The sequence below is a fragment of the Adhaeribacter swui genome, assembly GCF_014217805.1.
In the GTDB taxonomy this organism is placed as follows: Bacteria; Bacteroidota; Bacteroidia; order Cytophagales; family Hymenobacteraceae; genus Adhaeribacter; species Adhaeribacter swui.
Genome location: NZ_CP055156.1, coordinates 1,268,773 through 1,326,443, shown reverse-complemented (window position 1 = coordinate 1,326,443; position 57,671 = coordinate 1,268,773). Strand labels below are relative to the sequence as shown.

The 57,671-nt window shown below is 41.4% G+C and carries 39 protein-coding genes (1 of these 39 running past the window's edge); 19 read left to right on the top strand and 20 right to left on the bottom strand.

Going from position 1 to position 57,671, the window contains the following annotated elements:
- From tilS to HUW51_RS06350, 8 genes are all read left to right on the top strand, one after another.
- Window positions 1-232, top strand: the 3' portion of a protein-coding gene (tilS, locus tag HUW51_RS06385; protein ID WP_185273155.1) for a tRNA lysidine(34) synthetase TilS. Its footprint begins 1,091 nt before the window's first position; only the last 232 of its 1,323 coding nucleotides appear in the window; the start codon falls outside the window, past its left edge; the stop codon is at window positions 230-232.
- A 245-nt stretch (window positions 233-477) separates the two neighbouring features.
- Window positions 478-1,422 (top strand): malate dehydrogenase, encoded by a 945-nt coding sequence (gene mdh / locus HUW51_RS06380; protein WP_185273154.1) that lies wholly within the window; start codon window positions 478-480, stop codon window positions 1,420-1,422.
- 460 nt (window positions 1,423-1,882) lie between these two features.
- Window positions 1,883-2,296 carry a response regulator gene (locus HUW51_RS06375; protein WP_185273153.1) on the top strand — a complete coding sequence of 138 codons (414 nt, stop codon included), beginning with the start codon at window positions 1,883-1,885 and terminating at the stop codon, window positions 2,294-2,296.
- 122 nt (window positions 2,297-2,418) lie between these two features.
- Window positions 2,419-3,639, top strand: coding sequence for an exonuclease SbcCD subunit D C-terminal domain-containing protein (locus HUW51_RS06370; RefSeq protein ID WP_185273152.1), 1,221 nt, complete (start codon window positions 2,419-2,421; stop codon window positions 3,637-3,639).
- 294 nt (window positions 3,640-3,933) lie between these two features.
- The gene (locus tag HUW51_RS06365) at window positions 3,934-7,602 is read left to right on the top strand and encodes an AAA family ATPase (RefSeq protein ID WP_185273151.1); all 3,669 of its coding nucleotides are present in this window, start codon (window positions 3,934-3,936) and stop codon (window positions 7,600-7,602) included.
- A 34-nt stretch (window positions 7,603-7,636) separates the two neighbouring features.
- Window positions 7,637-8,386 (top strand): thermonuclease family protein, encoded by a 750-nt coding sequence (locus tag HUW51_RS06360; RefSeq protein ID WP_185273150.1) that lies wholly within the window; start codon window positions 7,637-7,639, stop codon window positions 8,384-8,386.
- Window positions 8,387-8,870: 484 nt separating this feature from the next.
- Complete coding sequence (locus HUW51_RS06355) at window positions 8,871-11,924, top strand: T9SS type A sorting domain-containing protein (RefSeq protein ID WP_185273149.1); 3,054 nt, start codon at window positions 8,871-8,873, stop codon at window positions 11,922-11,924.
- A gap of 172 nt (window positions 11,925-12,096) precedes the next feature.
- Window positions 12,097-12,375 carry a DUF427 domain-containing protein gene (locus tag HUW51_RS06350; protein ID WP_185273148.1) on the top strand — a complete coding sequence of 93 codons (279 nt, stop codon included), beginning with the start codon at window positions 12,097-12,099 and terminating at the stop codon, window positions 12,373-12,375.
- Between the two features lie 563 nt (window positions 12,376-12,938).
- Here HUW51_RS06350 and HUW51_RS24840 read toward each other — a convergent pair.
- Complete coding sequence (locus HUW51_RS24840) at window positions 12,939-14,531, bottom strand: OmpA family protein (protein ID WP_185273147.1); 1,593 nt, start codon at window positions 14,529-14,531, stop codon at window positions 12,939-12,941.
- Window positions 14,532-15,232: 701 nt separating this feature from the next.
- The gene (locus HUW51_RS06340; protein ID WP_185273146.1) at window positions 15,233-16,525 is read right to left on the bottom strand and encodes an aminopeptidase P N-terminal domain-containing protein; all 1,293 of its coding nucleotides are present in this window, start codon (window positions 16,523-16,525) and stop codon (window positions 15,233-15,235) included.
- Between the two features lie 178 nt (window positions 16,526-16,703).
- On the opposite strand from HUW51_RS06340, the gene HUW51_RS06335 reads away from it, so the two are divergent.
- From HUW51_RS06335 to HUW51_RS06325, 3 genes are all read left to right on the top strand, one after another.
- A complete protein-coding gene (locus HUW51_RS06335) occupies window positions 16,704-17,837 on the top strand; it encodes a glycosyltransferase family 4 protein (protein ID WP_185273145.1) in 1,134 nt (377 codons plus the stop codon).
- A gap of 57 nt (window positions 17,838-17,894) precedes the next feature.
- A complete protein-coding gene (locus HUW51_RS06330; protein WP_185273144.1) occupies window positions 17,895-19,130 on the top strand; it encodes a M16 family metallopeptidase in 1,236 nt (411 codons plus the stop codon).
- Between the two features lie 205 nt (window positions 19,131-19,335).
- The gene (locus tag HUW51_RS06325) at window positions 19,336-19,980 is read left to right on the top strand and encodes an O-methyltransferase (protein WP_185273143.1); all 645 of its coding nucleotides are present in this window, start codon (window positions 19,336-19,338) and stop codon (window positions 19,978-19,980) included.
- 40 nt (window positions 19,981-20,020) lie between these two features.
- Here HUW51_RS06325 and HUW51_RS06320 read toward each other — a convergent pair whose 3' ends face one another.
- Window positions 20,021-20,698, bottom strand: coding sequence for a hypothetical protein (locus HUW51_RS06320; RefSeq protein WP_185273142.1), 678 nt, complete (start codon window positions 20,696-20,698; stop codon window positions 20,021-20,023).
- 302 nt (window positions 20,699-21,000) lie between these two features.
- A complete protein-coding gene (locus HUW51_RS06315; RefSeq protein ID WP_228466942.1) occupies window positions 21,001-21,612 on the bottom strand; it encodes a c-type cytochrome in 612 nt (203 codons plus the stop codon).
- A 378-nt stretch (window positions 21,613-21,990) separates the two neighbouring features.
- On the opposite strand from HUW51_RS06315, the gene HUW51_RS06310 reads away from it, so the two are divergent.
- From HUW51_RS06310 to ppnP, 4 genes are all read left to right on the top strand, one after another.
- Window positions 21,991-23,355: an MBL fold metallo-hydrolase RNA specificity domain-containing protein gene (locus HUW51_RS06310; protein ID WP_185273141.1), complete on the top strand. Its 1,365-nt coding sequence runs from the start codon at window positions 21,991-21,993 to the stop codon at window positions 23,353-23,355.
- 151 nt (window positions 23,356-23,506) lie between these two features.
- Window positions 23,507-24,340, top strand: coding sequence for a DUF481 domain-containing protein (locus HUW51_RS06305; protein WP_185273140.1), 834 nt, complete (start codon window positions 23,507-23,509; stop codon window positions 24,338-24,340).
- 208 nt (window positions 24,341-24,548) lie between these two features.
- Entirely contained in the window at window positions 24,549-26,213 is a 1,665-nt protein-coding gene (locus HUW51_RS06300; RefSeq protein WP_185273139.1) for a M1 family metallopeptidase, read from the top strand.
- Window positions 26,214-26,246: 33 nt separating this feature from the next.
- Window positions 26,247-26,528 carry a pyrimidine/purine nucleoside phosphorylase gene (gene ppnP, locus HUW51_RS06295; protein WP_185273138.1) on the top strand — a complete coding sequence of 94 codons (282 nt, stop codon included), beginning with the start codon at window positions 26,247-26,249 and terminating at the stop codon, window positions 26,526-26,528.
- A 354-nt stretch (window positions 26,529-26,882) separates the two neighbouring features.
- On the opposite strand, the gene HUW51_RS06290 is transcribed toward ppnP, so the two are convergent.
- Window positions 26,883-28,067, bottom strand: coding sequence for a glycosyltransferase family 2 protein (locus HUW51_RS06290; protein WP_185273137.1), 1,185 nt, complete (start codon window positions 28,065-28,067; stop codon window positions 26,883-26,885).
- A 488-nt stretch (window positions 28,068-28,555) separates the two neighbouring features.
- Here HUW51_RS06290 and HUW51_RS06285 point away from each other — a divergent pair, with 488 nt between their 5' ends.
- Window positions 28,556-32,059: a PA14 domain-containing protein gene (locus tag HUW51_RS06285; protein WP_185273136.1), complete on the top strand. Its 3,504-nt coding sequence runs from the start codon at window positions 28,556-28,558 to the stop codon at window positions 32,057-32,059.
- Window positions 32,060-32,375: 316 nt separating this feature from the next.
- Here the strand turns inward: HUW51_RS06285 and HUW51_RS06280 are convergent, their stop codons facing one another.
- The 15 genes from HUW51_RS06280 to HUW51_RS06210 all read right to left on the bottom strand — a co-directional run bounded on the left by HUW51_RS06280 (window position 32,376) and on the right by HUW51_RS06210 (window position 50,429).
- Entirely contained in the window at window positions 32,376-33,728 is a 1,353-nt protein-coding gene (locus HUW51_RS06280; RefSeq protein WP_185273135.1) for a lipopolysaccharide biosynthesis protein, read from the bottom strand.
- 140 nt (window positions 33,729-33,868) lie between these two features.
- Window positions 33,869-34,657 (bottom strand): glycosyltransferase family 2 protein, encoded by a 789-nt coding sequence (locus tag HUW51_RS06275; RefSeq protein ID WP_185273134.1) that lies wholly within the window; start codon window positions 34,655-34,657, stop codon window positions 33,869-33,871.
- 43 nt (window positions 34,658-34,700) lie between these two features.
- On the bottom strand, window positions 34,701-35,504 hold the full coding sequence (locus HUW51_RS06270; RefSeq protein ID WP_185273133.1) for a glycosyltransferase: 804 nt from the start codon (window positions 35,502-35,504) through the stop codon (window positions 34,701-34,703).
- An 11-nt stretch (window positions 35,505-35,515) separates the two neighbouring features.
- The gene (locus HUW51_RS06265; protein WP_185273132.1) at window positions 35,516-36,376 is read right to left on the bottom strand and encodes a glycosyltransferase family 2 protein; all 861 of its coding nucleotides are present in this window, start codon (window positions 36,374-36,376) and stop codon (window positions 35,516-35,518) included.
- Between the two features lie 24 nt (window positions 36,377-36,400).
- The gene (locus HUW51_RS24835) at window positions 36,401-37,033 is read right to left on the bottom strand and encodes an acyltransferase (protein WP_185273131.1); all 633 of its coding nucleotides are present in this window, start codon (window positions 37,031-37,033) and stop codon (window positions 36,401-36,403) included.
- A 78-nt stretch (window positions 37,034-37,111) separates the two neighbouring features.
- Window positions 37,112-38,353: a glycosyltransferase gene (locus HUW51_RS06255; protein ID WP_228466941.1), complete on the bottom strand. Its 1,242-nt coding sequence runs from the start codon at window positions 38,351-38,353 to the stop codon at window positions 37,112-37,114.
- A 229-nt stretch (window positions 38,354-38,582) separates the two neighbouring features.
- Window positions 38,583-39,791: an acyltransferase family protein gene (locus tag HUW51_RS06250; protein ID WP_185273130.1), complete on the bottom strand. Its 1,209-nt coding sequence runs from the start codon at window positions 39,789-39,791 to the stop codon at window positions 38,583-38,585.
- A 59-nt stretch (window positions 39,792-39,850) separates the two neighbouring features.
- Window positions 39,851-41,053, bottom strand: coding sequence for a glycosyltransferase family 2 protein (locus HUW51_RS06245; protein ID WP_185273129.1), 1,203 nt, complete (start codon window positions 41,051-41,053; stop codon window positions 39,851-39,853).
- Between the two features lie 67 nt (window positions 41,054-41,120).
- Window positions 41,121-42,044, bottom strand: coding sequence for a glycosyltransferase family 2 protein (locus HUW51_RS06240; RefSeq protein WP_185273128.1), 924 nt, complete (start codon window positions 42,042-42,044; stop codon window positions 41,121-41,123).
- An 18-nt stretch (window positions 42,045-42,062) separates the two neighbouring features.
- Complete coding sequence (locus HUW51_RS06235) at window positions 42,063-43,487, bottom strand: O-antigen ligase family protein (protein WP_185273127.1); 1,425 nt, start codon at window positions 43,485-43,487, stop codon at window positions 42,063-42,065.
- A 48-nt stretch (window positions 43,488-43,535) separates the two neighbouring features.
- The gene (locus HUW51_RS06230; protein ID WP_185273126.1) at window positions 43,536-45,728 is read right to left on the bottom strand and encodes a GumC family protein; all 2,193 of its coding nucleotides are present in this window, start codon (window positions 45,726-45,728) and stop codon (window positions 43,536-43,538) included.
- Window positions 45,725-46,471 carry a TolC family protein gene (locus HUW51_RS06225; RefSeq protein WP_185273125.1) on the bottom strand — a complete coding sequence of 249 codons (747 nt, stop codon included), beginning with the start codon at window positions 46,469-46,471 and terminating at the stop codon, window positions 45,725-45,727. Before HUW51_RS06225 ends, HUW51_RS06230 begins: the two co-directional genes overlap by 4 nt.
- Window positions 46,471-47,643, bottom strand: coding sequence for a sugar transferase (locus tag HUW51_RS06220; RefSeq protein ID WP_185273124.1), 1,173 nt, complete (start codon window positions 47,641-47,643; stop codon window positions 46,471-46,473). Before HUW51_RS06220 ends, HUW51_RS06225 begins: the two co-directional genes overlap by 1 nt.
- A 12-nt stretch (window positions 47,644-47,655) precedes the next feature.
- Window positions 47,656-48,033, bottom strand: a complete 378-nt coding sequence (locus tag HUW51_RS06215) for a response regulator transcription factor (RefSeq protein ID WP_185273123.1) — start codon at window positions 48,031-48,033, stop codon at window positions 47,656-47,658.
- A gap of 431 nt (window positions 48,034-48,464) precedes the next feature.
- Window positions 48,465-50,429 carry a response regulator gene (locus tag HUW51_RS06210; RefSeq protein WP_185273122.1) on the bottom strand — a complete coding sequence of 655 codons (1,965 nt, stop codon included), beginning with the start codon at window positions 50,427-50,429 and terminating at the stop codon, window positions 48,465-48,467.
- Window positions 50,430-51,316: 887 nt separating this feature from the next.
- Here HUW51_RS06210 and HUW51_RS06205 point away from each other — a divergent pair.
- The 3 genes from HUW51_RS06205 to HUW51_RS06195 all read left to right on the top strand — a co-directional run bounded on the left by HUW51_RS06205 (window position 51,317) and on the right by HUW51_RS06195 (window position 57,537).
- On the top strand, window positions 51,317-55,288 hold the full coding sequence (locus HUW51_RS06205; RefSeq protein ID WP_185273121.1) for a glycosyltransferase: 3,972 nt from the start codon (window positions 51,317-51,319) through the stop codon (window positions 55,286-55,288).
- Window positions 55,289-55,430: 142 nt separating this feature from the next.
- Window positions 55,431-56,693, top strand: coding sequence for a glycoside hydrolase family 2 TIM barrel-domain containing protein (locus HUW51_RS06200; protein WP_185273120.1), 1,263 nt, complete (start codon window positions 55,431-55,433; stop codon window positions 56,691-56,693).
- Between the two features lie 109 nt (window positions 56,694-56,802).
- Complete coding sequence (locus HUW51_RS06195) at window positions 56,803-57,537, top strand: SDR family oxidoreductase (protein ID WP_185273119.1); 735 nt, start codon at window positions 56,803-56,805, stop codon at window positions 57,535-57,537.
- Window positions 57,538-57,671: the final 134 nt, after the last annotated feature.

Sequence of the window (57,671 nt, the reverse complement as noted above, 5' to 3'; positions counted from 1 at the left end):
GCTGAAGATACGCACTTGGAAAGAAGGCGATTGGTTTGTGCCTTTGGGCATGAACGGCAAAAAGAAGATCAGCGATTTTTTAATTGACGAAAAAGTACCGGTAAATTTAAAAGACCGGGTAAAAGTGCTCACTTCGGGTAACTCTATTGTGTGGGTGATGGGCTACCGCCTGGACACCCGGTTTAAAATAACCGATAAAACCGAGCAAGTGCTGGAAATGAAAATGCAGTAGTGATTGAAAATTTAGTTAGCCGCCAAGTTTAATCTATAATAGCTTAAGCCAATAGTGCGGTTTCCTTTTCTTTGGCTATATATCTGGTGTAACTCACTTTTAACCGAAAAATTTAAAATTTTTAAAAAATTTCCTTTTCTAAACTTTAACAGGAAATAAATAGAACAAAACATTTTCCGTTCGGCTTTTTTTATAATTTTACGACCTTGAAAATCTAAACCGTTCCATCTTAATCTGTTTATACCATGAAAGTAACTGTTGTAGGAGCTGGAAACGTAGGTGCTACCTGTGCCGATGTGCTGGCTTACCGCGAAATTGCCAATGAAGTAGTACTAGTAGATATTAAAGAAGGTTTTGCCGAAGGCAAAGCGCTGGATATCTGGCAGAAATCACCGATTAACCTGTACGATACCCGCACCGTGGGCGTTACCAACGATTACTCCCGGACAGCAGATTCAGATATTGTTGTGATTACTTCCGGTTTGCCCCGCAAACCCGGCATGACCCGCGATGACTTAATTTCGACCAACGCTGGTATTGTGCAATCTGTTACCGAAAACGTGATTAAGTATTCGCCGAACGCCATTATTATTGTGGTATCTAACCCATTAGATGTAATGACTTACGCGGCCCATTTAACAGCTAAACTGCCCCGCACCAAAGTAATGGGTATGGCGGGTATTTTGGATACGGCTCGTTATCGCGCTTTCCTGGCCGAAGCTTTAGATGTTTCCCCGAAAGATATTCAGGCCGTATTATTGGGTGGCCACGGCGATACTATGGTGCCCCTGCCGCGTTATACTACGGTAGGCGGTATTCCGGTAACCGAGTTAATCGACGAAGAAACGTTAAACGCTATTATTGAACGCACTAAAAACGGTGGTGGCGAATTAGTAAAATTAATGGGTACTTCGGCCTGGTACGCTCCGGGTTCGGCGGCGGCTCAAATGGTAGAAGCCATTGCCCGCGATCAGAAACGCGTTTTCCCGGTATGTATTAAGCTGGAAGGCGAGTACGGCATTACCGGAACTTACCTGGGTGTGCCCGTAGTATTAGGCAAAAACGGCGTAGAAAAAGTTATCGAACTGCAACTGAACGACGAGGAAATGGAGCTTTTACGTAACTCCGAAAAACACGTGCGCGAAGTAATGGAAGTTCTGGATAGCATGACCGCTTCTAAATCGAACTAATATTTTTTTAAATAAAAACAAAAAGCACAGCTTCGGTTGTGCTTTTTGTTTTAGCAGTACTATTTCCTGCACCTTTAGAGTAGTAGCAATAAGCAGAATAAACCAGAATAAAACAGTAGGCCCTTTTATTTACCGGCTTTTTTTAAAATTTTTCGCTTGAGACTCACGTGCTCCCGTATTTTGTTGCCGATACTATGTAGCTTTTCTGGCGCAAACACGTAAAGCCGAAGGTTATTGCACCAGACATTGCAAAATTGCTCTAAACTAAAACCACCAACCAAGTTATCCATTAGTAATTGTGCTTACATTTGCGCAAATTACTTTGGGAAGTAGTCTATTCACAAATTTTAAGTTTTTTGAGGTTATTCTTATTAAATAATCGCCTAAAGGCTTTTAATAAGTGTTATTACTACGTTAATTAACGAAAACGATTCCGCCAGATTTTATTTAAATCCACGTAATGACCCGAACAGTAATTAATTCTGTTTTGCTGATTGATGACGATGCAATTAGTAATTTCTTAAATACCCGGCTATTAAAAGAAATGCAAGTTGCCCAAGAAATAAAGGTTACTTTAAACGGGGAAGAAGCGTTGCGATACCTCCAACAGCAAAAAGCGGCCAATAAACCTTTCCCGGAATTAATCTTATTAGATATTAATATGCCGGTAATGAACGGTTTCGAATTTTTGGAGGCCTTCCGGGACGTTGCCGACGAAAACAACCAATCGGTAATTATTATCTTAACTACGTCTACCAACGCCCGCGATTTTGACCAACTAAAGAATTACGAAGAAGTAGAAGTTTATCTAAGCAAACCGCTCACCGACGAGAACCTGCTGTACATCCTGGATAAACATTTTCCATCGGAGTAAATACACGTGTTTATATGATACAGGTGCTTTTAACCACCCAACGATATATCCGGTAGGCAAGCTATCTTTTTTCAAACTTTAGCGATATCTTCACTTTTTTAATTAGAAGATCAAGGGGACGGATGAGAATATTGCATACTTCGGATTGGCATTTAGGAAAGCGTTTAGAGCAATGCGAGCGCACCGACGAACACCAGCATTTTCTGGACTGGCTGATTAAAACAATCCGGGAGCAGGAAATTGATGTGTTACTAATTGCCGGCGATGTTTTTGACATTGGTTCTCCCTCTAATGCCGCTTTAAAGCAATATTACGATTTTTTGTGGGCCTTACGGGCCACTAACTGCCGCGAAGTAATTATAACCGGCGGCAACCACGATTCAGTTTCTACCTTAAACGCGCCGCAAGCTTTACTCAAATATTTTCGGGTACATGTTATTGGCGGAGTGCCCCACGAATTTGCTGATCAGATTATTCCCATAAAAGATAATACCGGTCAAGTTGAATTGGTAGTTTGTGCCGTACCTTTTCTGCGCGATAAAGACGTGCGCCTATCCATTCCGGGCGAAACTCACGCCGAGCGCGAAGCCCGTTTAAAAGAAGGAATTAGCGCGCATTACCGGCAAATGGCCGAAGAGGTAGCTCCGTATAAAGTTCAACAAATCCCGGTAATTGCCATGGGGCATTTATTTGCTGCCGGTGGTAGCGCTTCGGATAGCGAAAAAGAAATTCATGTGGGTAACTTAGGCCAGATTGGCGCCGACCAGTTTCCGAAAGAGTTTGATTATATTGCCCTGGGCCATTTGCATCGGCCACAAATCGTTAACAATACACCACATATCCGGTATTCCGGGTCGCCTATTCCGCTTTCTTTCAGCGAGGTAGAAGATAATAAACTAGTACTGATTTTAAATTTTGTTCAAAATCAACTAGTATCGATAGAAGAAGTGCCGGTACCTTGCTGCCGGAAACTCGTGCGATTTAAAGGCAGTCTGGATGAAGTAAAAAGCCGCATGCAGGCTTTTGAACCCCACAATTTTATTTACCCGGCCTGGGCCGAAATACAAGTAGAAACCGAAAATTATATTCCGGATTTAGATGGCCAACTAGCCCAAGTTACCCAAACCATGCCGCACCTGGAGCGCGTTTTTACCCGGCAAATTAAATTAAAACCTACGGTAACACTTCATGCGCAGTCATTCGATCAGCTCACGAATTTGCAGGAACTGGATCCAAAAGAAGTTTTCCGGAAAAAGTGTGATGCCGTTTACGGCGACGGAGAATACACCGATTTACTTACTACCTTTGATGAACTGCTGGAAAAAATGACCCAGATAGAATAATTTACCGACATCTCTAAATTCTAAAATTTTTAAATTTTTTAAATTTTGCCGGAATGCAGTTCCGGTTAATTTATTGGCGGTAATATAACCTGCTGCTGTGTTCTTGAAACCGGAGCCTGGGTATTTAAAAATAGAAAAATTTAAAAATTTAGGTTGGGTAAATTTAATCTCGCTATTCATAAAGGGTTAAGTAAAGCAGAGCCTATTCGCCTCTTTAAATTTTTTTAATCTGTTTTTTCGTCTTTATCTTTAAGAAAACAGAACAGCCGTTGAGCCGGCTTGGTACGCATATTTATGAAGATACTGGGTGTCCGATTTCTGAACCTGAACTCGCTGAAAGGATTACACGAAATTCGTTTTGATCAAAGCCCTTTAGTGGATGCCGGTTTATTTGCTATTACCGGACCCACCGGGGCCGGAAAAACTACTTTACTCGATGCTATTACTGTGGGGCTTTTTGGCCGGGTACATCGCCACGACCGCGATGCCTACGAAATTATGACCCGCCACACCGGCGAATCTTTCTCGGAAGTAGATTTTGAAGTAAAAGGCAAACAATACCGCGCCAAATGGTCGTTGTACCGGAGCCGTAAAAAGCCGGATGGTAAAATACAACCTACCCACATGGAGCTGCTGGAGTTACCGGATCAAAACCCTCTGGATTTAAAACCCAGCGAAGTTCCCGCTAAAGTTACCGAAATTAGTGGTTTAGACTATAGCCAGTTTTTACGTTCTGTAATCCTGTCGCAAGGCGATTTTACCCGGTTTTTAAAAGCCAGCGAAAGCGAGCGCAGCGAGTTGCTCGAAAAAATTACCGACACCGGCATTTACTCCCGCATTTCGGTAAGTGCTTACCGCCAGGCCGATAAAGAGAAAAAAGCCCTGGAACTTTTACGTGCCAAGCTCAATCATTCTGATTTATTAACCGATGACCAAGTTGCTGATTTTCAAAAACAAGTAAGCCAATTACAGCACCAGATTCAGGCGCAGCACCAGGCAAAACAAACCCACGAGCAGCAACTTAACTGGTTAATCCGGCTGGAGCAACTGCAACAAAAGAAAACCGGTTTAGCTGCCGAGTTGCAGGTTTTAGAAGCCAGCTTTGAAGCACAACAAATAGAATTTAAAAAATTACAACAACACCAACGCGCCTTACAGTTTAAACCAGCCTTAATCGAAATAAAAACGTCGCAAAACCAGGCCAAACAATTAGGGCAAGATTTAACGGATATAAATTTGTTGTTGCCCAATTACCAGCAACAAACCCAAGATGCCGAGCAAAATTTAATTCTGGCTCAGCAACAGGTAAAAAACGCGCAGCAGGAACTGGATAAAGCTGAACCTGTATTTCACGCGGTTACCCGCCAAGATTCGGTAATTGCCAGCAGCCAGGAGTATTTCCGGAGCAGCCAGGAAAGCTGCCAGCGGGCCGAAGAAGAATTAAAAAATTTAAAAAAAATACGCGAAAACAAGCAACAAGCGCTTCAGCAAATAGAGCTAAATCTTAGCCAGGCGCAAAACTGGTTAAAACAAAATCAAACGGCGCAGCACCTGGACCGCGAAATTATCATCTACCAACAAGGCGTTAAAGATTTACAGGAGATTAGCCGTAAACTGCATGAAGTACAACGGGAACAAGCCCAGCAGAGTACCGCACAAATAGCTGCTACGCAATTTATTCAGGAGCAAACCCGACAAATAGAACAAGACCGGCAACTGCAGGCGGCTACGCTGCAGCAAATTCTAGCGTATCAGCAAAATTTAAAAAAATTATTAAACGGGCAGTCGGTTACGGAGTTGGAAAACACCTGCAATGCTTTACCGGCGCAGATTAATTTACTCGAACAACAATACTTGCGGGCCGATCAGTTTGGGCAATTAAAAGAAAAGGCCAATCTGCTGCGCGAAAGTTTAAGTAAAACTCAAGCCGCGCTCGACCAAACCAATGTACTCGTAAATGAGTCCGGCACCAAATTGCAGCAAGCCAACGAAACCTTAAAGCATTTACAACAAATTGTAGATTTGCAGCGCCAGATTCAGAAATACGAAGCCGACCGGGATTTATTACAGCCCAACCAACCGTGCCCGCTGTGTGGTTCCGAGCTTCATCCGTTTGTAGTAAATGAGTACCATAGCAACGTAACCGAAGCCGAACAAAACCGGGAGCAGCAACAGCAATTAGTGGCTAAATTAACTACCGAACAAACCACTTTAATTACCCGCCTGAGCTCGCTGCAAACTTTACAGGCCAACGAGCAAAAACAATTAATGCAGCTACGCACCGAAGGCGGACAGCTAAAAAATCAGTTTGATGTGGTGCAACAAAATGTAACTGAAGCATGCACCATAGAAGATAAATCCAACATTCAGGAACTGCTTTTTTCGTACCAAAACCGGTACCAACAGCTACGACAACTTTTAACCAACATCCGGCGCAACGAAGAAGAAAGTCGGGCTTTAGACAAAAAATTACAAGAGCAAAAAGAGCTTATTTTTAAAAAAGAACACGAGATTAACCGGGCGCAGGAAAAAGTAGAACTAGCTACCCAACACGTACAACGCCTGCTGGCCGATCTTGCCGATTTACAGGAGCAACAAACTGTAGTAACCGGGCAGGTGCAATCGTTTTTACAGCGTTTTAAAATTTTATTTCACCTGGATAAAAGCAAAGAAATTGAATTAGAGTTGCAACAGCGGGCCGATGCCTTTACCGCTCAAACTAATCAGGTACAGGAAGCCAACTTAACTTTAAAGCAAGTAGAAACCGAGCTGCATAGCCTCCAAGATAATATCAGGCAAAAAGAACAGCTTTTTCAGCAACAGCAAGCGCAGTTACAGCAAGAAGAAGCTAATTTAAAGCAATTAATAGCCGACCGGCAGCAGTTATTTGGTACAAAAAATCCGCAGGAAGAGCGCGAGCGTTTAAAATTTAATTTAACCCGGCATCAGCAGTTACTGGAAAACAGCCGCAACGTTTTCCTGGAAAAACAAGAGCAAATGCGCTTAGCCCAAAGCCGGCAACAACAATGGCAAACAGAATTAAACCGGGTGCAGGCGCAGGTTACCAATCTTACTACGCAATTAGCGCATTCGGTGCGCGCCCAGAACATAGATTCGGTAGATACTTTGGTTCAATTATTTTTAAACGACGACGAAGCGCACTGGATTGAATTATTACAAAAACAGGCCGAACGGGCGCTTACCGAAACCCGCAAGCTGTACTCCGAAACCGAATCTGAATTACTGCGGGAGCAAGAACGGCAGTTAACCGGTAGTTCTTACGCTGCCTTACAAGCCGAGATAGAACGTTTGGGAGCAAGTATAGCGTTATTGCACCAGCAAATTGGTTCGTTGCAATTACAGCTAAAGCAAGACGCCGACTTAAAAATAAAATACCAGGAAACGGCCGCCCAAGTAGAAATTCAGAAAAAAGAATACGTGCGCTGGGAAAAAATGGCGGCACTCATCGGCTCGGCCGACGGTAAAAAATTCAGTAAGTTTGCCCAGGGGCTTACTTTAACACGATTAACCGAATTAGCAAACCGGCATTTATTAAAATTAAACCCGCGGTACCGCATCTTAAAAAGTGCTACCCAAGACCTGGAGCTACTAATAATGGATACCTACCAGGCTGATGTGGTCCGGTCTATGAACACTCTATCGGGCGGCGAAAGTTTTCTGGTAAGTTTGGCGCTGGCGCTTGGCTTATCAGATCTGGCAGGCCGCAAGGCTCAAATTAATTCTTTATTTATCGACGAAGGCTTTGGTACTTTAGATAACGAAACGCTTGATATAGCTATTAGTGCGCTCGAAAATTTACAATCCGGCGGTAAGCTTATTGGTATTATTTCGCACGTAGAAGCCCTGAAAGAGCGCATCAACACACAAATTCAGGTAAGTAAACAAGTAGGCGGACAAAGTACTTTAAAAATTGTGGGTTACAATCTGGAGGCATTTGCGTAAGCTAAAAATATACTAAATTTTAAAAAATTGCCCCATGAACCTAGTTATGCGCCTGCGTTCGCTTCATCCTACTTATTACTACTTGTTTTTCTGGTTAGTTATTTGGTCGTGCCGGCAAAAACAACCCGAAACCCTCTCGGCAACTAAGGAATCTACCACTATTGGTTACAAAGTTATTTCCATAAAAGACGGCGATACCATTGAACTTTTAAAAGATGGCAAGCCTTTGCGGGTTAGGCTACTCGGGGTAGATGCCCCCGAGAAAAACCAGGATTATGGTACGGTAGCCCGGCAGTTTACTTCGGATTTATGTTTTAATAAAGTAGTGCAATTAATTGTTGATGGCCAGGATCGTTACGGCCGCACGGTTGGTACCATTATTTTACCCGATGGCCGATCTCTGAACCAGGAATTAGTCCGGAATGGCTATGCCTGGCACTACAAAGCGTATTCGCGCGATCAAACGTTAGCGCAGTTAGAGACAGAAGCTCGCCAAAACCGGCGCGGACTCTGGGAAAAGCCCCGGCCGGTTGCCCCCTGGGATTTCCGGAAATCGCGGCGGCAAAACACTAACGCCACCAATACCGCGCAAAACATTCCCCGCCCCTCCGATGCCTCTCGTAAAGTATACATCTGTTCTAGTACCGGAGCTACTACGTATCACCTGCGCAAAACTTGCAGCGTTTTAAAACGCTGTAAAACTAACGTAGAAACCGTTACTCGCGGAACAGCGGTAGTTAACCGGCAACGTACTGCCTGTAAAGTTTGCGCCAAAGCTGCCTGATTTTTTAAATTTTTAAAATTACTTGTTCCTGGTAGTTAATGCGTGGGCGAAGTGCTCTCAAAAACCTTTTGGAGTATAAATTTTTACGTAGTAGCATGCTGGGTAACAGTACTATTAACCTTTTGATATATCCATTCAAAAAATAATTTTTATAAAATGTAAATTAAAGTATATCATAAAATGTTGTGTTGGCTGCTCTCAGCTACTAGGTTTTATGCATCAGGTTGTTGCCTTAATAATTATCCAGTTCATACTACATGGAACAAAACCTTTTTTGTAGATTTATCGCTAAAACAGTACTGATTTCCGCGTAATACTTAATCCTTTGCAAATTAATCTAATCCTAAAGTGCTTCCACTTGCAGGTTCGCGTATAAGCTACCTTAAAATAAGCTTTGCTTTTTAAATCCTGTAATTTTTTGGTTACCGGCTAAGCCTATTGTCTTTATAAATCAAATACGTGCCTTAATTTACATCGTCTGTCTATGAATTTAACTTTTCTACGAATTAAGTATTCATATTTATTGATTGTTTTTGTTGTTTTTTCTGGAACTTGTTTATGCTCCAACGCCTGGGCCCAGTCTAAGCAATGGGATAAAACTTTTGGAGGCTATAAAAATTACTACGAAGATTATTGGGGAACCTCTTCTTTAGAAGCGATGGTTCGCACACCAGATGGCGGTTATTTACTAGCAGGTAATTCCGATTCGGATGTTTTTGAAGATAAAACCGCCGACCGGATAGGCGGTAATGATTTTTGGTTGGTACGGTTAAGCAGCAACGGCACTAAACTCTGGGATAAAGCTATTGGCGGCTATAGTTTTGATGGTTTAGAAACTATTGTGGTTGCGCCGGGTGGCGGCTATTTATTGGGCGGTGTTTCTTACTCCGACATTGGTGCTGATAAAAGCCAGAATAGCAAAGGTGGAGCCGATTATTGGGTCGTAAAAATTGATGAAAATGGCCGTAAACTCTGGGACAAAACCTTTGGCGGAACCGACGAAGATATACTGCAAGCCATTATTCCTACTACAGACGGAGGGTATCTTTTAGGGGGGTATTCCCGGTCAGGAAAAGGAGGCGATAAAAGTGAAGGTAGCCGCGATACTTCTGAAAACTATTTCGAAACTTCGGATTATTGGGTGGTTAAAATAAACGGGAGCGGCAGTAAGCTTTGGGATAAAACCATTGGGGGCAATGGCCGGGATAATCTAAAAGCGCTGGTAGCTACCTCGGATGGTGGTTTTTTAGTAGGTGGCACTTCGGCTTCGGGTAAAAGCGGCGAGAAAAGCGAGGCATCGCGCGGGCTATACCCGAGCGATGATTATTGGGTTGTTAAAATAAATAGTACGGGCACGCGCGTTTGGGATAAAACCGTTGGCGGCTTTGGCACGGATGCGCTGCAGGCTTTGGTAACCACCGCCGATGGTGGTTTTTTTCTGGCCGGAACTTCCGACTCCGATATTACCGCCGATAAAACTGCGGCTAACAAGGGTTTAACCGATTATTGGGTAGTAAAACTAAGTGCCACGGGTACTAAAGCCTGGGATAAAACCTATGGTGGCCGCGAAAGCGATAACTTGGCAACCATGATTGCGGGAGCAAATGGCTCTTATTTAATGGGGGGCTCGTCTACTTCGGGTATTGGCTTAGATAAAACGGAGGCTAATCGCAGCGACGACGATTATTGGCTAGTGAAAATCGATGAAAGTGGCACTAAACTCTGGGATAAAGCCTTTGGCGGTAGTACCGGTGAAGGAGGTGTTTTTGGCACCAATTATGGTGATTTTTTAAGCGCCATAATTACTACTGCCGATGGCGGGTACTTAGTGGGCGGCACTTCCGACTCTAATGCTGGCTCCGATAAAAGCGAAAACAGTAAAGGATTTACTGATTTTTGGGTAATAAAAGTAAAAGAAGAAATTCCGCAAGCTACTTTAAGTTGGTCTTTTACCTACGGAGGTTTAGAAGCAGATAGTTTTTCTGCGGTTGTTAATACTAGCGATGGGGGGTACCTGTTGGGTGGGCATTCGCTCTCGGGGAGTAGTGGCGACAAAACCCAGACTAGCCGGGGTGGGCAGGATTTCTGGATTGTGAAAACCGATGCCAGCGGCCGTAAACTTTGGGATAAACGTTTCGGGGGCTCTAACCACGACTACCTGAATCATATTATTACTACCCAGGACGGCGGTTATTTACTAGCTGGTTCTTCTTTATCTAATACGGGCGGGGACAAAAGCCAAAGTAGCCGGGGTGGGCAGGATTTCTGGATTGTAAAGATTAACAGTGCCGGGCTAAAGCAATGGGACCGCCGTTTTGGCGGTTCAGGTTATGAAGATTTACGCAAAGTAATTCAGTTAACTTCCGGCGAATACGTGCTGGCCGGGTTAAGCGATTCGCCGGCTGGGGGCGATAAAAGCCAGGCAAGCCGGGGAGGGCGCGATTTTTGGGTAGTTAAAGTAAATGCCAGCGGTACTAAACTCTGGGATAAGCGCTTTGGCGGAAGTTTAAACGATAACCTGGAAGATTTTACTTTAACCGCCGATGGGGGCTTTCTTTTGGGTGGCTCGTCACTTTCGGGCCAGAATGGCGATAAAACCCAAGGCAGCCGGGGCAGTTCCGATTACTGGTTCGTGCGCATTGATAGCAAAGGAACAAAATTATGGGATCGCCGTTTTGGCGGCAGTGGTGAAGAGCAGCTTTTTTCATTGGGTCGCACCGCTACCGGCGATTTTTACGTAGCTGGTTTTAGTGCTTCTGGGGTGAGCGGCGATAAAAGTGAAAACAGCCGGGGCGGCAAAGATTACTGGATGCTAAAAATTTCGGGTACCGGGTCTAAGATCTGGGACCGTCGTTTTGGAGGCAGCAGCGACGATGAGCTTCGCTCCATTATACTTACGGCCGATGGTGGCTATTTGCTGGGGGGTAAGTCTGCTTCGGCAAAAAACGGCGATAAAAGCCAGGCAAGCCAGGGCAGCAGTGATTACTGGGTAGTAAAAACGTCGGCCACAGGCGCCAAATTGTGGGATAAGCGGTACGGCGGTAGTGCCGCCGAAGACTTACGGGCCATTGTAACTACCACCGAAGGCGGTTATTTATTAGCAGGTCGTTCTAATTCTGGTATTAGCGGCGACCGCACCCAACCCAGCCAAGGCAGCACCGATTATTGGTTGGTAAATCTGAGCTATATAGGCGAACCCGCCCGCCGACGAACTTTAGAAGCAGAACGTTTGGCTGTAACCCAACCTGTTACTTTAGGCGAAACAGAAACATCTGATCTGCAACTACGCAGTTACCCTAATCCTTTTATGGATAAAATCGTTATCACTTTTGTTTTACCGCAAACGCAGGTAGTAAATTTAAAAATTTACGATAACCAGGGTAAGGCAATAAGTACTTTATATCAAGGCGAAGCAGAAGCCAACAAATTATATGAATTGATCTGGCAACCTAAACCGCAAGTAACAGGTGGTATTTACTTTATCCAATTAAGCGGATCAAACCAAAACAGTTATCAAAAAATTATATTAGTGCGCTGACTTTGCCAGCACCTGAAACTCATGAAAGTATAATTCATTTTATTCTTAATCAAGCGTATAGATCTAAAAACTTTAACAAAGAAAGATTGCTAGCTGATAAAACATAATTAAGCAATAGCTTGTTACAGAGTTAATTAAAGTTACTTAGTACAAAATAAGAGAGAACGTAATTATGAAAGCTATTTGGAATAATGAGGTAATTGCGGAAAGTGATGATACTGTAGTTGTTGAAAATAATTATTACTTTCCGTTAGATGCTATTAATAAACAGTTTTTAATACCTTCTGATACGCATACTACCTGCCCTTGGAAGGGGCAAGCCTCTTATTATACCGTGGAGGTAAATGGCCAGCAAAATAAAGATGCTGCCTGGTATTACGCCGATCCCAAACCAGCAGCCGCTAATATTAAAAACCGGCTAGCTTTTTGGAAAGGAGTACAGGTAGCTTAACTAAAGAAGATTATTTATTCTATTAAAATTAAAGAATCCTGCTATCGGACTATAATAGCAGGGTTCTTTAATTTTAATATCTACTACCCAATCACATAAACTAATTGCCATAACAACTGCGGCTTAAATCCGGTAAGTTTCAAATACCGGGTTTGCTTTCCTTTTAGATTGATGCTTGCAAAAGCAGTGTATACTATTTGGGATAACTCACCTAACTATTAAAAGCTGGACTGGCACTATTTCTTAAGCAGGGTTCAGGTTTTATCAACTGCGGATTAGCATTTCCTTACACGGCTTAATTTTTAAAATTTTTGTTTTTGCCACGATAATGCTGGCGTTTGTATGCGCTAGCGAACTTCTTTATTTTATATAGCATGGCCGCTTGCGTAAGATGCCAGGGAAAGAGATAAGTTTTGTAGATTCTTAGTTAATGGCAGTGCCGTTATTTGTTGAGGTAAAGAGGGCAATATAAGACACAAAAAAAAAGGCTGAACTCTGTTCAGCCTTTTTCAATATAATCTGATCTACAAAATGAAGATCATTATCTAATATAAACTACTTTACTATTGACCATTAGGGGTTGTACCTGGGGTAGTAGTGCCACCTGGAGTAGTTCCAGTTCCGCTTGGAGTAGTAGCAGGGTCGTCGATCATTAAATCATCTGTTACAACTAACTGAATTTCGGCACGACGGTTTTGAGCCATTCCTTCCGGAGTATCGTTCGTAGCCATTGGTCTGGATTCACCTAAAGCTTCGGTAGTTACACGAGCTTTCGCTATCCGGCCTTTCGCAGTTAAGTAACGAGATACGGCATCGGCACGACGTTGAGATAATGCCATGTTGTACTCATCGGTACCGCGGGCATCAGCGTGTCCTTCAATTTTAATAGTGAATTCTGGGTTTATCTTCATGAACCGAACGATATCGTCCAGAGTTTTGAAAGATACGCGTTTCAATACGGCTTTGTTAGTTTCGAAACGGATGTAGGTAGTGTCTTTTACCGAACCTCTGTTTTTACCTCTTGGCAGCACTTTGCGTGGGCAACCGCCGTTTTCTGGAGTACCAGCTACAGTTGGGCATCTGTCATCGGCGTCGTTTACACCATCACCATCTGTATCAAGTGGGCAACCTTTGGCATCAACCTGAGTTCCGGCAGGAGTGTTAGGGCACTGATCCTGGGCATCTGCTACACCATCACCATCTGCATCTGGGCAACCATTCAGGGCTGGAGATCCAGGTTGGTCTGGGCATTGGTCTTGCGCATCTGCAACACCATCATTATCGCGGTCTGGGCAACCATTCAGAGCAGCAACACCGGCTACATCTGGGCAGTTATCCTGGTAATCAGGTACACCGTCTTTATCGGTATCAACAGGGCAACCATTCTCGTCTACTTTTACCCCGGTTGGTGTATCCGGACATTTATCTTTTCTGTCTGGCACACCATCGCCATCAGCATCTTTGGCTTTACCTAAGCTAAAAGTTAAACCGGCGGTGTGTTGTAAAAAGCGGTCGTGTAAATCAGCATTTTGGCCTCTAAAGCCATCTAATTGGTCCGTAAATAAGTATAACTGGCCGGTTTGTAGCGTTAAGGCTACGGTTTCGCTGAAGCGGATATTAAGTCCAACAGCTCCCATAACCAGGTCATTGGCATAAGATCCGTCGTTAATGTAGCTACCAGTGCTGCTTGGCCAGGTACCATAAGCACCACGGCCATTGGTTTTAGCAAAAGCGCCACCGTAACCAGCCATTAAGTAAGGATCAAAGCGAGCGCCTTCTTTAAATAAAGAACCAATTTTTAATTTAAAGGCACCAACTACAGTAGTCATATTACCATCGAAGTAGTAATTTAGTGGGCCACCCGCAACGTAAGGGCCACCGCCTAATACGTTGTTGTTGTAATCAATCCGGGAGCGGTTTGCTTGAACGGAGAAGTCCAGAGCCCGGTTCAGGTAACGCGAAAGGGTTAAACCATAACCTGTTCTTCCTTCTTTCCAATCGTAGAATTCAGAGCCAATATCGCCGCGGTATTGAACCACGTTGGCATGGGCACCGATTGCCCATTTTTTGTCTGCTGTTTGCGCATTAGTAGTAGTAGCTATCAAACCGCAAAGGCCTAATGCTACCGCTCCTGCTCGTTTAAAAATTTGTTTCATAGTGTTATTTTAAGTGTAGTGTAATATTAGATTTTGAATATATACCTGTTTAGTGAAAAAATGTTGCCTATTCTACGGTTTTTTCAATAATTTTTTAAATTGGTATAACCTGGTATGCCGGTGTATGTTGTTGCAAGTCAAAGGGTAGTGTTTGTTTTTGCCTCATTTTTAAAATAATTAATAACTCGGTTTATTGCTATCATTACTTTATTTCGGTGTAAATAGTTTTACGTCACCAGCATCTATTTACAAATATTCTTTCGCCCCGAAGAATATCGTTTGGGCTGCAAAAATAGTACTAATTCTAAAAATTAAAAGGCGTTGGTAGTTTCGCCAACCGCCTTAGTACCTGTAAAACCGGTTTTTTAAAGTCTCAGCTATTTATAAATCAATGTTTTAGTTGCTTTAAAAAATAGCTCAAATTATTCTCAGAAAAATTTTCCCGGGAATAAAAACCGGTACTAAATTGTATCTAAAAGAACAAACCGGAAAGATTAATTGCTTACGGCACTAAAAATGGGAAGCCGCTGCTTCTACTTTCTGGTAATTTGCTCCTAAGCATAAATCATGCCTTTTTACTCTTAAAAACTAATAATTTATAGCCCGGCTGAAACTTTATAAATTTTAGTTTTAAAATAAAAAAGCCTTCTTGTTGTAGTAAGAAGGCTTTTTTACGCGATAATTCAGCTACGGTTGTTATGCTAAGCAGATTGCATAATCCGTTCAATGTCTTCTGGTTGCAGGGGAATGTTCGCCATCAAATCCTGCGGCCCATTACGGGTAATTAAGATATCGTTCTCAAGACGGATACCCAAGCCTTCTTCGCGAATGTAAATGCCCGGCTCGCAGGTAAACACCATGCCCGGCTCAAAAGTGCGGTATTTATTTCCCACATCGTGCACATCTAAGCCTAAGAAGTGTGAGGTGCCGTGCATAAAATATTTTTTATACAAAGGCTGTTGCGGGTCCTGGTTGCGTACGTCGGTTTCGTTTAATAAATCCAGCTTTATAAGCTCGTTTTCCATTACGGTACCCACAAAAGAATGATATTGGTCCAGGGTATTGCCCGGAACCAGCATTTTACGAGCCGCCTCTAATACGTTTAAAACACCCTGGTACACCTCGCGCTGGCGCTTGGTAAAAGTGCCGTTTACCGGCACGCTGCGGGTTAAGTCGGCGGCGTAGTTGGCATACTCGGCCCCAAAATCCATCAGAATAACGTCGCCGTCTTTACATTCCTGGTTGTTATCTACGTAATGCAAAATACAAGCATTGGCACCGGAGGCAATTATAGAACCATAAGCCGGACCCCGGGAACGGTTGCGCAGAAACTCGTGCGCAATTTCGGCTTCAATTTCGTACTCCATTACGCCAGGCTTAATAAAATGGAGTAAGCGCAGAAAAGCTTTTTCGGTAATTGCGCAAGCTTTCCGGATTAACTCAATCTCAATTTCGGATTTAATGGCCCGCAAATTATGCATGATGGGGGCGCTCCGGTGGTACTGGTGCAAAGGGTATTTTTCTTTACACCATTTTATAAACCGGGCATCGCGGGTTTCTACTTCTACCACGGCGCGGGTGTGCTCGTTGGTGTTCAGGTAAACGTTTTCGACTTCGGCCATTAAGGTGTTAAAAACCTGCTTAAATTCCGAAAGCCAGTAAATGGTTTTTATGCCGGATACCTGCTGCGCTTGTTCTTTGGTAAGTTTGTAGCCTTCCCAGGTTAAAATTAAATCGTTGGTTTCCCGGATAAAAAGTACTTCGCGGTGGCGTACATCGCGCGTATCCGGGAACAATAGCAATATACTTTCTTCCTGGTCGATGCCGCTCAGGTAAAACAAATCGTTGTTTTGCCGGAAAGCCATGGTGCCATCGGCGTTGGTGGGCATTACGTCGTTGGAGTGAAAAACCGCCAAAGAACATTTTTGCAGGTGCTTGGCAAAGCTGGCCCGGTTATGAATAAATAATTCTGAGTTAATCCGTTCGTATTTCATAATAAACTATCAAAAGGTTGGGGTGCCTTATTGCTTTATGAGGGAGTAAAGATACCGCTTTTTTTATAAACTCCCGGAAAAGCCTGGCTGGTGCTCCGTTGCTTTAACCCAGGCATATTTAAAAATAGAAAAGAAATAAAGTCGGGTTTATTACCTTTGCGGGTTCTAAATTTAAAAAATGCAGATAGGATTTGATGCAAAAAGGGCTTTTACCAATACTTCGGGCTTAGGCAACTACAGCCGGTTTGTATTGGCCGCCCTGCTGGAGCAATTTCCGCAGAATAAATACTTTCTTTATACCACGCGCCAAAACGAAATTTTTAAAAATTTTGTGCCAGCTAACCCGCAGGTGCAAGTGGTAGAGCCTGCCGGCTTTTACCGTTTACTGCCGGATGTGTGGCGTTTGGGTGGTTTGGCAAGTTCCGTTAAAAATTTAAAACTGGATATTTTTCATGGGTTAAGCAACGAGCTGCCTTTTTTCTTAAACCAAACCAAAGTTCGCCAGGTAGTTACCATTCACGATTTAATTTATCTGCGCTTTCCGGAGTTATATAAAACCCACGACCGGATTATCTATAATGCCAAGTTTAAAGCTGCTTGCCAGGCCGCCGATAAAATTATAGCCATTAGTCGCCAAACCCAGCAAGATTTAATGCAGTTTTATGGCATAGCGCCGGAAAAAACCGAAGTGATTTATCAGGATTGTAACCCGATTTTTCATTACCGGGCCGAGCCTGCTGTTCTACAAACCGTAAAAGAAAAATACCGCTTACCCGATCATTTTTTGTTGAGCGTAGGCACCTTGGAACGGCGCAAAAACCATTTGCATTTTTTAAAATCCTGGCTAAAATCCGACTTAACCGATACCCACGATGTGGTGCTTATTGGGAAAAAACTGCCGTATACCACGCAAATAGAACGTTTTATTCAGGAAAATAACCTCACCAGCAAAGTACACATTCTGCCGTACATACCCTTTCCGGAACTGCCGGCTATTTACCAGTTGGCGCAGGTTTTTGTGTACCCCTCGTTGTTCGAAGGGTTTGGCATTCCGATACTGGAAGGTTTAAACAGCGGCGTGCCCGTGGTTACGTCTACGGGTTCTTGTTTTGCCGAGGCCGGCGGGAAGGCCGCTTTGTACGCCGACCCGGCTGATATAACTGAGTTAGCGACCCAACTAGTTGTCGCCAGTACCAACCAGCTTGTGCGCAACCGCATGATACAAGCCGGTTACGAGCAAGCTAAAAAGTTCCGGGCCGAACGCACCATTCCGCAAATAAACCAGGTATACGAAACCTTAATGGGCAAGTAAAACCCTGCTGGATACCGCAAATTTTCGTACCTTTGCGGTCCGAAATACTTACATTGAATGCCTGATTATCATATTCATACTTTACCTAACGGTATCCGGGTGCTGCACAAGCAGGTAACCCATACCAAAATTGCGCATTGCGGCTTTATCCTGGACATCGGGAGCCGCGATGAAAACCCCGACCAGCAAGGGCTAGCCCATTTTTGGGAACACATGGCGTTTAAAGGAACTACTAAACGCAAATCATTTCATATCTTAAATCGCCTCGAAACGGTGGGCGGTGAGTTAAATGCCTATACTACTAAAGAAAAACTGTGCTTTTACGCTTCCCTGCTGGAGAGCCACTTCGAGAAAGCTTTTGATTTATTAACCGATATTACTTTTAACTCGGTTTTCCCGAAGAAAGAAATCGAGAAAGAACGCGGCGTAATTCTGGAAGAAATGGCCATGTACCTCGATACGCCCGAAGACGCCATTATTGATGAATTTGATAATGTGGTGTTCGGAAATCATCCTTTGGGCAATAACATTTTGGGAACCAAAGAAAGTGTATCGAGTTTTACCAAGCCCAGCTTTCAGGAATTTATCGATCAGAATTTAAGTACCAGCGCTTTGGTGTTTTGTTCGGTGAGTAACTGGCCTTTCGAAAAAGTTTTAAAACTGGCCAAGAAATACTTATCGGATATTCCGCAGATTGAAAAGCAACGCGTGCGTCAGCCTTTTACGGGCTACCAACCTCAGGTAATTACCCAGGAAAAACCCATTACCCAGGCGCATTGCGTAATTGGTTGCCCGGCTTACTCGCTGCACGACGAGCGGCGGATTACTTTTTTTATGCTTTCTAACTTGCTTGGCGGGCCCGGCATGAACTCCCGGTTAAACTTAGCAGTGCGCGAAAAACACGGCCTGGTTTACACCATCGATGCCAACTATGCTACCTACATTGATACCGGCTTGTTCGGGATTTACTTTGGTACCGAGAAAAACCAATTAAAACGGACTACCGGCTTAGTGCTGAAAGAATTAAAAAAACTACGCGAAAAACCGCTGGGATCTTTGCAATTACACACCACCAAAGAACAGCTGATGGGGCAACTGGCCATGGCCGAAGAAAGCAACATGGGCTTAATGATGATGATGGGCAAGAGCATCCTGGACCAGAACAAAGTAGACAGCCTGAACGAAATTTTCGACCAGATCCAGAAAATAAAAGCCAGCGAACTAACCGATATTGCCAACGAAATCCTGCGCGAAGAAAACCTGAGCATTTTAAATTACGTGCCGGCAAAGTAGGCCATAAGTATTAGGTAACAGGTAGTCAGTACCAAGAATCAATAAATTTAAAAATTGCTTGATGTGGGCTACCTGCTGCCTGAATTTTTTAGTGTAAGGTTTAAAATTGCTTCCAGTGATTTATACTTACTGCTTTTAAAAAAATCTTACTACTTACTACTTACTACTTACTACTTGCTACTTACTACCTGATACTTAATAGAAAATGGACTTTTTACCGCTCGAGCTACAGCAGTACGTGGAAAAGCATACTTCTGCGGAACCGGAAATTTTAAAAAAACTCAATCGCGACACCCACGTGAATGTGATGAAACCGCGTATGCTTTCCGGGCATTTCCAGGGTAGGTTGCTGGCTATGATTTCGCAGATGTTGCGGCCACAATATGTTTTAGAGATTGGTACTTATACCGGTTACTCGGCTATTTGCTTAGCCGAAGGATTAGCGCCAGGCGGTTTGGTGCACACTATTGATGTAAATGTAGAACTGGAAGAAATGGTGCGCCGCTACTTTGCCGAAGCCGGGGTAGCTGATAAAATTAAATACTACTTAGGTCCGGCTTTGGAAATTATCCCCACGTTGCCTTATACCTTTGATTTGGTATTTATTGATGCCGACAAGCTAAATAATGCTAACTACTTTGATTTAGTGCTGGACAAAGTACGGCCGGGCGGTTTTATTTTAACCGATAACGTGTTATGGAGCGGCAAAGTAACCGCAACCAACAACGGCAAAATTGATAAGGATACGCAATCGGTGCTGGATTTTAACCGCAAAGTACAGGAAGACTCCCGGGTAGAAAACATTTTGCTGCCTATCCGGGATGGCCTGTTAATTGCCCGTAAAATTTAAAATTTTTAAAAATTTTAAATTTTACAAACCCAGGTAAATCCTACATCGAAACCTGTTTGCGGAGAGCGGCGATTTCCTGGTTTAACTCGGCTACGCGGTTAGCTTCGGTTTGCAGGTCGCGTTTTATTTTTAATTCGCGTTCGCGGGCACTTTGCTTATGTACCGTAAATTCCTGACTTACTTCTTCATAAGCTTTAATTTTTTCGTCGGTAATAATTTTACTCTTTTTGTACAGATAAGAAAATACCGCGGCTACAACCAGCAGGCCAATAATTATAATCCAGCTAATAACTACGTAAACCTGCTTATTTATATCTAGGCCCAGCACCGACAGGCTGTTTACATCGTGGGTCGATTGTTTAATTTGCTGTTCTTTCTGGGCGTTGGCTTCTTTTAAGCTTTGCAGTTCGGCTTTTTGACTGGCTAAGTCCTGACGGGCTTCGGCCAATGCTTTCTCGGTAGCCCGGCCCGCTTTCCGGATATTTTGTTCCCGGGCTTTCAGGCTGTCCTGCACATTTTGCCAGAAAGCATCGAGCCGCCTTACCTGTATTACTTTATAATCCTGGTTGTACTCCCGGTAAGAAGATGATCGGCTTTTTAAAGCGTTAAATTGGTATTTCAGTTCGTTAGAGGGGGATTTAGCCGGCGCCACAGGTTGCGCTTGCAGGCCTGTAAGTAACAGAAAAACAGATACGATCAAAAGAGCGATTACCTTCATAAGCCATTATTAAAGTTCAACAATTTTACCTCGACGAATATAAAAGTAGTGAATTTTTACGCATCCAAAAGTTAAATCTGCTCTATTTTCTCAGGAACCTTTGGTTGTTATTGCTTTCTGCCAGAAAACCTGCGGGTTAATTTTTAAATTTTATTTAAAGCTCTTAGCAAATGGTTCTTACCGGCCGTTACAGTAAAAGGCAAGGCCAATTTTTTAAATTTTTGCAAATACCGGCAAATAAAAAGGGTTCCCCGTTATTTTAACTAACGAGGAACCCTTTTACTTATTACCGCTAATAAAGCTTAGCGCAACGATAAAATATACTGCGCCATTTCTTTCGCGTCGCTCTGCGATAAGGTAGGGTGCGGGCTCATGGGAACCTCGCCCCAGGCGCCGGCGCCGCCTTTAATAATTTTGTTGGCTAGATAGTTAATGTTTTTAGAGTTAGATTCGTATTTCTTAGCTACGTCCTGGTAGGCGGGCCCTACTAATTTCTGGTCTACTTTATGGCAAGCCAGGCAGTCGGATTTAGCAATAAGGCCTTTGCCTTTTTCAAAATTACCGGCAGGTTTAGCCGCATCGGCAGGTTTTTGTTCGGTAGAAGCGGCGCCGGCGGTTTTAGCCGGGCTACTGGCCTGCGACTTATCGGCCTGGGCCGAGGGCGCTTCGGAAGCGGCCGAATGCGTGCTGGCGTTAGCGCCTACTTGCTCGTTGTTGGTATCGGTGCCATTGGCAGTAGCCGTTTGCGATTGAGCAACACCTTGTCTCTTCTGATTCTCTTCGTACGCACTATCGGATTTAGCGCGGTAATCAGCATCGTAATACTCTTCGCCCGGCTGCTTCTGGGCACCACCGCAACTGGTTAAAAAAGCAAAACTAAGGGCGGCAAAAAAAATACTTGATTTGTTCATCATTACAGAAATAAGATCGTTCAAATTATTTTAAACTACGTTTTTTAAAAATTTTTATTTGGGGCGGCAAGATTAAACCTTTTCCGGGTATTATCAATAATATAACTCAAAATACCTGGCCCATTTTCAGGTACGTACTAAGCGTAGTTCCTGTTACTTCCCGCAAAACTAGCCACTGCAACCGCATTACCCAAATGTGTTTTTAATTAAAAATTTAAAAAATCAGCAATTCCCGGGAGCGCAAGAACCGACAGTTTATCTGCCGTTATTTATTTTTAAAAAAATTAAGCGGCTCATATTCTGCACGCTCCAAAACGCCCACAACTACCTTTTAATCTGCGCGTAGAATTTGCCGTTCCTTTACATTTACTTCTCACAACCATGACTATATCTTTTTACGGCGCCGCTCAAACCGTTACGGGCAGCAAACATTTAGTTACGCTTGAAAATGGCAAGCGTATTTTGCTCGATTGCGGCCTGCTGCAAGGCAAAGGCGAAAAAAACGACGAATACAACCGGGAGTTTGATTTTGAACCCGAAAACATAAATTACTTAATTTTATCGCACGCTCACATCGACCACTCGGGCTTAATTCCGCGCTTGGTTAAAATGGGTTTTAACGGGCCAATTTTTTGTACGCCACCAACCTTAGAACTCTGCGAACTCTTGCTCCGCGATAGCGCCCGCATTCAGCAAAGTAATAACTCCACCGAGCCACTGTACGAAGAAGCCGACGTAGAAAATGCCTTGCAGCTTTTCCAAACCGTACCTTACGACGAGACTTTCCGCATCGACGAAGACATTGAACTGCTTTTTACCGATACCGGCCACGTGCTGGGAAGCGCCGCCATAAATTTAAAATTACAGGACCAAGGCCAGGAGCGCACGCTTTGCTTTAGCGGCGACATAGGTCGTTTTGCCAACCGCATTTTAAAAGAACCACAGCCTTTTCCGGCTGCCGAAATAATTTTGTGCGAATCTACGTACGGCGACAAAGTACACGATACCCTGGAAAATACTGAAGAACGTTTAGAACAGATTGTACAGAAAGTATGCGTAGAGCGGAGCGGCAAACTGCTGATTCCGGCATTTAGTATTGGCCGTACTCAGGAGCTTATTTATTCTTTAAATTACTTGGCCGAAGAAGGCCGGTTGCCCGAAGATGTAAAAGTGTTTGTAGATAGCCCGTTGTCGGTTTACGCTACCGATATTTTGCGGAGCCACCCGGAGTATTTTAACGAGACCATGCAGGAATATTTGAAATTTGACTCCGACCCGTTTGGTTTTCCGCAATTGCATTACATCACCGAAGCCGAAGATTCTAGAGAGCTTAATAACCTGGATCAACCTTGTGTTATAATTTCGTCGTCGGGCATGATGGAAGCCGGCCGCATCCAGCACCACCTGAAAAATAATTTAGCCGATCCCAACAGCGCCGTGCTTATTACGGGTTACTGCGAACCCTCTACTTTGGGTGGCCAATTGCTAAACGGCGCCGAAACCGTGCGCATCTTCGGCGAAGAAGTAGCGGTAAATGCCGAAATACTGGTAATGAAAGAATACAGCGCCCACGGCGATTACGGCGATATTGCCAAGTTTTTGATGTGTCAGGATAAAGAAAAAATTAAAAAAATATTTTTAGTGCACGGCGAAAAACGTGTGATGGAGCAGCTTAAAGCCGATTTAACTGAATTTGGTTACTCCAACATTGAGATTCCGGATTTTCGGCTATCGTATGTGGTGTAGCTAAGTGGTTTTTAAATCTTTGTTGGTATAGGTGGCTGCATAGCTTTATTTCTGAGTGAAGTTGTTTTATTGTGGAGGTAATTGTTCTTTTTGTCAATACTAATACTATGGTGCGGATTTACTTTCGTGATTTGCAATAATAGAATACGGCATGCGCACATTTTTTAAAATTTTATCTTTTTCCGTCTGCTTGTTGGTACTGGCAAAAGCACCGGTTTTTGCCCAAATCGTTAATATCGAAGATGGGCGCATGAGCCACGACTCTACCAACCGTTTTGCGGGTAAAGCAGGTGTCAGTTTCTCCATTTACAACCAAAATGCCGGCAAAGACCGCCCGAATAATTACCTGCAATTTACTTTTAACGGCGATGCTACGTACCAATCTAAGCTTCATACTTATTTACTGATTAACTACTTTAATTACCTGCTGGTAAATTACGATACCAAAAGCCAGCGCAATACAGTAGCACAGCAAGGTTACTCGCACGGGCGGGTAAACTGGTTTCAGGCGCGCCGGCTTTCTTACGAGTTGTTCGCGCAAATCCAGAGCGATAAAGCCCGTGGTTTAAATTTACGCACTTTAGGTGGTGGTTATCTGCGGTTTCGGTTAATGAAGCAGGCCGATAAAAAAATTAACGTGTACCTGGGCACCGGCTTGATGCAAGAGCACGAAGAATGGCAAAATCCGGAAGAGTTCGACCGTTTACAAACATCCGATTTAGTTAAATCTACCAGTTACGTGAGTGCCCGCCTAAAAGCCCGCGACAATGTAGAAATCAGCGCGATTACATATTACCAGGTAGGTTACAGCCAACTCATTGAACATTTCCGGAACCGGGTAAGTGGCGAAATTAGCTTGGGCGTGAATATAAATAAAGTATTGGCCTTAAAAACTAAGTTTAATTGTACCTACGAAGATCAACCCATTGTGCCGGTAACTAAATTTGTTTATGCCATTGCCAACGGCATCGAGCTAAATTTTTAAAAATTTAAAATTTTCATTAAAGCCTCATTCCCTCTGTACTAAAAAAACTTCTGAAAAAATTAAGCGAGCTAGGCCAGAAGGAACAAAGGTTCCACGGGAAAAAACAGGGAGAATCTGGATCAAAATTTAAAAAATGGGAATTCGCGTATCTACTAACCTGCCAGTACAACCAATAAGTTACTCCGGCAAAACTTGATTATATTGCATCATGAAAGTTGCTGATCTGCTTACCATAACTCGGCGGGGATTTTTTCTGCTGTTGTTTACTCTACTGGCAAACCAAATATGGGCGCAAACCCCGGTATTTACCCGGCAAGATACTTTGCGGGGCTCCATTACGCCCGAGCGGGCCTGGTGGGATTTAACCCATTACCACCTCGATATTCGTGTAGACCCTTCGGCCAAAACTATTCGGGGCGTAAATACTATTTCGTACAAAGTAGTGCAGCCTTATCAAACCATGCAAGTAGATTTGCAGCCGCCATTAAAAATCGAAAAAGTAGAACAGAATGGCAAAGCCCTTTCTTTTCAGCGCGATGGCAATGCTTATTTTCTTACTCTGGCCGAGGCACAAACTCCCGGATCAGCCCAGAAAGTTTCGGTTTTTTATAGTGGTATGCCGCAGGTTAGCAAAAATCCACCCTGGAGCGGGGGCATTACTTGGCAGCAAGATAAGCAAGGCAATCCGTTTGTGGCTACATCGTGCCAGGGCGATGGCGCCAGTTTATGGTGGCCCTGCAAAGACCACATGTATGACGAGCCCGACAGCATGCAGATAAGCGTAACCGTTCCCGAAAAGTTAACCGATGTATCGAACGGGCGGCTCCGGAAAGTAGTGCAGAACAACGATGGTACCCGCACGTTTCACTGGGCGGTTACTAATCCCATTAATAACTACGGAGTAAATATCAACATTGGCGATTACATAAATTTTTCGGAAAAATATAATGGCGAAAAAGGCATTCTGGATTGTAGTTATTACGTGCTGCGCCAGGATTTAGAAAAAGCGAAAAAGCAATTTAAAGAAGTACCCCGCATGTTGCAGGCCTTTGAGCATTGGTTTGGCCCTTATCCGTTTTACGAAGATAGTTACAAGCTGGTACAGGTGCCTTACCTGGGTATGGAACACCAAAGCTCGGTAACTTACGGTAATAAATTTCAGAATGGTTATTTGGGAAAAGATTTAAGCGGCTCTGGCTGGGGTTTAAAGTTTGATTTTATTATTGTGCACGAATCGGGGCACGAGTGGTTTGCCAATAACGTTACCTATAAAGATGTGGCCGACATGTGGATTCACGAAAGTTTTACCGCTTACTCCGAAAACCTGTTCCTGAATTATTATTTCGGCAAAAAGGCTAGCAGCGAATACGTGATTGGTACCCGCAAAAACATTAAAAATGATGTTCCGATTACTGGCTATTACAACGTAAACAACAGCGGTTCCGGCGATATGTATTATAAAGGCGCCAACATGTTGCATACCCTGCGCCAGGTAGTAAACAACGACGAAAAATGGCGCGCCATCCTGCGTGGATTAAACAAAGAGTTTTACCACCAAACTGTAACTTCGGCCCAAATAGAAAATTATTTAAGCCAACAAACCGGCCGCGATTTATCTGCTTTCTTTCAGCAATACTTACGCGATGTACGGATTCCGCAGCTCGAGTACCAGTTCCGGAATAATAAACTTGCTTACCGTTGGGCTAACTGCGTTCCCGGGTTTAACTTGCCGGTAAAAGTTACCATTGATAAAAAAGAAAAATGGCTGGAACCCACTACGACCTGGCAAGAACTGGCCAATATACCGGCAAATGCTACTTTGCAGGTAGTTCCGGATTTTTACGTAACCGCAGCGCGCAGCAGTGGTCAATAAAACGATCTTACATTTTAAATTTTTAAAAAATACATGATTCAAGTAAACGAATATTTTAACGGCGCAGTAAAATCATTGGCTTATCAAACCCCGGCGGGCAAATCTTCGGTGGGCGTTATCAATCCTGGTACTTACGAGTTTGGCACCGCCCAACCCGAAATTATGACGATTACCGAAGGCAGCCTAGAAGTTTTATTACCCGAAACAACTACCTGGCAAACGTACACCGCTGGTCAGGTTTTTAATGTGCCCGGCAATTCCTCTTTCCAGGTGCGCACCGAAGAGCAAACCGCTTATTTGTGCCAGTACCGGTAAGAAATTTTAAAAATAATGCATTAAAGCAAATCAGATTAGGATAGAAATTTTGTTTGATTAATTGCTCTGCCTTCGAAGGATTAGCATTACCAGCGGAACATATAACTGCTAGAAAAGATAAATGCCGGTATGTAATTTAAAAAGCTACATACCGGCATTTATCTTTTTACTGCTTTTATAATCGTACAACTGCTACTTCTAAACCAGTTCTAATAGTGTACTATACTCCAGCAATCACTTAGATTAGTTTGGCTTTTTACTTTAGTGTAAAATCAACAAATTTTAAAATTTTTGATTTCTTAAGGGTGTAACTTTTGGAGCATCAATGGTAAGCATTTAAAATGCTATGAGTTATTAACCTCTTTTGGCTTTTTCCCAAAGTACCGACTGCGAACCTTTTAAAAACCGGGCGAATCCCAAATACACGGCATAGTTCATTATCAGAAAGTAATACGGAACAAAAAATGCTTTTATCTTTAATTTACGGGTTTCACAAATTTTGCCTAACAAAGCGGCCAAATAAAAGAACAATTGCAACACTAACGCCAACTGAAAAAACGGATGATGGCTTACTTCAACTAAAGCAATGTTGCTGATGAGTAATAGTAAAAGAGCAAGCGGAGCCAAAGTCCATCTTAAAACCCGGTGCGATATATACTGAAAACTCAACAAGCCATACTTCGCCAAATTTAACAAGGAACTCAAGCGCACAACCGCTTGAATGCCACCGGCCGCAATTCTTATTTTACGTTTCAATTCTTCGCCTACAGAGGCGGATGGTCCTTCTAAGGCATACGCCTCGGGTTCGTAGCGCACCTTATATCCTTTTTGAGCGATGCGTAAGGTCATGTAAAAATCCTCAATAAGGGTATCGTGGGGTACCGATTCAAAAAGTTTGGTACGGATAGAAAACAGCTCCCCGGCAGCTCCCACTACCGTGTAAAGTTCAGAATCCCATTTTTTTAACGCAGATTCATACTTCCAGTAAATGCCTTCGCCGGCGCCATGGGCGGCATCTTTTTCTTTTACTAAAATCCGTTTTTCCCCAGCAACGGCTCCTACTTTTTCGTCTTGATAATGCCTTACCAATTTTAAAATAGCCTCTTGGTTAAGCATGGTATTCGCATCGGTAAATACAACAATTCCGGTAGTAACGTAAGGCATGGCTCTTTCTACAGCAGCAATTTTCCCTCTTCGTTCCGGTTGGTGTAGTAAGGTAACTTGCGGATATTTTTTTACTAAATTCGGTGTTTGGTCCGAAGAACCATCGGTTACTACGAGCAACTTCAGCTTTTCTGGCGGGTACTGTAAAGCCAGCGTATTTTCAATTTTTTCGGTTATATAATCTTCTTCGTTATAAGCCGCTACTACAACGGTTACGTCCGGTAACATTTCTTCTGAATCAGAAAAATTAGAAGCTGTAGGTTTAAAAATTCTTTTGGCTTTAACTAAACCAAATAATACTAAACCATACCCGAAGTAAGAGTAAAATAATATACCCAGACTTGCCCAGAAACAAATAGTAAAAAATAATAGCATGAACTTAGAAAAATTAAATCGGTTTGCTTTAACTAACTAAAGATAGAGGCAGTAAATTTCTTGTTATGCGATATTGAGCAATATGATTTATTTTATTTTAAAAAGTTATATAGAAATCATGCCAGATTCCAATTAAAGCTCCTTGTTTCAGGCGGAAAACAAAAAATTTAAAAAATTATAACTCCGGTACTTGTAGATTTTGATGGGATTAAGCCTTTTATAATCCTTAATTAGAAAATCAGGATAATTATTATTTAATTATTAATATATTTTGTTTAAATTATATTTAAAATGGACGAACAATAGAGTGCCTAATGCTTAAATTTTAGATTATTTTTATTTTAGTTTAAGAATGTAGCTGTGCTGTTCTTGTAGAGTATAGTTGATTTTAAAAAAGCAGTACCAGTATTTTGTCCCATTATGTAGCCTGAGTAAACACCTGAAATATATGCAATAAGGTTTTAACGAATCTTATTGATGCCTGCCTTATGAAAGTATCTTTTTTTGCCTTTTTATTAGTGTTAGTTAGCTTCCTGAGTTTTGCTCAACAAGAAGAAAGAATTCGATTTACGTCCATTGCTGCTTCCGAAGATACCGGTCTGGATTATTCGCCGTGGTTAGATGATAATCTGCAGCATCTGGTGCAAAGTAGTTGGTTGCCCGCCAATTTAAAATATGTAGATGTAACCCTGAAGCTGGAAGTAAGAAGTAAAATTAAAAAATTGTCTTTCTACGACCACGAAGGCGTATTTACTGCCAAACCCGCCGAAGTGTACGCCCTTAATGGGAAACAAAAAGTGTTTTTGGGCTTATTTACAGGCGAGGCTTATTTAAGTTTTGTAGACTTACTATTAAAAGAACCAACCTGGGCCGATGCTATCATTATTCGCAAATACAGCAATAATATTCCGCAAAAAATAAAAATATTCGGGTTACCTGCTTCAAAGATTCCATCCGTTATTCGCTTTCCGGCTCTTGCTTCCAAAAGGGTAGGCGATGCTCCTTTTGATTTAGTAGCCACGAGCAATAATCCGCGAACTCCGGTGCTATTTACTTCTACTAATCCTGGTGTTGTAGCGGTTTCTAATGTAGGCGGCACCTGGAAAGCTACGGTTCTTGCCCCCGGCGTAGCAAAAATTACTGCCTCTCAAGCTGCAAGTACCAATTACACTGCTGCCCAAAATGTAACCCGCGAGCAGGTGGTACAGCCAGTAGTTACCTCATTGCAAGGTAAAATTCCAATTGATCCCCGCCGCTGGTACCAGTTAAATAATACGAGTAACAGCTTAGTAGAATTGTTTGATGGCAAAACAAATAAAAGGGTTGAAACAGGCTGGGGTAAAATTCTTAGTTCTTATGATTCTTATTATCCTGTTTTGAACGGAGAACAAATAACTATTGAAAGTATTAAGTTTTACGACGGCGAAGGAACAAACAAAGATAATCCAATGACCTTGTCGGTAATTACTAATGATTGGAAACGCCTGCCAATAGCCACTTTCCTGGGTGAAAAATATAACACATGGGTAGGCCCAGACCCGAATAAACCGGCTGATTTTAAATTGAAAGCACCAATAAAAAATATTAAGTATTTGGTTATTACCACTTCCTGGGCTTATCCTACGGAAATAGAAATATATGGTACTTATAAAACAACAGCGGGTGCTATTACGCCAATAACTCTAGCGCCTAAAAAAGAAGTAAAGTTAAAAGATGCATTTGGGGTAAATGCTTTTGAATGGGACTTTTTAGAACCAAATAATCCGGAAAAAATAGATGAAACCAGGATGAAATTGGTAAAAGGTTTTTCGGGAATTCGGCATTACCTGGATTGGGAAAGGCTGGAGTCAAAAGAAGGCAGTTATACTTACAATCCATCGCACAGCGGCGGCTGGAACTATGATGCCATATACGAAAGATGTAAAGCCGAAAAGATAGAAGTTTTAGCTTGTCTAAAGACATTACCCCGTTGGATGATGGCTACTTATCCGGAGCAAGACCGCGACGATGAAAATGTGCCCGTGAAGTATGGTAAAAATTTTTCTGATCCTAAATCGTACCTGGAGCAGGCTAAGGTTGCTTTTCAGTTTGCGGCTCGTTACGGTAGTAACAAAAAGGTTAACCCGGCTTTGTTGAGTGTCGATAAAAAGCAAAGATGGACGGGGGACGGCATTAATACGGTAAAAATTGGTCTGGATTTAATTAAGTATATAGAATGCGATAACGAGCGCGACAAGTGGTGGAAAGGCCGGAAAGCCTACCAAACAGCCCGGGAATATGCGGCTAATTTATCTGCTTTCTACGATGGTCATAAAAATACAATGGGGCCAGGGGTAGGCGTAAAAAATGCCGACCCGAATATGCAAGTGGTAATGGCTGGTTTGGCGCTCCCGAGTATTGATTATGTAAAAGGTATGATTGACTGGTGTAAAGAGTTTAGAGGATATAATCCGGATGGTTCAGTTAATTTATGCTGGGATGTATTGAATTATCATTTATATGCCACCGATACCAAAACATCGCAAGGTGGTAATCCAACCCGGGGAGCCGCCCCAGAAGTTTCGGAAGCCAGTAAAGTGGCGGCAGATTTTGTGCAAATGGCGCACGAGTATGCCCGAGATATGCCCGTTTGGATAACCGAATTGGGATACGATTTTAATCAGGCTAGTCCGTTAAAAGCGGTGAAAGTTGGTAATAAAAGTGTTTTAGCAACCCAAGCTGATTGGATTTTACGATCATCTTTACTTTATGCCCGGTCAGGGGTTGATAAAACGTTCTTCTTTATTCTGTATGATCCTACGGATCCAGCCAACCCGATGCAATTTAGCTCCATGGGCTTAGTAAATAATAATAAAACCCGTCGGCCGGCCGCCGATTATATTTATCAAGTTAAAAAGCAGTTTGGCGAATACATGTATAAAGAAACATTACTGAACGATCCAATTGTAGATCGGTATGAGTTAAACGGGCAATCGGCTTATGCTTTAGTAGTACCGGATGAGATTGGTAGAACCACGGATTATTTTTTAGATATAGGTAAATCTCCGTTTGCTTACTTATATCGGCCCAAAATTGGACAAGATGCCATGGAGAAGCAAAAAGTATATCCGAAGAATGGTAAAGTAGAAATAGCAGTTACCGAAACGCCGGTATTTGTAGTGCCTGAACCTATTAATAATTGTACTGCCACCGGAACCATTCTGAGAGAGCAATGGAATAAGATACCAGGTAAATTAATTGCTGCTATTCCTGCGCAAAATAAGCCTACTAGTTCGGTTCAGTTAAAGGAGTTTGAAAGCCAAAGTAATAGCCAGGATAATTACGGTGCCCGCATTAGAGGTTATATTTGCCCGCCTGTAAGTGGGAATTATACTTTTAGGATTGCCGGCGACGATAGCGGCGAACTTTGGCTCAGTACCGATGATAACCCGGCTAATAAAAAGAAAATTGCTGAATTTAAGAGTTATACAACCTTTCGGCAGTGGGATAAGTTCGCCTCCCAAAAGTCAAAGCCTATTAATTTAGTAGCTGGCCAACGTTATTACGTAGAGGCCTGGCACAAAGAAGCGGCGGGTAAAGATCATATTTCCGTTTCCTGGCAATTACCCAATGGCGTAGTTGAAACACCTATTCCAGGTACCCGCCTGTCACCTTTTTTACCTAGTGGAGTAATAAGTAATAATTCTCAAATAGTAGATTATGGTTCGGATAATTTCCAGCCAGCAGAACAGCCAACTCTATTAATTGCTTATCCTAACCCATTTAAGAAACAGCTAAACATCCAATACAATCCGGAAGAAAGCGGGGAAACTAATTTAGGGTTGTATAATGCCCAAGGTAAGCTGGTACGGCAATTATTTACCGGAAAAACCGAAGCAGGCGTTATCAAACATTTAACTTTAAATGCAGAAGGAATGGCTCCCGGAATTTACATTGTTCTGTTAAATACCGGTGCTAAAGTATTAACTCAAAAAGTTATACTAAATAAGTAACCTAATAATAAGGGGACTTATAATTACTAAATAACGTGAGTTCGAGATAAGTACTCATTACACTTTCGCTATGGCGCGGAAGTTACTTCCGTGACTTGTTTTAGGTAAGTGTCGGTTTTATTCTTTCCATTTAAGTCATCCTGGAAGAATTCAAAGAACTCCAGAAGAATTTAACCATTAGATCCTTCTAAGTTCTTTGAATTCTGCAGGGTGACGTAGATAAGGCTGAATGGCTTATCTCGAACTCACGTAAAATAATTATTTTTTAAAAAAGGTGTACCGCATGTATTCTGATTGGTATGGTACACCTTCCTGATTAATGATTTTGGAAAGTTTCTTGTTTTTTAAACAGCGTAAACCGGATTAATGCCTTTATCTCATTAAATCCTACCTGATAAGCATCCCAGAAATTAAAACTCATATAATGCTTTTGCATAGCTTTATAGCCAACAATAACGGCAAAAAGCGTGGGGAATAAAGTAGCTATGGTAATTCCATAAACATTACCGAAGATAAAAATTCCTACAAAATCGGTTACCAGGTTAATCACCAACATTACTAAAACTTTCTGGAAATTAATGTTTGGCTTATTGATTACATCTAAACCAATCGCAAAGAATCTATCGGCTGGGAAAAGTAAAGCAAAGGTCATGAACAAACGGAACACATTGGCGGCTTCGGTTCCCATGTATTTTCCGCCGCCAATCAGACTAATAGCTAAATCCGAGAAAGCGAATGCACCTAATAATACTGGAATTAAAGACAAAGTAATCATGCCAATATACTTTTGCATAATATAGATTACTTCTGTTTTCTCGCCCCGGTTGTAGGCCGCCGACATCGATGGCATGGCAGTAGCAACAAAGCTGCGCAATGGTATTTCTACAATTTCCATTAATCGTTGCCCCAAACTATAAATTGCCAGAGCGGCTGGCCCTAATAAGAAATTTATAATAAAAGTATCGGTAATTTTAAATAAGCTGGAGCTGATAAAAGTACCTACTGTGAATTTGCCAAAATGGACAATTTCTTTTACGCAGGCGGTGCTGCTTTTAGAGAAGAATTGGATTTTGGTCCAACCGGCAAACAAAGCAATTAAGCTGGCCGATAAAATAGCTAATAAATTAGCGTAAACTATGTTTTGCAGGGTCGCCTGATTTATTAAAAATAAAACCAACAAGAAAAGTAAAAACAAGCCATTGTTCGAAACCCGAAGGTAAAGGAGCCGGTCGAAGCGCAATTCGCCTTGTGCCACGCAAATAGCTACTAAGCTGGGTAAACTAAATATTAAGTTTAGCGCTAAGTATTTTATAAAAAGTACAATGGCTTTATCCTGAACATAGCCAATTAAGAAAAATAGGGGAATGTTTAACAGAATAAAGAAACCCGAAATTGTTACGGCAATAGACCAGGTAGAGCCTATTACTTCTTCGGCGCGGGCTTTGGCGGCACCCGCGTAAAATTTTATAAAAGCCGTATTTAAAATTCCGTGCCGGAAAGTATCAATAAACAGCGTTGCGGTCTGGTAAAAAATCCAAATTCCATTATCTGCAATTGGCAAAGAACGGTAGAGCAAGGCTACAGTAACCATGTTTATTACCGACATACTGCCATTGCCCAGCAACGATAAAAAGTGCATGTTGCCGAATTTTTTAAGAATACCTTGCATAAAAGTTGATGAATAAGGAAGTAGCGGGTAGCGTGGTAATTGGATTATTACTTTTTTAATTTTTAAAAATTGGCTTACTCTTTTATGGGAATTTTAAAAAAAAAGCACCTTTTTGAGTTTATACCAAATTGCGGTTTGGTTTAAGCGAAACGGGAAAAATGAAAATCTAAGTTAAAACGTAAATGCCGGTACAAATGCCGGGCCGCGGTAACTAATGGCTGTTCACTTTCGCGCCAGTAATTACGTTTCATGGTGCTGGGTTCCGCGGATGAATTTTCCTGGTCAAATAAACCTTGAAAATCGTCGTAAAATAATGCTTTTCCTTTTTTCTGAATAAAAGCCATCATCATCCGGTATTCAGTTACATCTCCTTTTAATCCTTCGGGGTAACGGCCAAATTTCTCCAGGAAATTACTGCGGCGCAGGTGCGGATGGTCGCTGTAATAATAAAACTTCTGGTAACCCCAGTACCACGGCCAGGGGCTGAAAAGCATTTCTGAAAAGCCATTTTTATACGGTTTCAGGAAAGGATATTTAAAGTAAGCGTAGAAGCGAACCATATCCAGTTCGTTCTTTTCTTCCATAAAATCCAGCGCATTCCGGAAAGATTGCGCAAAGATGGGCTTTGGTACAAAATCTTCCTGGATGTACAAAGTATAAGGCGTTTGAACAGCATCCTGACCTTTATTGATGTTATTACCAAGGCCCCGGTTTTTTTCGGTAGTAATCAGCCGGAACGGATAAGTAGCTTGTAATTCTTTTAATTTATCCAGATGTTCGGTTTTACTGCCATCATCCGAAACAACAATATCCTGAAAAGAGCAATTTTGCTCCTTAAAAGTCCGCAATAATCTTTCGAGAGAGTTGCTCCGGTTATAATGCGTTATCAGTAAAGTAACTCCTTCAAAAGTATGGGTGAGAGGCGTCATACTGGAATAATGGATTAGATTAATTGTTGTTAAAGAATTTAATTTATCGGTAAGAAGGCAGCTTCAGGAAAGCCACATCCCACCGGAATTTTAAAAATTTATACCGCAGGTAAACTAGCCGCATTAACCGAACAATACTGTTGCTTTCTTGCTTCCAGGCACTCCGGAACGTGGCCGTACTGGGCTCCTGCGTTGTGTTTACCTGGTCGAACAGCTCCGTAAAGTTGTTAAAGAAAATACCTTTGCCTTTGTTCTGAATAAACGAAATACACATCCGGTATTCGGTCAGGTCGCCGTTTACACCTTCGGCATAAGGGCCAAATTTTTCGGCGAAAGAAGTTCTTCTTAAATGCGGATGGTCGCTGTAGTAATAAAATTTTAAATGATTGAAACACCACGGGCTCAAAACCATTTTGGAAAAACCTTTCTTAAAAGGCTTAAGGGTTGGATAGCTGAAGTAGGCGTAGAACCGGACGATATCTAAGTCAGCATCGGTTTGCATAAAATCCAAAGCATCCCGGAAATGCTGGGCAAAGACTGATTTGGGTAAAAAATCTTCCTGCACGTATAAAGTATACGGCGAGGTTACCTGCGCTTGCCCTTTGTTTATATTATTACCTAATCCTTTGTTTTGGGGAGTAGTAACTAACCGAAAATCAAAGCTGGATTGTAAATTTTTAATTTTATTTAAATGCTCGGGCTTACTGCCATCATCCGAAACAATTATTTCATGAAAAGAAATATGTAGCTCCTTAAACTGGCGAAGTAAATTTTCTAAAGAATTGCTCCGGTTATAGTGCGTAACCAATAGGGAAACTTCCGGAAAAAAATTGTTAGTACTCGTCATCAGATTAACCATTAAGCATTTTTAGAAACTTCTTTTTCTTTCGGCAGACGAGAATGAAAATTATTAAAAAACCGGCCTATCTCGTGTGAAATTCGGGAGTTTAAAGCTTGAAAAAAGTTGCCACTGCGTTGTAAGGTGCGGGTTCCGGTCCAGGCCCGGGCCGCATTGGAGCGAACTTGTTTTACTTTACCATATTGCATTAAATCCAGGCAAAGCTGGCCATCCTCGCCGCGACGGTTTATTTTTATAAAGCCTATTTTTAAGCCATATTCCTTTACATAACCCATGCTAATACCAAAAGCATTAAAGTAGGGCCGCTTGATATGGCGTACTTCCGCAATCATATCTTTCATGGATTCCAGAATGGCTAATTTCCAGCGCGGGAAACCTGGCTCGCTGATAAAAGAATACCGCCCGTACACGCAAACCACATTTGGCTGTTGTAAAACCTTCATCATTTCATCTATCCAGCAAGTTGGGTAAAAACAATCGGCATCGGCGGTTAAAATGTATTTGCCGGAAGCTTTTTCTTGCCCTAACTGCCGGGCGGGGCCAGCGCCTTGGGTTCTTTCCATAAAGGATTTCACCCGGAGCTTGTTTAAAGTATCTTGTGTTTTATCCGTAGAGTTATTATTAACCACAATAATTTCAAACGGATGTTTGGTTTTCATCCGGGACAAACTGGCAACACAACGCAGTATATTTACTTCTTCATTCCAGGCAGTAATAACCACGCTTACCAAAGGTTCTTGGCTTTGTGCCCGGTCTAAATCCGTGTTTATTTTCTCGAATACCGTTTCTGGAATCTCCTCAAAGTTTTCGTAAGGATATTCAAATTGATTTAACCAGCCCGGATTATTTAAAATTCTCATAGAAGAATAATGGTAAAAGTGCTCTTAGATGGTAACTAATGTGTTTGTTCTTTCCCAGCGCTTAGATTCGCTATCGTATTGTTTTATAACCCTGGCCGGATTACCAGCCACTACAGAATAAGGAGGTACATTTTTAGTAACTACACTACCCGCTGCTATTACCGCATGCTTGCCAATTCTAACCCCAGCGGTTATTACCGAGTTAGCTCCAATCCAGCATTCGTCTTCAATTACTATTTCTTTAGTTGTACACTTCTGTAGGTCAATCGGCATAGTTACATCTTCGTAGCCGTGGTTTAAACCCGACATTACTACGTTTTGCGCCAGAATAACATAATTGCCAATGGTAACCGGTCCTATTACCACGCTCGAAATTCCTACCCGGCTGTTATCGCCAATAAGCACATCGCCCATACCATTGTTAATGGTAGCAAAATCTTCGATAGTTGTATTCTGGCCCAATGAAAAGTTGTTAAAAGGCATTACATCTATCCGGGTATTTCTTCGGATCGTGGCTTTTTTGCCTTTTTTATGTTTAAAAGGATTCAAAAATAGCTTTACCCATAAGCGTGGCCGAGCCTGATTTTGCGGAATGAGCATCCAAAGCACTAAATTTTTAAGTTTTGGATTTTCTTTTATAGTTTGGACTAAACTCATATGGGTACTTTAAAGGATCTGTTTGTAGAGCTTTTAACTATTTGTGCTTAAATTGAGTGTTTAACGTTTGTAATAGAATTAATAAGAAGAAACTGGTTGCGCATTTTTCTTAATGGCTTGTACTTTATCTTTTTGTTCCTTCTGGTTTAGTAAATTATATATTGCTTGCACTGAAGCTTCCCAAGTATGGCTTTTGGCAAATGCTATTCTTGCTTTAGCTTGGCTCATACTGTTTTCAGCTAATGCTTTTTCTATTAATTGAATGTATTCTGCGGCCGAAGAACCCAGATAGGTATAATCTTCGAACATTTGCATGGCTTTGGTTTTAGTAGCAACTACTGGTTTCCCCATGGCTAAATATTCGTCTATTTTGCGCGGGTAATTACCAATAGTTATTTCATTAACTACTTGCGGATTAATACAGACATCAAAATGTTGGATGTAAGAAGGTAATTCTGCCGGAGCTTTTGCGCCTAAAAAGTGTACGTTAGTAAGCTCATGCAGGCGACTGGCTCTAAAATGTTCATCTTCAAATCCTACAAAAGCGAAAGTCCAGTCTGGTCGGGAAGTGGCAAGTTGTTCCAGCAGATTTATATCTAAACGGCTAGCTGTTAGGTTACCCACGTAACCAATAATAGGTTGCTTCAGGTTTACTAAATCCGATGGTACATCTGTTTCAACTTCCGGATTAAAATAATCTAATTCGCAGCCTTGACCTACATCATAACTCTGCGTATTATAATTGGAGGCATATTCTGCCAGAAATAAAGAATTAGCTACAACTAAATCTGCCTTCGTTATTAATTCGGCTTCTACCCAAGTCCCATGTTTCTTAAAATAAGGAACCGCCACCATGTAGTCGCGAACGTAATAGGTATACTTAGTAGGCCGAAGTAATTTTTTTTGTTCCAGGCCCAAGAACATTAAGCTATCGTTAAATAGTAAATAATTTTTAAAATTTAATTTTTGAATAACTTTATTAATGCTACGCGCAAATAGCTGGTTATTAAAATAATTTAATATTTTAAAAATTTTGGGAGAAGAAATCCAGTTACTAGAAAGGCAAAGAATGCCGGGGGTATAAACCCAAAGATTTTCAGAATGCTTTACCAGGTTCTCCTCTTTCCCGGCTAAAAGCCGGAAAATGATTTTTAACCGGGATTTATGCTTGGTTTTAAGCAGCGAATTTATATCTAACGGCGGATTAACGTAAACTACCCGGTTGTTTTGAGCAAAAACAGCAGCGATATTATGAGCATTGCTGCCGATACCTATATCCCAGCCTTGTTGCCCAATCATTATAATATCTTTATTTTTCACGTTCTTAATTTCTACTATTTTTTATGTACGTCTAAGCCGCTTTTAAACCCAATTAAAAGGCACAATAAGGATGGTATAATGATAATCTCCCAGGGCATTTTTTTACCAGATATATATTACACCAAAGCTACAATAATGCCAATAGCTTAGTTCGGTAATTAAACTATATTGATATTGTTCGCTGGGGTGTTAAATTGTTTTATTGGAAAAGTGCAAAATATATTACCAATTACTTGGCTTTTCTGCCTAAAACATATTTAAATGGAACCAAGAAGTTGGCATACTTGGAAAAATTTATGAACAAAGACTTTGACCAGTCTTTGTTCATAAATGGCTTTTCGAATAATAAAAAGAACAAGGCGCTAAGGGCAAGTACGATAGGTAAGAAGATAAGGAGCTGTACCAACAAATTAACGCTGTAGTAATTGGTAATATGAATGTTTTTTGTAAAAACAACGACTAGTTCGGCTAAAGGTAAATGAATCAGGTATATAGTATAGCACATGCCGCCAATAGCCATAATCCATTTATTGGAAACAAATCTATTTACGTAATTACTTTTAAATACCGAATAAAAGAAAGTAAACAACAAGGCAACTACTAAAATCCGGTTGGCAAAATTATACTCCCAACTAAAGGTGTAAATTAAAGTGCCTAAGGCAAGCACAGCGGTAAAATCATAAATAGTTTGCTTTTTAATTTTAGTACTCCAGTCGCATAAATAAATATCGGCTAGCATAAAGCCAATTAAGAAATAATGTAAGTGACCCAGGATACTTAAGTTAGTCGGATTTTGGTAGAATTTAAGATATTGCTGGGCTACCATTAATCCCAGAATGATAAATAAATTTAAAACCCTTCTGAACGTTTTGTTCTTGATTGAAAAAAATAAATAAGTTAAAAACGGCGCCAGAATATAAAACTGAATTTCAATTTCTAAAGTCCAGGTAGGCGGATTTATGGGTGACCATTCTTTATAAATAAGGCCGTGCGTATAAGTAAGATTAGCGAGGTAATGTGGTAAATATTCTACAAAGTTTTTCTGGCCATAAAATATGAATACTAAGAAAAAAATAGTGATCCAGAAAATGTAAGGTGGTTCCAGCCGGGTTACCCGGCGCCAGTAATAATCGCCTAATTTTACTTTTTTTGTATTGTTTAATCTACTGGAAGCAAAAGGAAGCGCCAGAATAAAGCCACTGATAACGAAAAATAGGTACACTCCTAAAAAGCCTCTGGAAGCCCAAAATGCAACACCGTTTTCACTTAGCGGAGTTGTAAAATTTATAGTTGTATTCCGTTCAAATCGCTCGGCCATGTGCTGGATAAGTACCGGCAAAATAGCCATAAAACGAAGCCCATCTATTTCTTTTATCAGCTTTCTTCCGGATGTTACCCGGCTTAATTTTTCTGGAATTAACTTAATGAATGATAACATATTGGATGTAAAAAGCTCTAGAACTTGGATGGTTTTTTAAAAAATATCTAATGGATTGATTATTTATCTAAATCAGCCGAAACTACTTTGGTTTTGTGGGGGGTAGCCAGGAAAGAAGTTTTAGTTTTTTTGGTATTTAACACAGCCAGGCACATGCAGAAAAAAGCATAAGGAATTCGTAACAAGGCTTCAAAAAGTTGTTTGTTATATAAACGGCCAGGAACTCCAATAAACAAGGCCGTGCTAATCATGCCCAATAAAATAGCCCAGAAACCAACCGATGGGCCATAAGGCACTACAAGCGACAACATAAATAATAAACCTAGCAAGCCTAAAAGTAAAATCCGGGGTACTAACATAGCCTGTACCATTTTGTTAAAAAACTCCACATTGCCATGCTTGAATAGTTGTACAAAACCTTGCCAAAAATATTTTTTTAAAAATTCTAATTGTGAGGCAATCCAACGGGTTCTTTGTTGGGTAAATACGGCGGCATTGTCAATTTTTTCGTCGTAAACGTAAACTTTATCCAGGTAGCAAATTTTAACCTGATCCCGGGCAATCCGGAAATCTATTTCTTTATCTTCCCCAACGGTTTCGCCAATATTCGTCAGTAAATTTTTTAAATAAGAAAATTCAAAGGCCATACCCGACCCAATCAGGGCAGAAGAAAGGCCAAGTGCATAATGGCCTTTCCGGAAAATATGGTTGTTAATTTCTTCGTTACAGGCATCTAAAAAAGCAAAGGCAGTATCTAAATTTTTAGCCGTACGATGGGCTTGTACTACTTTAAAGCCAGATTCAAAAGCTAGATTTATTTCTTTCAAAAAGTCTTTACCCATGTGGTTATCGGCATCCAATACTACTGCCACATCGTAGTTGCTTTCTGGTAAGTGGTTAAGGGCAGTTAATAAAGCTTTGCCTTTGGTACTTTTTTCAAAATTTACTTCTATTACCTTAATGCCATTTTTAGTTAAAGTATCTATGGTTTCGGGTTTTAGTTTATCTGCTATCACGCAAACATCAAATAGGCCATTATACGCATGGGCTTTCGCTTTTAAGGCAGATTCGATAATAACGGCATCTTCTTTATAAGCCGGAAAAAGTACGCACATTCTTCTGGCGGTTAAAGCAGTTCGGGTGTTTTGCCGAATGCTTTTGTGCCCTGCCAAAGAAAAGAATAACAAGTAACTAACATTAAAAAGCGCGTAAGCACCTATAATATAAAGCAGGATGTTTAAAACAGGTTCCAGAATGTGCATTTTGAATAACTTATTAAATGTATGGGCAGATAATTGGAAGTGAGGGAAAAATACTGCTTAAGTAAAATTACTGGTTATTAGTAGTGGTATAAGCAATGTTTTGGTGAACCTTTACGGGTTGCAGGTGCCAGAATAATCCGGACCAAAGGGCTTTTAAATGTTGCCATTGGCGTTTTAAGCCAAACATTAAAGAGTTTTTAGGCAAAGCGAGCAAAAAGAAAAATCCGGCACTCATATAAAATTGCTTGCCTGTTAAGTTACGCCGGATAAAAAGCAAACGGTTCCGATTCATGTAATACGTTTTAAGAACCGACATTTTACCAACCGACATAGATTCTTTGTGGTAGATTGCTGATTCGGCAATGTAATGGCAAGAGTAACCAGCTCTTTTAATCATTTCGCACCAATCGTGTTCTTCGTAATACAAAAAGTAAATTTCCGGCATTAATCCAACTTTTTTAACTACTTCCATGGGTATCATCATAGCCGCGCCATCTGCCAGGTTAGTAGAAATAGAATTGTTATGCTGGCCTAAATCCGCCTCGTGGTTGCCAATAGTTTTACTACGACCCGTCCAAGGATTAATACCCGTGCTGCCGGCATATTGAATAATGTTCGTGCTGTCGTAGAACTTAATTTTAGGCGAAGCAATTCCCGCTTGCGGATTTCTTTCAAAAAAATTAACTAAGGGTTCTAAAAATCCAGTTTCTACCTCGGTATCGTTATTTAAAAAGAAAAGATATTTCCCTTTGGCCTGAAGAATACCTAAGTTATTGCCTCCGGCGTATCCTAAATTCTTGGTCGAACGAATAAGATTTACCTCAGGGTATAATTCTTTAATTATATCCGGATTGTCGGTAGGGGAGGCATTATCCACTACAATTACTTCCATGTTCGGATAGGTAATTTGCCGCAAAGAAGCCAGCATTTCGCAGGTTATCCGGGCTTGGTTGTAGTTAACCGAAATTATAGAAACTAAAGGGGTAGACATATACAATAACGAATAATTTTAATTTTTGGAATCTAATTTAGGAGCCAGGAAAACGAATGACCAGGAGATATAAACAATCATAGCAGTAGGAATGCCATTTATTACTTCATTGCCATAACTACAGGCGAAAACCCCGGCGGTGCCAGCTGTTAAGGCTATTAATTTTACGCGTAGTTTAGGGTCTTTTAAGTGCCAGATAATGCCGCTGCATTTACCCAGAATGTACATGATAATGCCAAACCAAATGGTTAAACCGACCACGCCATACATTACCCAAACTTTTACCCAGTAACTATCGGGCGGGATGGTGGAAAGAAACTTATCTGAATTGTAAGTGGTGCCATTCATGCCACTTACCCCAACACCACCCCCGAAAGGAAGATCAGCGAGGTATTTTTTTAATTTTTGTTGGTTGTTGAATCGTACGTTCAGGGAGATATCTTCCGGATCGAGGGCGGTTCGTAACCGAACGATGTGGTAAGAATAAGAATTACCAATAGTGGTGTATTTTAAAATGTATAAACTTCCTAAAGCCAAGGCACAGCCCACAATTAAGGTTTTAGTTTGTTTGCTTAAGAATAAAGCCACAAAAACGCCTACCACCAGGGCAAATAAAGCGCCGCGTGTTCCGGATATTAGCATACCATACAGCAAAATAGCTGATGTTACACCTAGGGCTATTTTTTTCCACCATTTAAACGGCCCCAGAGCCAGAACCAAGGCTACTAAACCCAAATGTGCTTGCGAAGCTCCAAACTGACCGGCATCGGTGAACAAAGAAAAAACCCGCAGCTTACCAAAAACAATATGGGTTAAATCCGCTCCTTCGTCTAGCCATCTTTGCTCCCCTTCGGTTAACCCAATATATAGCTGCTTCATGCCATATAAGGTTGCCAACATAGATAAGCCTAATACAATTTTTATAAAAAGGTCCAAGTCTTTCTTTTGCGTAAATAAAACGGCGCTGAGCAAGGCAATTAATAACCAGTTTAAAGAAGTAAACCGCATTTCCTGGAGCCAACCTATCATACTGGCGCCCGCCGGATTTACTATTTCAATTAAGTTTATCAGGAACCAAACAAAAGCAAGCAGAAAATGGTCGTTGCGGAGGTTGCTCCATTGGTACTTAAAACGGTTGAAAGCCACTGCAACACAGGAAAGTAATAACAACCCATCCATTAAAGGACCAATGGGAAGAGCAACAGGTGAATTTCTTAAGATGAAGGTAATTACAAAGCAATAAACAATATAAGTAATAACCCCTACTTTAGGCTCGATAAATACGGCAGCCGTAAAAGCCAGCACGGTAACCATGCCCACCAATACAAAAGGTAATGCAATTCCTACCTTAACTGTTAACCAGCCGGTAGCAACAGCCGCAATAACGGCCAGAGGCAAAATAAAATAATTTGCTTTGGGCTCTTTAAAAATTAAGGATTGCACGCCTTTTTATTTATTAATGGGTGTTGTACTTACTGGTTTATTTAAAAATTAAGCAGACATCGGTGTTTCCTCCGGTTGGTTAATAACCAAAGGTTTAACTTCCTGCTGGCGCACTTTTTTGGTCGGTTTAATGCTGTTGGTAGCAGGAGTATCGTTGTACTTGGCTAATACCCCGTTTAGTAAAACTTCAATAGGGGCTAGAGTTACTTTTTTAATTTCTTCAAATATAGCTTTGTCAGTTTCCTGCCAGGTGCGGTTTGCTCTAACAGTAAGCACAATCAAGTCCAGGTACTTTAATAAAGAAGTAGGGTACGTGTTCTCCAGAACTGCTGGGAATTCTACTAAAATAACCGTGTATTTCGAATAACTTTCCCCAATAATGTCGGCAATAGAAATCCGGTTGTTTAAACCATAAAGAGGTGAGTAAAAGGAAGTATGCGAGCCGGAAGCAACCAAGTCAGTATGGTCTTCTGGAAATAAAGCTAGCGTTTTTATTCCTTTTGCATTTAATTGATTCGCTAAGATGCTAAGTGCTGTACTCTTGCCTTCGCCGGCTAAACTACTTAAAACGCCTATAATAAACGGTTCCCGGACGTTTTGCTTTTGTTGCATTTTTAAAAGTAGCTGCCTTGTAAGAACTTCTTCGGCTTTTTGGGCAGCAAGCACCTGCCGCTTCTTTTTCCCAAATAAAACAGGCAAAGTACTTAACACGGGTAACCCAGTTTGAATAGCAGCAATACGCGTATTTTTTAAAGAATTATCTACGAGTTCGGTGCCTACCAGATAAGCGGTAACTACAAAGAAGGTTCCGAAAGTACCGAATAATAATAACAGCAGTAAATTGGACTTAGTAGGCTTTATGGGCGTGTAAGGCGGATCAACTACGGTAAGTTGCGACGTAATCTCAATATTGCGTTGGTTGAGCTTGCTTTCGGTTAAGCCGTTGAGCAGAGAAAAATATTCTTTTTCCGCTAAATCTTTTTCGCGCTCAATTTTCCGTAATTCCGCTCCTAAAGGTGCTACTTTATCATATTGCTCACCAAATACTTTTAATTGCCGCCGGATTACGAACAACTGTCCTTTTAATTCTTCTACCAGAACGGTGTTTTTTATCCATTCATCCAGCAGGTTTTTGCTTTCAACTGCTTGCGCTGCCTGAATTTTAGAATAAGCATTATCCAGGGTAAGTTTTATCTTGTTTTCAACAATATCCGCTTGCTGTTTTAAGGTAGCAATTTGATTGGTTGCAGTAGCATTGGCCTTGCCCCGGTTTATTACTTCTATCTCGGCAATCTGGGTATTAAGTTTAGAAAGCTGATCTCTTAACTGAAGAATTTCCTGATTATACAATGTTACGGCACCGCGTTCTTTTAAAGTTTTTTCCACTGCTTTAAGTGCCGAAAAAGCGCCGGCATATTGCATTTCTAAGGAGTTGTAATTTTCCAGCATGTGCTGTTTATCAGCGGCAATGGCCGATGCCTGCTCGTTGTAGTTGATCAGGCTATTGGTTTTATGAAAATTTAAGAAACTCTCCTCCGCAGCTTCCAGTCTCTTGTAAGCGTTCGTGGTAGCTGTTTCGAAGTAATTCATTACCGATTCATTTTGCCCTTCCATTAATGCCGTGTGTTTCCGGATAAAAACATTGCTTAAAATTTCAAGGGTTTGGCGTACTATTACCGGGTCGTTAGAAACATACTCTATTTTCAGTAAATTACTGTTAGGGAGTTGCGTAGCGTTAATTTTAGTTAAAGCCTTTAAAGAGTAACCGGGTTCATCGGAATTTATAATATTATAAATTCCGTTATGGTCTCCGGATTTTAAAATGTCTTCTAAGTTTTTAGTAGTTTCTTCCACAGAAGCGCCTACCAGTTTTTTTCTGAAAGATTCAGGGAACCATTCTTGCAAGCGATTGTACTTTTCTTCGCTCAGCACGGCGGGGTCATACTTCTTGGCCATTAAGTGCGTCGCTAATAACCGCAGCGCAACTTCTTGTTTGGTTTCCCGGGAGTTAATGAGGTTAAGCAAATTGGCAAAAGCACGGTTGGTTGCAAAGTAATCAGAGCTGTTATCTTCTTTTACGCCCATCCCCGAAGCTATGCCGGTGTAAATAACGGTATCAGAAGTGTATTCTTTGTCCATTTTACGGCCAAAGAAAAATATAGAGGCTGCGGTAATTAATGGGATGCTTATTAATATAAGCCAGTTGCGCAGCATTAACCGGTAAAAACTTCTAAATGTCATTTGCGGTTCATTAAATCGTTAATGGTGGTTCCTATTAGTTCTTCTAATAAGAGGTATACTGTTTCGTACTTATTTTTAAATTGTTCTTGCGCCATGGCTGACTTGGTGTAAAAATCATTCACCACCATTAGTTCATCCAGTTCAATCTGACCTAATTTGAATTTTTTATCAGCTAATTTTTTGTTTATATCCGCCGACTGCAAAGCATCTACCGATTGCTCCCAGGTAACTTTTGCTAAGCTTACTTCTTGGTAGGTTCTAATAATTAACTGCCTGATTTCTCTTTCTTCAGTTTTACGATCTGCTTCGGCTTGTTTTAAAGTTAATTCTTGCCGGTGGACTTCATATTTGCGGCCAAGTAGTTGGCCCAGCGAAAGGCTTAAATTTATTCCGGAATTATACTGTGCCCGGGCTGGTAAATTAAAAGCATTGATCTGGCTTACTTGTTGGTCGCCGTTAATGGTGTTCAGCATGGTACCATAGCTGTAGCCTGAACCTATCGCCAGCCCGTTTAATATTTGTTTGCGGGATAGCCGAATATTATCATAGGCAATTTGTTTAGCCGCGTCCAGTTTTTCAATTTGGGCAGAGTACTTTACGGCCGCATCAATCAACAGTGGAAGCGCTATTTCCGGCGATTTAAAAAACTTATCCTGCCAATCCGGAGCGGGTTGAGGGCTTACTTGTCCGAAAGCCAGCCGAAAACAGGAAATAAAAAGAAGTAATAGTAAGGTTTTTTTCATTAAACGTTTTCTTTTTGAAAAAGCGCCGGAAATGTTTTTAAAATAATTTGTAAGTCTTTTTTAAGGGAGAAAGTTTTAGCGTATTCTATATCCAGTTCTTTACGCTCTTCCTCCGACATGTTGCCTCCTTTACCTCTTTTGCTTACTTGCCAAAGGCCCGTAATACCTGCCGGAGCAATAAAACGGGCCGCAAAATGGTCGGTAGTAATTTTTTCCGCTTCGTATAAAGGCAATGGCCGGTTGCCTACTATCGACATATCGCCGCGTAAAACATTATATAACTGCGGAAGCTCATCCAGGCTCGTGTTGCGCAGGAACATGCCAATCTTGGTAATCCGGGGGTCATTCGCAATTTTCATGAATGCAGCTCCGTCTTCGGCTTGCTTGGCTATTTTGTATTGCTTTTCGCAAATGGTTTTGCCTTGGCTATCAATAAGCTGGTTCTGGCAACTAGTGCCGGCAGCTACACAAGTGGCGCATAAACTTGAAATGGCCAGCGATGGTTCTTCGGCAGGTGAAGCTTGATACTGGTTTAAGTTTTTCATGGAGGCCAGCATCTTGTCGGCATTTTGCCGCATCGACCGGAACTTCCAAAACCGGAAAATACGGTAACCGGTACCCACCCGGTAAGAATAGTAAAAAGCCGGCCCTTTAGATTCTAACTTAACCAATAGGGCAATTAACAGAAACAAAGGAGAAAGGCACAATAAGGCCGTGGCTGAAACCAGAATATCAAAAAGACGCTTGCCTATGGGGTTTTGATAAGCATAGGTATTCTTTTTAACCGGATTAAGATTATTTGTTTTTGAACCAGATAAATTATCTAACCGGGTAAGCAGTTTTTCCTTTTCCGGTTTTTGCGTAAGAATATCTGTTACGCCGGCATCTGCCAGCATAGCTTGTAAACCCGTAGAGATAGAGTCGTTGGTTAGCCAAAAAATGGGTTCCTTAATTCCGATGTCTTTTTTTAAGACCTGGATTAGGTTTAGGCCTAAAGGCGAAGTAAGACTGGCTGAGTCCAAGATAGCGTCAAAGTATTCGCCTTTGGCTAACCACGACAAAAAATTAGTTGGATTATCAAAATGCTGTACCTCTAAATCATCGGCATATTCTGCAGTAAAGCTTTGAACTTCTTGTTCGGTAGAGCCCAGGCAAACTACTTTCTTTCTCATGGCTAAGCCTTGTTATACTTTAATTCTTCTCAATACATTTTTAATTCGGACGTCGAGTTCTTCCGGATTAAAAGGTTTTATCATGTAGTCGTCGGCGCCATGTCTTAAGCAGGTAATTTTGTTGCTTGTTTCGTCTTTACCCGACAGCATGATTAAAGGAATGTCGCAAAACTTAGTAGTGGCACGTAGTTGCTTGATAAAATCAAGGCCATTCATAAGTGGCATTTCAAAGTCAGCTACTATCGCATCTATGTAATGGCCTTCCTGGAGCCAATTCATAGCCTCCTGGCCATTCGACTTTAATTGCACCGAATATTCTTTAGAAAAATAATGTTCTAAAATCAGCCCTATCGATGGTTCGTCGTCCACAATAAGTAATCTTTTCTTCATAGATGAATTATTTTATTATTGGTTATCTATCGTTGTTACTGGTTGTTTTCTTAACTAAATGCAATATTGTGCCAGTAAGAATTTTTAAATTCTTGTTTTGGGGTTGAATTCAGAAAAGAAAGACAGCTTTATTAAATTATTAAGAGTATGATGTAACAAATGTAAATTTCTTTTTATTAAAAAAGTAATATTTTTAAAAATATTTTTTTGTTCATTTTTCTTAATTTAAACGCTGTAAATATAGTATTATAATAGCTATAAACCTGAGTTGTATTGCTTAAGTTCAAATGTTTGGAGTGTATAAATATTAATAATTTTATAAAATTATAGCACTTTAGTTATTTTGAATAAAAAAAAACAGAATAGGCGTTTTGGAGGAGGTGATTTAGCTTTGAAATTAATATAGTTAAATTTTAATATTAAAGCATTCGCTAAGATTCGATTTCGGAGTGAAGTTGTTCTTGAAAGGCAGTTATTACTTTTTTAGTAGTAATATCAATGATCTGCATTAAATTAGTAAGATCAGAAAAGTTAATTTTTTTACTACCTATTTCTTCTATTTTGGTAGCAGCCTGCGCCGCGGTTTTAATACCGATGTTGCCGTAGGTAGATTTAAGGCTATGTGCAATCTGGGCCACAGAATTCCAGTCTTGCTGGGTAATAGATGCCGTGAGGTTTTCTAGTTGGCTGGGGACTAAATCAATAAACAAACGCTGCATTTTTTTTACAAAATTTGCATCTTCTGCTAAGTTGCCTAAGCCCGAAAAGTCGTACAAGGCTGGCTCCGGTTCTGATGGGGTTAACGGTTCTGGTTCGGTTGGTATGGTGGCGGCAGAAAGTGGCTGTAGGTTGTTTAAATCAGTAGCGGTTAAATGGTTTTCAACTTCTACGGTATCCTCTTCGTTCTTTGCCGTTTGTTTATCGGTAATGTTTCGGGCAATAGTTAGGTATAGGTTTGTTTCGGTATAAGGTTTAAACAAATAATCAGAAAATCCGGATTCCTTATATCTGTTTATATCAATTTTATAAGCATTAGCGGTAAACGCAACGATAGGGGTGTTTTGATTGGGATTGGGCTCTTGCCGGATAGTAGCTGTTGCCTCTATTCCATTCATGCGGGGCATGTCTATATCCATTAAAACAAGATCATACGGGCTTTCGTGTGCTTTTTCACATGCTTCTATTCCGTCTTGGGCTACATCTACGTGTGCTTCCCAATACTTTAGCTGAGAAACTACCAACAATTGATTGGCTGGATTATCTTCTGCTAATAAAATACGTAATCCTTTGAGTTTATTTAAATCTTCTGATAACTCTGGCGTTTCTGTTTGGTTTGTTTCTGCACTTACAGGATAAGGAATAATAAAAGAAAATTGAATTTCCTGGTTCGGTAGTAATTCTAACCAAATCCGGCCGCCCTGGAGTTCTACTATTTTTTTGCAAATTCTTAGTTTAACGTCCAGGTTATTATATGTGTCTAATGCCTCGTGGTTTCCGTTGCTGGAGCTGGCAAAAAAACGCTCTAACTTGTCGGGTTTACTCTGCCAGTTACTAGTTCGTACAGAAAATGCTATATGTACTACTTTTTCCAGCCTGGCCTGGATGCGCGCACTTACCGATAGCTGACCCTGAGAAGTATGCTTCACAGAATAGGAGATTAAGTTAGTAAGTATCTGGTTAAGCCGGTGTGGGTCGCCTTGTACTAATGGCAGGCTAGGAGGTACTTCCCCTAGCTGCAGTTCTAGTTGCTGGTCTTCGGCTTCAGAAATAAATGCACTAATGGTATACTGTAGAATAGAGGCAATATCAAACGGGGTTGTTTTAAAAGCAGTAATGCCAGTTTGTAACTTAGAAAATTCCAGAATTTGGTCTGGGGCGTCTAAAAGATTATCGGCCACAGATTGGATAAGATGTAAATAGCTTTCCTGTTCTTTGTTAATCAATCCTTTTTTTAAAAGTCGGGTTAAGCTCGAAATGGTGTTTATATCGGCTTTAAATTCTTCTTTTAAATGAGTTAAAAACAGTTGCTTCACCTGAGTAGATTCTTTTTTCTCTTGAAAAGCATTTTTAAACGGGGTGACATCGTTAAAAGTAGATAAAAGAAAGCGGGCGCCATCTGGTGATTTAAAAGGCTTTTTAGTAACAGTAAACCAAATTTTTTGTCCGTTCTCCTGCTCAAATACCTCTTCCAAGGTTACTTGCTTGTTTAGTTTTAAAATTTCCAGGTCTTTGTTGTAAGCATAGTCAGAATTTAAAAAACCCTTCTGCAAGATAGTTGCTGCGCTTTGTTGGTGTAATTGCGCAAATGCTTCGTTTACAAGTGCAAGCTTGCCTAACTCATCTCGTACGTAAATAGGATTGGGACTAACGTCAACTAGCTGCCGAATAAATTCCATTCTGTATCTGTTTTGAAAACCTGCTTAACTACCTGTAAAATGATTGGCATGGCTATTTAACTTAACTTAACGTTTGTGTTTTAACTAATGTTTTATAAGCCTGTCAATGACCTACCATAGAATCGGGTAAAAAAATGTTTTATTTAGGTAAATAAGAAAAATATTAACCTATAATTTATAATAAAAGTAAATTTTTTTATATATAAAAATAATTATATCTGCTTACCCTAAGTAAGATGAATTTTAAAATTTTTGCAAAAGTATAGAAATAAGAACGTGCTTTAAAACGCAGCAATGCCTTGTTTCGATCAATTTATAATTATTTCAACTAATTTGTATTCGTTTAAATTAGCTCTAAAAGCTAAATATGCCTTTAAAACACCAATAGCTGCAGCTAAGATAGTTAAAAGTTTGAAGTAGTAAACTTGCAACATTTAAATCTTGCTACTAATGGTTTAGGGCTGATTGTAAGCATTCCTGTAAATACATTCTTTAGGTTTTTTATTAAAACTCCATAGATCTTAATTGTGTATAAAGCCTTTCTTTATTAGAAATGTGCTAATTTATATTTTAGGTATTCTAAATACTTTAAGCATTATGGTATAATACCAATAATTGTTTGGAATAATATTTGAATATTAAAATATATATTATCATAAATATAATACTATAATTGATTCACTACTACATGTTGGTGGAACAAAGTAGGCAAAAGTTAAGCGCAGGAAGCAGTTTAACGGTAGTATGAAGATGGAGTAAATTTAAAAAAAAGGAAAATCTAGGTTCTCTATATCGGCAAATCCGGATTTATAAGCACGAGTAAGTTACTCACTTAAGTTTTTAAAAGAATCGCATTAAAATATGATATACTGTTTACTTATTATAAAATGATTAAGAACAAAGAGCAGAGCAGTGGAGGGGTAGAAGCTATCCATGTGGTGTGCATGAAAACTCCTGCTAAAAGAGAGTTGTTCATTCTCAAAATACTGATTGGGGGTGGCCTTATTAGTCTTGCTGTATTTGCGGCTTGGCTTGTTAAATCAGAGCAAATTGGTTATTTCCCCCTGTATTTGTTACTGGTGTTATCTTTAGGGTATAAAATGGTGCGGGTACTCCACGAATGGTACCACTACTGGGGTATGAAAACCACGCCGCTGCCAAAGTCCACCCGTACCTGGACGGTAGACATGCTTACTACGGCTGTACCGGGTGAGCCCTTCGACATGATTGAGCGCACCCTCAAAGCCATGAAAGCAGTGCGCTATCCGCATACTACTTACCTCTGCGACGAAGGCAATGATCCGGCTTTAATTAAACTTTGCCAGGAGTTAGATGTGGTACATGTTACCCGTACCGTTAAAGTAAACGCTAAGGCCGGTAATATTAATAATGCCTTGCAACAGGCTACCGGCGAATTATGCGTTATCATGGACCCCGACCATATTCCGGTACCCTCTTACTTAGATGAAGTAGTGGCTTACTTCGAAGACCCGGAAGTAGGTTACGTGCAAATGGTGCAAGCGTACTACAACGCCGAAGACAGCTTTTTTGCCCGCGGGGCCGCCCAGCAAACGTATTTGTTTTACGGCCCCATGATGATGGGCATGAATGGCTACGGCACGGTGCAGGCCATCGGTGCGAATTGTACCTTTCGCCGGGCTGCTCTGGATTCTATTGGCGGCCACGCACCCGGTCTTTCCGAAGACATGCATACGGCCATGCAGTTGCACGCCAAAGGCTGGAAATCGGTTTACACGCCTAAAATACTAACCCGGGGGCTGGTGCCCAATACCCTGGCTTCGTATTTTAAACAGCAAATCAAATGGTCCCGGGGTACTTTTGATTTATTGGTGCACGTGTACCCGCGTTTATTTAGAAATTTTACCTGGCGTCAGAAACTGCATTACTTACTACTGCCCCTGCATTATGCCTTTGGCCTGATCGTTTTATTAGATATCTTCATTCCGGCGGCTTCTTTAATCATGGGGGAAACGCCGTTGTATATTGAGTGGTACCAGTTCTTCTGGGTACTTCTGCCTTATCTTGGTTTTATTACCCTGATCCGGCAGTATGCCCAGCGCTGGCTGCTGGAAGACCATGAAAAAGGTTTTCACGTGTCGGGTGGTATCTTGTTGTTTGCCAGTTGGTGGGTATTTTCGCTTGGCCTGATTTATACCATATTAAATATCAAAGTACCCTATATCGCCACTCTTAAAAACGACGAAGATCGCAATAACTGGTCTTTAAGTATGCCCAACATCATTGTTTGCGGATTAAATTTAGGCGCTTTATGGTACGGCTTATCACGCGATTGGAGCCCTTATAGTTGGATGATGGGAACTTACGTGGGGCTAAATAGTTTGTTGTTGCTGATCGTCATTGTGGCGGCCCAACCGGTTTTAATCAAAAAATTAAAAAATTGGCTGCAGCCGTTTTCTATTACGCACCTGCTGTATTGGCCGATAAAATTAGTGCGTCAGGTTATTTTGCCAGATACGTACCGGCTGTTGCGCAAAGGCGCGCCTGCCCTGGCTATTCTTCTTTTTCTGGCTTGTAACAGCTTTATCTTAATGGATTATAACCCCAGCAAAGATATAGAAGTGCTCTACGGGCCGCAAACCAAAGCTACCGGTGGTTTTTATACGGGTATGTACCTGCCCACTGGACAAGAAGAAACTGCCTTGGTTGCAGCGGATAATTTTCAGAAGCAATTGGGTACTAACTTAAATATTCTTTCGGTAAATCAAAGTTGGGCGCCGGAGAGCTCCGATGGCCTGCCGGTAGCTTTGTTCGAGCATATTGCTCAACGAGGCGCTATTCCTTTAATTACCTGGAATCCCCTGGAAGTGAAACGCACAGAAAAAACAGCTAAAACAAAAGAAAATATTTTAGAAGCCATTGCGGCCGGTAAGTATGACGCTTATATTCAAGCTTACGCGCGCAGTATCCAGCGGTACAATCACCCGGTTTTTATTCAGTTTGCCCCGGAAGCAGATAATACCGAAAAGTACCCGGCTCAACCGGTACCAATAACGCCGGAGGTATTTAAAGCTGCTTACCAACACGTAGTGGCTACCTTTGCCAACACCGGCGTAAATAATGTAAGCTGGATTTGGCATCCGGCCGAACCGCAAAACATAGAGGCGTATTACCCCGGCGAAAATTACGTGGATTGGGTAGGAATATCTTGCTTGAACTATGGAAAGGCTGCCAAAGATGGCAAATGGCGTACCTTTGAAGAACTGTACCGGCCGTTTCGCAACGACATGCTTAAGTTAAATAAACCGGTAATGCTCACAGAGTTCGGCTCGACGAACTACGGGGGCAACGGGCAGGAATGGCTTGAATATTATTTGCCCTTGATTCCGAATTATTACCGCGAAATCCGTTCATTGGTGTTTTACACAAATAACCCGGGTCAAAGCTGGCCTACTGCCTGGCGCCCTGCTAACTATTCGGCAGAGATAGACTGGACAATTAAAAACCCAAACCAAATAGCTAAGTTTTATCGGAGAATAAAGCAAGAATCTTTTATCTGGCAAAAGCCTACTTTCGAGCAGAAAGCGCTGCGTCCGGAGTTGGTTAAAACTTTCCGGAAAAATCAAGAACATTATTTAACAGGTAAGCCGGGACAATACACCTTGTTGGTAAAAGAGCAACCCTTTTACGTGAAGGGAGTGGCTTACAACCCAGGACACGACTGGCGGGATGGCCATTATCCATTGACCCGACAACAATTGGAGCAAGATTTTGATGCCATAAAAGCCATGGGAGCCAATACCATTCGCCGGTACAGCCCCAGCGTATACGATAATAATATTCTGACCATTGCCCAGGAAAAAGATTTAAAAGTACTCTACGGTTTCTGGTTCGACCCCAAAGTAGATTATTATAAAGATACGGTGCAGGTAAAAAAATACTTGCAGAAGGTAGAAGAAACCGTGAGTAAGTTTAAAGATGCGCCAGCCGTACTGGGCTGGTCGGTTGGGAACGAGACCAGTAGTTTGCTTAAAAAACATTATAGCCAACCGTACCTGAGCTTGAACCGGAAGGCTTACATGCACATGCTGGAGTTAATGGCGGAACGCATTCACCTGATTGATCCGGCCCGGCCCGTTTTCACTTCTCTGGAACATTCGCGGCAATTGGCCGGGGAACTGCTAGCGTTTGGCCAACTGGTGCCATCCGTAGATGTGGTAGGTATCAATTCGTACTACACCCAGCAGATAAGTAAATTACAGGAGATAAACGCCAAGTTCAATCCACACCGCCCGTATCTGATTTCTGAATTTGGCCCGAGTGGCTACTGGGATCCGGAGTACTCGCTGATAGATAAAAATACGATACTAATTGAGGAGACGAATGCCCAAAAAGCCACTTTATATACTCAGGAATGGCAAAGTTTTATTCAGAAAAATAAAGGAAATAATGTTGGCGGTGTAGCCTTTTGCTGGCGCGACCGCTTCGAAGGTTCGGCTACCTGGTTTGGGTTAACCGATTTTAGAGGTCGAAAAAAGCCGGTGTACTATGCTTTGCAACAGATTTGGACAGATCAAACTCCTGCGCCTGCTCCTAAAGTACAGATTGTAGGCCCATCTGGTTTTCTGGTGCCAAAGACCTCTTTTGAATTTACCGTTGTTGGCAATTTTAACCCGAACAGTAAAATAGAGTGGCAGTTATACAAAGACGATTACCTGGAGAATATGGACGTTTTAGAAAAAATAGATCAGCCAAATAAAGTAGTAGTTACCTTACCCGAGCTAAAAGGTAAATACCACCGCACCAATTATCGCCTGTATGTGTATGTATCGGATGGAAAAGGGAACGTGATTACTGCCAGTAAAAGTTTAATAATGTAAAAAGCAGATTTTTTAAAATTTCTGTAGTTAGAAGAAACCAATTTTTATGAAGTGTAATTTTTTACTTCTCCTGCTTTTTTGTTTTGCCCTGGTTGCCTGTAATCAGAGGCCTCAATTAAAAAAACATCTGGGCTCGCATTATGTGGAGGTACGAAAAGAAAATAACCGGTATCAATTATACCGTAACGGCTCGCCTTATTTTATTAAAGGAGCTTGTGTTTATAAAGATTTTGATTTGCTCCAGGAAAACGGGGGGAACTCCATCCGCTTGTATAATGTAAATGCCGACAGCGCTTTAAAAGTTTTAGACCAGGCGCATCAGCAAGGGTTGACGGTAACCGTTGGCCTTAATGTAATTCCGGCAGGCACTTTAGATTACAGCGATGAACAGGCCGTAGCCAAGCAGTTGGCAAAAATTAAGCAAGACGTGTTAAAATTAAAAAACCATCCGGCTTTGCTGATGTGGGGTATTGGAAACGAATTAAGTTTTAAAATTGAATTTAAGCGGATTTTGGATCATTACCGCTTATGGTCAGCCGTAAACGATATTGCTGCCATGATTAATGAAGTGGACCCGGATCATCCTACCACTACCATGATTTCGTCGGATGTAAAACCATTGCTGCTCATTAGTCTGTTCTGCGACGAAATAGATATTTTATCTATGAATGTTTTTGGTAACATGACGGCCGCTTTAAAATTTACTACTGATTGGATTTGGCAAGGACCTCTTGTGGTATCGGAATATGGCACGCCGGGCTATTGGGTTGCGGATCATACCGATTGGTACGCTAAAGTAGAACCAACCAGTTATACTAAATCCCAGCTAATAAAAACGCAGTACCAGGATATGATTCAAAACAATCCTGCTTGTTTAGGTTCTTACGTTTTTATCTGGGGGCAAAAGCAGGAATATACAACTACGTGGTTTGGTTTGTTTACGCCCACAGGCCAGCCAACCGAAATGATAGATGTTTTGCAATATAACTGGTTAAATCAATGGCCAGCGAACCGGGCGCCAAGTATTGGTTCTATTAGCATTAATAACCAGAAAGATGCTAAAAATCCTTACTTAGAAAAAAGCAAAAAGTTTTATGTTACCTTGGCGGTTCAACATGCTCCCAGTAACAACATGCAGCTCCGTTGGGAGCTGCAGAAAGACAACCTGGAAATTTATTTTGACCCAACCCTGGCTCAGCAAAAACCAGAAATTATAGCCAAGGGCAAGGTAGAGGTGAATAAATTAAAAAATAATAAAAAAGCATCTGCCTCGGCTGACTGGCAAAATTATCAACTCGAATTTACCAGTCCTTTAAACGAGGGGCCTTACCGGTTGTTTTTTTATTTATCTGATGAGCATGATAAATCAGCCACCGGTAATGCCGTATTTTATGTAGTAAATTAACCTGCGTTCAAGATAAGCACGGATCAAGAACTAAGAAAATCAGGCAACTTCCCAGCCATAATTGTAATTGCGCGTAAAAGAAAATTTTTAAAAATAATCTTTTGCGCGCATGAATTTATCAGGAAATACTGTTTTAATTACCGGGGGAGCTTCCGGTATTGGTCTGGCCTTAGCCGAACGTTTTTTGCATGCCGGTAGCACCGTAATTGTTTGCGGCCGCCGCGCTGACAAGTTACGGGAAGCTAAAGCCAAGCATCCGCAGTTGCATACCCACGTGTGCGACGTAAGCCAGGAAGTAGATCGACAGAAATTATTTGATTACGTTACCAGCACTTTCCCGGAAGTAAATGTATTAATCAACAATGCGGGTATTCAAAACCGTCAGGCAATTGTAGGCGATTCCCGGCCTTGGTCTTTTCACCAAAACGAGATAGCCATTAATCTGGAAGCACCCATCCATTTGGCTATGTTGTTTATACCGCATTTACAGCAACACCCGCAAGCGTACATTATTAACGTTACTTCCGGTCTGGCTTTTTCGCCGTTGGCTCAGGCGGCTATTTACAGCGCTACCAAAGCGGCTTTGCATTCGTTTACTTTGTCGCTGCGCCATCAACTAACCCATACTTCCATTAAAGTTTTGGAAATTGTGCCGCCGGCGGTACAAACTGATTTGGGTGGCGCCGGCATTCATACTTTTGGCGCACCCTTAAACGACTTTACCGATGGCATTATAGCGGGCCTTACCCGCGGCGACGAAGAAGTGGGTTATGGTACTTCCGAAATAAACCGCAAAGCTTCGCGCGAGCAACTAAACGAAATTTTTAATCGCATGAATGGCTGATGGCGAAACTGCTATTTGTTTAAAATTCCTTTAAATTATATTTAATGCCGGACGTAATGCAGGGCGGTTTTACTTCCACTGAATTTAACTTTACCTTTACATATAATAACCAGGATAACCGGTTGTTTTGTGAA

Coding starts and splice junctions, on each gene's coding strand:
- mdh (WP_185273154.1), top strand. CDS start 478: ATGAAAGTAACTGTTGTAGGAGCTGGAAACGTAGGTGCTACCTGTGCC.
- HUW51_RS06375 (WP_185273153.1), top strand. CDS start 1,883: ATGACCCGAACAGTAATTAATTCTGTTTTGCTGATTGATGACGATGCA.
- HUW51_RS06370 (WP_185273152.1), top strand. CDS start 2,419: ATGAGAATATTGCATACTTCGGATTGGCATTTAGGAAAGCGTTTAGAG.
- HUW51_RS06365 (WP_185273151.1), top strand. CDS start 3,934: ATGAAGATACTGGGTGTCCGATTTCTGAACCTGAACTCGCTGAAAGGA.
- HUW51_RS06360 (WP_185273150.1), top strand. CDS start 7,637: ATGAACCTAGTTATGCGCCTGCGTTCGCTTCATCCTACTTATTACTAC.
- HUW51_RS06355 (WP_185273149.1), top strand. CDS start 8,871: ATGAATTTAACTTTTCTACGAATTAAGTATTCATATTTATTGATTGTT.
- HUW51_RS06350 (WP_185273148.1), top strand. CDS start 12,097: ATGAAAGCTATTTGGAATAATGAGGTAATTGCGGAAAGTGATGATACT.
- HUW51_RS24840 (WP_185273147.1), bottom strand. CDS start 14,531: ATGAAACAAATTTTTAAACGAGCAGGAGCGGTAGCATTAGGCCTTTGC.
- HUW51_RS06340 (WP_185273146.1), bottom strand. CDS start 16,525: ATGAAATACGAACGGATTAACTCAGAATTATTTATTCATAACCGGGCC.
- HUW51_RS06335 (WP_185273145.1), top strand. CDS start 16,704: ATGCAGATAGGATTTGATGCAAAAAGGGCTTTTACCAATACTTCGGGC.
- HUW51_RS06330 (WP_185273144.1), top strand. CDS start 17,895: ATGCCTGATTATCATATTCATACTTTACCTAACGGTATCCGGGTGCTG.
- HUW51_RS06325 (WP_185273143.1), top strand. CDS start 19,336: ATGGACTTTTTACCGCTCGAGCTACAGCAGTACGTGGAAAAGCATACT.
- HUW51_RS06320 (WP_185273142.1), bottom strand. CDS start 20,698: ATGAAGGTAATCGCTCTTTTGATCGTATCTGTTTTTCTGTTACTTACA.
- HUW51_RS06315 (WP_228466942.1), bottom strand. CDS start 21,612: ATGATGAACAAATCAAGTATTTTTTTTGCCGCCCTTAGTTTTGCTTTT.
- HUW51_RS06310 (WP_185273141.1), top strand. CDS start 21,991: ATGACTATATCTTTTTACGGCGCCGCTCAAACCGTTACGGGCAGCAAA.
- HUW51_RS06305 (WP_185273140.1), top strand. CDS start 23,507: ATGCGCACATTTTTTAAAATTTTATCTTTTTCCGTCTGCTTGTTGGTA.
- HUW51_RS06300 (WP_185273139.1), top strand. CDS start 24,549: ATGAAAGTTGCTGATCTGCTTACCATAACTCGGCGGGGATTTTTTCTG.
- ppnP (WP_185273138.1), top strand. CDS start 26,247: ATGATTCAAGTAAACGAATATTTTAACGGCGCAGTAAAATCATTGGCT.
- HUW51_RS06290 (WP_185273137.1), bottom strand. CDS start 28,067: ATGCTATTATTTTTTACTATTTGTTTCTGGGCAAGTCTGGGTATATTA.
- HUW51_RS06285 (WP_185273136.1), top strand. CDS start 28,556: ATGAAAGTATCTTTTTTTGCCTTTTTATTAGTGTTAGTTAGCTTCCTG.
- HUW51_RS06280 (WP_185273135.1), bottom strand. CDS start 33,728: ATGCAAGGTATTCTTAAAAAATTCGGCAACATGCACTTTTTATCGTTG.
- HUW51_RS06275 (WP_185273134.1), bottom strand. CDS start 34,657: ATGACGCCTCTCACCCATACTTTTGAAGGAGTTACTTTACTGATAACG.
- HUW51_RS06270 (WP_185273133.1), bottom strand. CDS start 35,504: ATGACGAGTACTAACAATTTTTTTCCGGAAGTTTCCCTATTGGTTACG.
- HUW51_RS06265 (WP_185273132.1), bottom strand. CDS start 36,376: ATGAGAATTTTAAATAATCCGGGCTGGTTAAATCAATTTGAATATCCT.
- HUW51_RS24835 (WP_185273131.1), bottom strand. CDS start 37,033: ATGAGTTTAGTCCAAACTATAAAAGAAAATCCAAAACTTAAAAATTTA.
- HUW51_RS06250 (WP_185273130.1), bottom strand. CDS start 39,791: ATGTTATCATTCATTAAGTTAATTCCAGAAAAATTAAGCCGGGTAACA.
- HUW51_RS06245 (WP_185273129.1), bottom strand. CDS start 41,053: ATGCACATTCTGGAACCTGTTTTAAACATCCTGCTTTATATTATAGGT.
- HUW51_RS06240 (WP_185273128.1), bottom strand. CDS start 42,044: ATGTCTACCCCTTTAGTTTCTATAATTTCGGTTAACTACAACCAAGCC.
- HUW51_RS06230 (WP_185273126.1), bottom strand. CDS start 45,728: ATGACATTTAGAAGTTTTTACCGGTTAATGCTGCGCAACTGGCTTATA.
- HUW51_RS06225 (WP_185273125.1), bottom strand. CDS start 46,471: ATGAAAAAAACCTTACTATTACTTCTTTTTATTTCCTGTTTTCGGCTG.
- HUW51_RS06220 (WP_185273124.1), bottom strand. CDS start 47,643: ATGAGAAAGAAAGTAGTTTGCCTGGGCTCTACCGAACAAGAAGTTCAA.
- HUW51_RS06215 (WP_185273123.1), bottom strand. CDS start 48,033: ATGAAGAAAAGATTACTTATTGTGGACGACGAACCATCGATAGGGCTG.
- HUW51_RS06210 (WP_185273122.1), bottom strand. CDS start 50,429: ATGGAATTTATTCGGCAGCTAGTTGACGTTAGTCCCAATCCTATTTAC.
- HUW51_RS06205 (WP_185273121.1), top strand. CDS start 51,317: ATGATTAAGAACAAAGAGCAGAGCAGTGGAGGGGTAGAAGCTATCCAT.
- HUW51_RS06195 (WP_185273119.1), top strand. CDS start 56,803: ATGAATTTATCAGGAAATACTGTTTTAATTACCGGGGGAGCTTCCGGT.